Origin of the sequence: Paenibacillus sp. FSL R7-0331, from assembly GCF_000758645.1 — a bacterium.
Lineage (GTDB): Bacteria > Bacillota > Bacilli > Paenibacillales > Paenibacillaceae > Paenibacillus_AQ > Paenibacillus_AQ camerounensis.
Map to the genome: position 1 here is coordinate 695,172 of NZ_CP009284.1, position 57,671 is coordinate 752,842.

At 44.9% G+C, this 57,671-nt stretch carries 44 protein-coding genes and 2 pseudogenes (2 of these 46 cut by a window edge); 34 read left to right on the top strand and 12 right to left on the bottom strand.

Features of this window, described 5'->3' with window-relative positions; genetic code table 11:
* Nucleotides 1–2,359: the 3' portion of a type I restriction endonuclease subunit R gene (locus R70331_RS03055; RefSeq protein WP_042172759.1), read on the top strand. The gene continues 740 nt to the left of window position 1, outside the view; only the last 2,359 of its 3,099 coding nucleotides appear in the window; its start codon lies beyond the left edge, outside the window; its stop codon occupies nucleotides 2,357–2,359.
* Nucleotides 2,360–3,512: 1,153 nt separating this feature from the next.
* Here R70331_RS03055 and R70331_RS03060 read toward each other — a convergent pair.
* The 4 genes from R70331_RS03060 to R70331_RS03075 all read right to left on the bottom strand — a co-directional run bounded on the left by R70331_RS03060 (nucleotide 3,513) and on the right by R70331_RS03075 (nucleotide 7,552).
* A complete protein-coding gene (locus tag R70331_RS03060; protein ID WP_042172761.1) occupies nucleotides 3,513–4,571 on the bottom strand; it encodes a hypothetical protein in 1,059 nt (352 codons plus the stop codon).
* Nucleotides 4,572–6,410, bottom strand: a complete 1,839-nt coding sequence (locus R70331_RS03065; protein ID WP_042172763.1) for an HSP90 family protein — start codon at nucleotides 6,408–6,410, stop codon at nucleotides 4,572–4,574.
* A gap of 151 nt (nucleotides 6,411–6,561) precedes the next feature.
* Nucleotides 6,562–7,161: a hypothetical protein gene (locus tag R70331_RS31980; protein ID WP_231576393.1), complete on the bottom strand. Its 600-nt coding sequence runs from the start codon at nucleotides 7,159–7,161 to the stop codon at nucleotides 6,562–6,564.
* Between the two features lie 19 nt (nucleotides 7,162–7,180).
* Nucleotides 7,181–7,552 carry a hypothetical protein gene (locus R70331_RS03075; RefSeq protein ID WP_042172765.1) on the bottom strand — a complete coding sequence of 124 codons (372 nt, stop codon included), beginning with the start codon at nucleotides 7,550–7,552 and terminating at the stop codon, nucleotides 7,181–7,183.
* 159 nt (nucleotides 7,553–7,711) lie between these two features.
* Between R70331_RS03075 and R70331_RS03080 the strand changes: the two genes are divergently transcribed.
* The 7 genes from R70331_RS03080 (at nucleotide 7,712) to R70331_RS03105 (ending at nucleotide 18,412) form a co-directional block, all read left to right on the top strand.
* The gene (locus R70331_RS03080) at nucleotides 7,712–9,001 is read left to right on the top strand and encodes a hypothetical protein (protein ID WP_042172767.1); all 1,290 of its coding nucleotides are present in this window, start codon (nucleotides 7,712–7,714) and stop codon (nucleotides 8,999–9,001) included.
* A 689-nt stretch (nucleotides 9,002–9,690) separates the two neighbouring features.
* Nucleotides 9,691–9,942 (top strand): helix-turn-helix domain-containing protein, encoded by a 252-nt coding sequence (locus R70331_RS30945; protein WP_231576395.1) that lies wholly within the window; start codon nucleotides 9,691–9,693, stop codon nucleotides 9,940–9,942.
* 123 nt (nucleotides 9,943–10,065) lie between these two features.
* Complete coding sequence (locus R70331_RS03085) at nucleotides 10,066–10,878, top strand: DUF6273 domain-containing protein (RefSeq protein ID WP_042172769.1); 813 nt, start codon at nucleotides 10,066–10,068, stop codon at nucleotides 10,876–10,878.
* 77 nt (nucleotides 10,879–10,955) lie between these two features.
* Nucleotides 10,956–15,245, top strand: a complete 4,290-nt coding sequence (locus tag R70331_RS03090; RefSeq protein WP_156131068.1) for an S-layer homology domain-containing protein — start codon at nucleotides 10,956–10,958, stop codon at nucleotides 15,243–15,245.
* A 154-nt stretch (nucleotides 15,246–15,399) separates the two neighbouring features.
* On the top strand, nucleotides 15,400–15,969 hold the full coding sequence (locus R70331_RS03095) for a GNAT family N-acetyltransferase (RefSeq protein WP_042172774.1): 570 nt from the start codon (nucleotides 15,400–15,402) through the stop codon (nucleotides 15,967–15,969).
* A 36-nt stretch (nucleotides 15,970–16,005) separates the two neighbouring features.
* Nucleotides 16,006–17,829, top strand: coding sequence for a sensor histidine kinase (locus R70331_RS03100; protein WP_042172776.1), 1,824 nt, complete (start codon nucleotides 16,006–16,008; stop codon nucleotides 17,827–17,829).
* Nucleotides 17,810–18,412 (top strand): response regulator transcription factor, encoded by a 603-nt coding sequence (locus R70331_RS03105; RefSeq protein ID WP_042172778.1) that lies wholly within the window; start codon nucleotides 17,810–17,812, stop codon nucleotides 18,410–18,412. The genes R70331_RS03100 and R70331_RS03105 overlap by 20 nt, the downstream gene beginning before the upstream one ends.
* Before the next feature lie 105 nt (nucleotides 18,413–18,517).
* On the opposite strand, the gene R70331_RS03110 is transcribed toward R70331_RS03105, so the two are convergent.
* Entirely contained in the window at nucleotides 18,518–19,294 is a 777-nt protein-coding gene (locus R70331_RS03110) for an ABC transporter permease (protein ID WP_042172780.1), read from the bottom strand.
* Nucleotides 19,291–20,184, bottom strand: a complete 894-nt coding sequence (locus tag R70331_RS03115; RefSeq protein WP_052418895.1) for an ATP-binding cassette domain-containing protein — start codon at nucleotides 20,182–20,184, stop codon at nucleotides 19,291–19,293. Before R70331_RS03115 ends, R70331_RS03110 begins: the two co-directional genes overlap by 4 nt.
* A 245-nt stretch (nucleotides 20,185–20,429) precedes the next feature.
* Between R70331_RS03115 and R70331_RS03120 the strand changes: the two genes are divergently transcribed.
* Nucleotides 20,430–20,897: a bactofilin family protein gene (locus R70331_RS03120; RefSeq protein WP_042172782.1), complete on the top strand. Its 468-nt coding sequence runs from the start codon at nucleotides 20,430–20,432 to the stop codon at nucleotides 20,895–20,897.
* On the opposite strand, the gene R70331_RS03125 is transcribed toward R70331_RS03120, so the two are convergent.
* Complete coding sequence (locus R70331_RS03125; protein ID WP_042172784.1) at nucleotides 20,887–21,768, bottom strand: LysR family transcriptional regulator; 882 nt, start codon at nucleotides 21,766–21,768, stop codon at nucleotides 20,887–20,889. The genes R70331_RS03120 and R70331_RS03125 overlap by 11 nt on opposite strands.
* A 192-nt stretch (nucleotides 21,769–21,960) precedes the next feature.
* Between R70331_RS03125 and R70331_RS03130 the strand changes: the two genes are divergently transcribed.
* Complete coding sequence (locus R70331_RS03130; RefSeq protein ID WP_042172786.1) at nucleotides 21,961–22,527, top strand: sugar O-acetyltransferase; 567 nt, start codon at nucleotides 21,961–21,963, stop codon at nucleotides 22,525–22,527.
* 3 nt (nucleotides 22,528–22,530) lie between these two features.
* Nucleotides 22,531–23,061 carry a cyclophilin-like fold protein gene (locus R70331_RS03135; protein WP_052418896.1) on the top strand — a complete coding sequence of 177 codons (531 nt, stop codon included), beginning with the start codon at nucleotides 22,531–22,533 and terminating at the stop codon, nucleotides 23,059–23,061.
* Nucleotides 23,062–23,090: 29 nt separating this feature from the next.
* On the opposite strand, the gene R70331_RS03140 is transcribed toward R70331_RS03135, so the two are convergent.
* On the bottom strand, nucleotides 23,091–24,068 hold the full coding sequence (locus R70331_RS03140; RefSeq protein WP_042172788.1) for a phosphotransferase enzyme family protein: 978 nt from the start codon (nucleotides 24,066–24,068) through the stop codon (nucleotides 23,091–23,093).
* A 172-nt stretch (nucleotides 24,069–24,240) separates the two neighbouring features.
* On the opposite strand from R70331_RS03140, the gene R70331_RS03145 reads away from it, so the two are divergent.
* The 4 genes from R70331_RS03145 to R70331_RS03160 all read left to right on the top strand — a co-directional run bounded on the left by R70331_RS03145 (nucleotide 24,241) and on the right by R70331_RS03160 (nucleotide 26,569).
* The gene (locus R70331_RS03145; RefSeq protein ID WP_042172789.1) at nucleotides 24,241–24,471 is read left to right on the top strand and encodes an AbrB/MazE/SpoVT family DNA-binding domain-containing protein; all 231 of its coding nucleotides are present in this window, start codon (nucleotides 24,241–24,243) and stop codon (nucleotides 24,469–24,471) included.
* Complete coding sequence (mazF, locus tag R70331_RS03150; RefSeq protein ID WP_042172792.1) at nucleotides 24,465–24,806, top strand: endoribonuclease MazF; 342 nt, start codon at nucleotides 24,465–24,467, stop codon at nucleotides 24,804–24,806. Before R70331_RS03145 ends, mazF begins: the two co-directional genes overlap by 7 nt.
* A gap of 114 nt (nucleotides 24,807–24,920) precedes the next feature.
* Nucleotides 24,921–25,904 (top strand): tRNA dihydrouridine synthase, encoded by a 984-nt coding sequence (locus R70331_RS03155; RefSeq protein ID WP_042172794.1) that lies wholly within the window; start codon nucleotides 24,921–24,923, stop codon nucleotides 25,902–25,904.
* A gap of 95 nt (nucleotides 25,905–25,999) precedes the next feature.
* On the top strand, nucleotides 26,000–26,569 hold the full coding sequence (locus R70331_RS03160; RefSeq protein WP_042172796.1) for an SF0329 family protein: 570 nt from the start codon (nucleotides 26,000–26,002) through the stop codon (nucleotides 26,567–26,569).
* Nucleotides 26,570–26,595: 26 nt separating this feature from the next.
* Here the strand turns inward: R70331_RS03160 and R70331_RS03165 are convergent, their stop codons facing one another.
* The gene (locus tag R70331_RS03165; RefSeq protein WP_231576396.1) at nucleotides 26,596–27,321 is read right to left on the bottom strand and encodes a response regulator transcription factor; all 726 of its coding nucleotides are present in this window, start codon (nucleotides 27,319–27,321) and stop codon (nucleotides 26,596–26,598) included.
* Nucleotides 27,322–27,325: 4 nt separating this feature from the next.
* Nucleotides 27,326–29,500, bottom strand: coding sequence for an ATP-binding protein (locus R70331_RS03170; RefSeq protein WP_042172798.1), 2,175 nt, complete (start codon nucleotides 29,498–29,500; stop codon nucleotides 27,326–27,328).
* A 265-nt stretch (nucleotides 29,501–29,765) separates the two neighbouring features.
* Here R70331_RS03170 and R70331_RS03175 point away from each other — a divergent pair, with 265 nt between their 5' ends.
* The 10 genes and pseudogenes from R70331_RS03175 (at nucleotide 29,766) to R70331_RS03215 (ending at nucleotide 44,299) form a co-directional block, all read left to right on the top strand.
* The gene (locus R70331_RS03175; RefSeq protein WP_231576397.1) at nucleotides 29,766–30,779 is read left to right on the top strand and encodes a carbohydrate-binding protein; all 1,014 of its coding nucleotides are present in this window, start codon (nucleotides 29,766–29,768) and stop codon (nucleotides 30,777–30,779) included.
* 121 nt (nucleotides 30,780–30,900) lie between these two features.
* Nucleotides 30,901–31,863: a helix-turn-helix transcriptional regulator gene (locus tag R70331_RS03180; protein ID WP_042182084.1), complete on the top strand. Its 963-nt coding sequence runs from the start codon at nucleotides 30,901–30,903 to the stop codon at nucleotides 31,861–31,863.
* Between the two features lie 71 nt (nucleotides 31,864–31,934).
* Nucleotides 31,935–32,558 (top strand): type 1 glutamine amidotransferase family protein, encoded by a 624-nt coding sequence (locus R70331_RS03185; protein ID WP_042172801.1) that lies wholly within the window; start codon nucleotides 31,935–31,937, stop codon nucleotides 32,556–32,558.
* Nucleotides 32,559–32,692: 134 nt separating this feature from the next.
* Nucleotides 32,693–33,544, top strand: a complete 852-nt coding sequence (locus tag R70331_RS03190; protein ID WP_042172804.1) for a hypothetical protein — start codon at nucleotides 32,693–32,695, stop codon at nucleotides 33,542–33,544.
* Nucleotides 33,545–33,843: 299 nt separating this feature from the next.
* Complete coding sequence (locus R70331_RS03195; RefSeq protein WP_042172806.1) at nucleotides 33,844–35,484, top strand: DNA cytosine methyltransferase; 1,641 nt, start codon at nucleotides 33,844–33,846, stop codon at nucleotides 35,482–35,484.
* Nucleotides 35,485–36,053: 569 nt separating this feature from the next.
* Nucleotides 36,054–36,941: pseudogene (locus tag R70331_RS30950) on the top strand (IS110 family transposase).
* A gap of 173 nt (nucleotides 36,942–37,114) precedes the next feature.
* Nucleotides 37,115–37,323, top strand: a pseudogene (locus R70331_RS32405) (SF0329 family protein); the annotation flags it as partial.
* Nucleotides 37,324–37,442: 119 nt separating this feature from the next.
* A complete protein-coding gene (locus R70331_RS03205; RefSeq protein ID WP_042172807.1) occupies nucleotides 37,443–40,007 on the top strand; it encodes a type I restriction-modification system subunit M in 2,565 nt (854 codons plus the stop codon).
* Complete coding sequence (locus tag R70331_RS03210) at nucleotides 40,004–41,200, top strand: restriction endonuclease subunit S (protein WP_081947449.1); 1,197 nt, start codon at nucleotides 40,004–40,006, stop codon at nucleotides 41,198–41,200. Before R70331_RS03205 ends, R70331_RS03210 begins: the two co-directional genes overlap by 4 nt.
* 15 nt (nucleotides 41,201–41,215) lie before the next feature.
* Nucleotides 41,216–44,299, top strand: a complete 3,084-nt coding sequence (locus tag R70331_RS03215) for a type I restriction endonuclease subunit R (protein ID WP_042172812.1) — start codon at nucleotides 41,216–41,218, stop codon at nucleotides 44,297–44,299.
* 272 nt (nucleotides 44,300–44,571) lie between these two features.
* On the opposite strand, the gene R70331_RS03220 is transcribed toward R70331_RS03215, so the two are convergent.
* On the bottom strand, nucleotides 44,572–44,820 hold the full coding sequence (locus R70331_RS03220; protein ID WP_042172813.1) for a helix-turn-helix domain-containing protein: 249 nt from the start codon (nucleotides 44,818–44,820) through the stop codon (nucleotides 44,572–44,574).
* Nucleotides 44,821–44,971: 151 nt separating this feature from the next.
* On the opposite strand from R70331_RS03220, the gene R70331_RS03225 reads away from it, so the two are divergent.
* From R70331_RS03225 to R70331_RS03245, 5 genes are all read left to right on the top strand, one after another.
* Nucleotides 44,972–45,469 carry a hypothetical protein gene (locus R70331_RS03225; RefSeq protein ID WP_042172815.1) on the top strand — a complete coding sequence of 166 codons (498 nt, stop codon included), beginning with the start codon at nucleotides 44,972–44,974 and terminating at the stop codon, nucleotides 45,467–45,469.
* Between the two features lie 144 nt (nucleotides 45,470–45,613).
* The gene (locus tag R70331_RS03230) at nucleotides 45,614–46,309 is read left to right on the top strand and encodes a nuclease-related domain-containing protein (protein WP_042172817.1); all 696 of its coding nucleotides are present in this window, start codon (nucleotides 45,614–45,616) and stop codon (nucleotides 46,307–46,309) included.
* Nucleotides 46,310–46,326: 17 nt separating this feature from the next.
* Nucleotides 46,327–48,564 (top strand): MrcB family domain-containing protein, encoded by a 2,238-nt coding sequence (locus R70331_RS03235; RefSeq protein ID WP_042172820.1) that lies wholly within the window; start codon nucleotides 46,327–46,329, stop codon nucleotides 48,562–48,564.
* On the top strand, nucleotides 48,536–50,950 hold the full coding sequence (locus R70331_RS03240) for a restriction endonuclease-like protein (RefSeq protein ID WP_042172822.1): 2,415 nt from the start codon (nucleotides 48,536–48,538) through the stop codon (nucleotides 50,948–50,950). Before R70331_RS03235 ends, R70331_RS03240 begins: the two co-directional genes overlap by 29 nt.
* A gap of 137 nt (nucleotides 50,951–51,087) precedes the next feature.
* Nucleotides 51,088–51,873 (top strand): TatD family hydrolase, encoded by a 786-nt coding sequence (locus tag R70331_RS03245; protein WP_042172824.1) that lies wholly within the window; start codon nucleotides 51,088–51,090, stop codon nucleotides 51,871–51,873.
* 113 nt (nucleotides 51,874–51,986) lie between these two features.
* Here the strand turns inward: R70331_RS03245 and R70331_RS03250 are convergent, their stop codons facing one another.
* Complete coding sequence (locus R70331_RS03250; RefSeq protein WP_042172826.1) at nucleotides 51,987–52,214, bottom strand: helix-turn-helix domain-containing protein; 228 nt, start codon at nucleotides 52,212–52,214, stop codon at nucleotides 51,987–51,989.
* Nucleotides 52,215–52,391: 177 nt separating this feature from the next.
* On the opposite strand from R70331_RS03250, the gene R70331_RS03255 reads away from it, so the two are divergent.
* The 4 genes from R70331_RS03255 to R70331_RS03270 form a co-directional block, all read left to right on the top strand.
* Nucleotides 52,392–52,889, top strand: coding sequence for a hypothetical protein (locus R70331_RS03255; protein ID WP_042172828.1), 498 nt, complete (start codon nucleotides 52,392–52,394; stop codon nucleotides 52,887–52,889).
* A 717-nt stretch (nucleotides 52,890–53,606) separates the two neighbouring features.
* Nucleotides 53,607–54,710 (top strand): slipin family protein, encoded by a 1,104-nt coding sequence (locus tag R70331_RS03260; RefSeq protein WP_042172830.1) that lies wholly within the window; start codon nucleotides 53,607–53,609, stop codon nucleotides 54,708–54,710.
* Between the two features lie 138 nt (nucleotides 54,711–54,848).
* Nucleotides 54,849–55,643 carry a hypothetical protein gene (locus R70331_RS03265; RefSeq protein ID WP_042172832.1) on the top strand — a complete coding sequence of 265 codons (795 nt, stop codon included), beginning with the start codon at nucleotides 54,849–54,851 and terminating at the stop codon, nucleotides 55,641–55,643.
* A 182-nt stretch (nucleotides 55,644–55,825) separates the two neighbouring features.
* Nucleotides 55,826–57,671: the 5' portion of an EAL domain-containing protein gene (locus R70331_RS03270; protein ID WP_052418898.1), read on the top strand. It continues 1,238 nt past the right edge of the window; 1,846 of the gene's 3,084 nt are visible here — the first part of the coding sequence; it begins with the start codon at nucleotides 55,826–55,828; its stop codon lies beyond the right edge, outside the window.

Genomic DNA, 57,671 nt, shown 5'->3' on the forward strand with positions numbered 1-57,671 from the left:
TTTGCAGAAAAATACGTTATTGAGTATCTTGCTAAAATATTCGGTGTTCGATAGTAGTGATCATTTGCTCATTATGCGTCCGTATCAGATTGCGGCTACCGAGAGAATCTTGTGGAAAATTGAAAGTTCTCATAATGCTAAGAACTGGGGAAAGACTGAGAGCGGTGGGTATATTTGGCATACAACGGGATCGGGCAAGACGCTCACCAGTTTTAAGGTGGCTCGGTTGGCTACAGAGCTAGCGTTTATCCAAAAAGTATTTTTTGTGGTAGACCGCAAAGACCTAGATTTTCAGACGATGAAGGAATACCAACGTTTCTCCCCCGATAGCGTCAACGGTTCAGACAGTACAGCCGGATTGAAGCGCAATATCGAGAAGGAAGATAATAAGATCATCGTCACTACGATCCAGAAGCTGAATAACTTGATGAAGAGTGAACCTGCTCTGCCGCTTTATAATAAGCAAGTGGTCTTCATTTTCGACGAAGCCCATCGTTCACAATTTGGTGAAGCCCAGAAGAATATTAATAAGAAATTCAAGCAGTTCTATCAATTCGGATTCACAGGCACGCCGATCTTCCCCGAAAATGCGATGGGGGCAGAAACGACAGGCTCAGTCTTCGGGCGTCAGCTTCATTCTTATGTCATCACCGATGCTATTCGAGATGAGAAAGTGTTGAAGTTCAAGGTCGATTTTAACGATGTACGCCCCAAGTTCAAGATGATTGAACAAGAGCAAGACGAAAAGAAGTTGTTGGGTGCAGAAAACAAAGAAGCATTACTGCACCCGGAACGGATTAGAGAAATTTCACAATATATACTGAGTAACTTTAAGATTAAAACGCATCGTCTGAACGCGAGTGGCAAAGGATTTAATGCAATGTTTGCTGTGAACAGCGTGGACGCGGCCAAGATCTACTATGAAACCTTAAATCATCTGCAAAAAGACAGCGGCAACCCACTCAAGATTGCAACAATCTTCTCTTTTTCCGCAAATGAAGAGCAGAGTGCAATTGGTGAGATTCTGGATGAAACGTTTGAACCTTCTGCGATGAATCAGAGTGCGAAGGAGTTCTTGTCTTCAGCCATTCAAGATTATAATGAAATGTTCAAAACCAGTTATGGTGTGGACAGCAAGGAGTTTCAAAATTATTATCGGGATTTAGCCAAGCGTGTTAAGGGACAAGAGATTGATCTGCTGATCGTAGTTGGCATGTTCTTGACCGGATTCGATGCGCCTACCTTAAACACGTTATTCGTAGACAAAAACCTGCGATATCATGGTCTGATGCAAGCATTCTCTCGAACGAATCGCATCTATGATGCTACGAAGACATTCGGGAATATCGTCACTTTCCGAGATCTGGAGAAAGCAACGATTGATGCGATCAAGTGTTTTGGGGACGATCATACGCGCAATGTCGTGTTAGAGAAGAGCTACCAAGAGTACATGCAAGGATTCACGGATATCGCAACGGGAGAAGCACGTCGTGGCTACGTGGATGTAGTTAAAGAGCTGCAAGAACGTTTCCCTGATGCTAAAGAGATCACGACGGAGAAGGAGAAGAAAGAGTTTGCCAAGTTATTTGGTGAATATTTGCGTGTTGAGAACATCTTACAGAATTACGATGAGTTCTCAAGCCTGAAGGATCTACAAAGCGTCGATCTTAATGATCCTGAAGCTTTGGAAGATTATAAATCCACTCACTACGTGAGTGACGCAGATATAGCTGTTATGCAAGGAATTGAATTGCCAGAAGAAAGAACGATTCAAGATTATCTTTCCTCCTACAATGATATTCGTGATTGGCTTCATCAAGGGAAGAGCGGAAAAGAAAAAGAGCAGTCTTCTATTGATTGGTCAGATGTTGTCTTTGAAGTGGATCTGCTCAAGTCCCAAGAGATCAATCTGGATTATATTCTTGAACTTATCTTTGAAAAGAATAAAAAAATTAAAGATAAGGATCTGTTGGTTGAAGAAGTGCGTCGTTTGATTCGTTCTAGTGTAGGGAACCGCGCGAAAGAAAGCTTAGTCGTCGATTTCATCAATCAAACCGACTTGGATTATATTCAAGATAAAGCAAGTATTATTGAGGCCTTCTTTTCATTTGCACAAGCAGTACAAAAACGTGAGGCAGAAGAGTTGATTCAGGCTGAAAATCTTAATGAAGAAGCAGCAAAAAGGTATATTTTAAACTCGTTAAAAAAGGAATTTGCCAGTGAGAATGGAACAGAACTCAATGGAATTCTTCCTAAAATGAGCCCACTTAACCCTCAATACTTAACTAAAAAACAGAGTGTTTTTCAAAAGATCTCCGCTTTTGTAGATAAGTTTAAAGGAGTGGGCGGGAGAATTTAATTGGAGTGAAGAATCGTCATTTTGAGTGCAACAGATCATTCTGAAACGATTCTTACGTCGACTGACAACCTATACACTTTCGCGATGGTGGAGCGCTCGTTTCAGCTCGTCACGATTCACCTCATTAAAGTCATAGCTCAGGATAAGAACTTTCGAAGCAGGCCATTTGCGTTCTAATTGAAATCGCGTTGCTGAGACGAGCACAGATCGGCAATATAGACGAACATACCATATCTTTCATATGCTTTAGCGCTTCTGAACACGCAAATCCTTTACTCCAAGTCTACAGTTACCGTCTCTTGGCTGTTCAATTTGTGCTATGTGTAGGCTACTGTTTTTTTAAAAGTCCAGCTCAAATTGGCTTTTTAACTGGGGGACTCCACTTACTCGTAGGGCTTCGAATCCTGCCTTTGGAATTGTATTCGATTATACTAAAATGAGTGGAGCTCATGGTAGATCATTTTAGAAGAACATAGCCATGAGCTTTTTTTATTCAATTCGAGGTGCTTCATGTCATTTCACAATCTATCAATCTAATTTAGTTGTGACTGTTTGAATTGCTAACACTGACTCAAACTTATCGGCAGCCATTTGATCCGCTGCCCTTAGAACATGACCATCCATGTGCATAGTAGTAGTCCCTACGTTACCGTAGCCTAACCTTGGATATACTTAAAGAAGATGAAGTATATTTATGGGATACTTTTATTCCCGCAAGCTCATTTTTTGGTTATCACATTAATTCTGTTTTAGTAAATTAGAAAACTCTATTTATCCATCCATCATTTTATGGAAGTAATATTTCACACATGAATACTGTTTTAAGAGCCCGCTGTATACTTCCTCATTCTCCTTCATTAGACTCTTCATCAAATTGTCCTTGATTTTGATTGATTGGGTACGAAATTAAACAATTTATATTCAAGATTAACCTAAATGACACAAAAACCTAATTGCGAATCCCTATAAAAACGGTATTATACTACAGCTTCAATCCTATCTTTCCGCATACGGTGCATGTGGAGGCTGTTTGTTCCTTGGTTTATAAGGTTTTTTAAATATGACCAATAGACCGCATGCCTCTGCCGGCAGGGCGGTCTATTGGTTTTATTGGACAGCAGCGATGCGGCGGAACAGGATCACGGCCTATAGACTACAAGCTTTGCAATAGCGCGGTATAGTAATCGTTACCGTTTCGCTTATCCAGTTTTTCCGCTGTGGCGAGAGCGGCTTGCTTGAAGTGCTTCGCAAGCAACGTTACCTCCCCGGACTGGTGCTCACACGGGTGACCTGCCGGAAGCTTGACCTGGAACTTAATGGATTCTCCCGCCAGCTGGCGGAACAGCTTGGCCGAATAGGCGTTGAATATCATCCGGTCGACCGGGTTCTCATGATCGAGAGAGGAGGCGATATATTCTTCAAAGACTCCCAGCGCCTTGATTGGATCGGTCAAGGTCAGGTAACCAATGTACTCTCCCTGGTGATACAGAAAGTCGCGGTTACCCTTTACCAATTTGAAGCCTTTCTTCTGAAGCTTATCGGCTTCCTGCTGACGGCCTAGCCGCAGAAGGGGGAACAGCACCTTCGTGATGGTCACATGAGGCACCTCGCCGCAGCTCATTTTACCTTTGAGAATGGGCTCAGCTGCCTTCAGGGTTCCTTCGTCGTCTCCCCGCTTCGCCAGAAACTCTACAAGGCGGTTTTGCTCACAGGCCGGACAATCGCTCATCTCATCCCGGTCCATGGTCTGTACAATGTCCCATTCTGCCTGGGAATAGTCCAGCTCCCCAAACTCCGCGAAGATGTGCGCCCGGTAGTAGTGATAGGAACGGCTGCTATAGCCTTCGGCCGCAAAACGTATCTTCATGTCCTCCAGCAAATTCTCAATCTGGACACGGCTTATATCTGCAAAGGAGGTAATGCGGTCCAGAACCCACTTGTAGGACCACAGCAGGGTGAAGCTGTCAAAACGGTCCGGATTTTTGTCATACTGTCCCAACTGCCAGGAAAAGGCGACCAGTGCCTTCATTGGATAGCCGTGGAAGCTGCCCGTCTCTACGATTTCGCTGCGGGCCTCAAAGCCCTGATCGATATCTCCTGCAGCATCTGCCACCCGTACCGCCTGCTCCAGCAGCTCCAGCTTAGCCTTTCCCCCTGGCATGTCATAGGCTTCGTCCATCAACTCTTCGAAACTCATCCCGGTAAGGTTCATTTATTTGTCTCCTCCTGTTGAATGACTGGCCGTCATACCCCAATCAATAAATTGAATGATGCCTTTGTTCAGAAGCATTGTCTCCTGGCGGCTCATCGGATAATGTCCCATCATCAGCGCATTGCAGTACAGCATCTCGATAATGGAAGGCAGCATTGCCTTGTGTGCCGGATGAAAGGCCCGCTCAATGACGGGATTGTTCAGGTTAAAGTAGAGCGTTGCGTATGCCGCATCTTTTAGTGTAGCGCCCAGGCTGCCCAGAACGGAGGACAGAGCGTCGGTGCTCACTTCTTTAGCCGCCTCCATAACACGCCACTGAGCGGACTCCTGAGACAGCGTATAGAGCACAGGAATCTCCTCTGGCTTGAAGCGGCGAAGCTGCACCTGGCAGCGGAATTTCTGCAGCACACTATCCGCCAATCTTACGGATTCATAGTAGTCAAGCCGCTCTTGAGGCGTAATATCGGTAAAGGATAATGAGACCTCCTCCGGCAGCAAGCGTTCCGTCTGCACGTCCGGGTCAATTAGGGGCAGCAGGGACAGCAGCTCGGCATCATAAATATACCCGCCATTCACCACCAGCATGGATTGGGCCGAAGCCACATGGGTAATCTGACGGTACTCGTCCAGAGTAGCAGTAAAGTAAAGGGGGGACTGCTGCTTCAGCTCGCCAAGCAGCTTCGTGCCAAACGTGCTCTCAAACGGGAGCCACTCGTGAATAATCGAGAAGAAGGACGAATCTTCCACCGCGAGGGCCTTCATGGATAAGGCATGGAGGGAAATGATAGATTGCAGGCGATCCGGATCATACTCTGCCATCCGCATCAATTCCTGCCGAATGGTGTTTCCCAGCTCTTGCCGCACCTGCTCCAGCTGGACGTTCTCATAGAAATGCTCCCGGGAAGCGGTCGGCTGCAGCTCATCGGTCCAGATCATGCATTTAACGAAGAACGCCCAGTCCGGCAGGATATTGCCGGCGGCTTCGGAGACCAGCATGTGCTTCAAGTACACCCGGTGATTGCGTTTGGCGCCCAGGTTCACTGCCTGCGGCAGGATGAAGGCGATGCCTCCCGTCCGGCCCGAGGAGGTGTGCAGGGGAATGAAATCGCGGAACGTCTCCCCAAGCACCTGCGTGCCAAAGGCCAGCACCTCGCTGCGATGCTTCCGGGCCAGCTGCGGATCTTTGACCCAAGGCGGGGAAGGCGGATTAATTAAGCGAGTGGCTTGATTGGACGCCAACTCGATGGGATAGGGCAGCAGGGCTCCATAATGGAACAGCCATTCTTGCAGATTGTCTGTCTTGAAGTACGGCTCGGAGCCTTCTTTGCAACGCAAAAAAACTTTGGTTCCCGGAGCGTGTATCCCTTCGAGCTTGCGGATCGTATAGGTTCCGTCCGGCTTTCCGCGCCATTCCAGTGCAGGCCCGCCCTTGGCGGATTGGGTAACCATGACGATATCGTCACTCACCATAAAGCAAGACAAGAGCCCGATACCAAAACGTCCGATAAAAGAGGTATTGGTCTGAAGAAAATCCTCGCCCCGCTTGGAGGATTGTCCGATCATTGCCAGGAACTCATGAATGTCCGACTCGTCTAACCCGATCCCGTTATCTTCTACTAATAAGGTCGCCCCGTTTGAGTCCCGGTTTACCTCAACATGAATCCTGCCCTCGTATCCACCCTGGGAATAAGCCTGCCGTGCAGTAATCGCGTCTACGCCATTTTGCAGCAGCTCCCTCAAGAATACCTTCGGGCTGCTATACAAATGGTTAGACAAAATGTTGATCATGCCACTTAAGTTGACCTGAAAGCGATATGTATCCTGGGTTTGATTCTCCATCCTTGTTCTCCTGTTCTGTAATCATTTGCTTCTCATCCGCCTATATATTACCCCCAAGCCGCTTTTTAAGAAACAGATATTGCCATTATACTTCCATATTTATACACAAGCGGCTTTAGCCTCGCTAACTGTTTGCGTTATATATGTAGAGTCAAGGCATTATGCTTTCAGGTTCAGTCAAGATTCGTTTAAGCGTCTGCTGATGCCGTTCACTTAATTGGCCGGGAGGCGTCTTATTGCAGGTTATCTCCCACCATAAAGTGTTTTGTATTATGCACTCCCCGCAGGTCCTCGGCGATACGATTTTGAACGAACCCATTTTTGGAGGGTAATCCCACCCTTGAGCATAGGCTTCTTCGGAACTGATAGTTTGCTCTTTACCGCAGCATTCACAGATGTGACGGAGAATTAAACCGCTTTGTTGTTCGTTCTTGTCACACCCTTCGGCAGAAGAAATTTCTCTGTACGGGTTGTCTTCGCACCACTTTTTGAATTCTTTGTTCATCTCTTCTTCTTTAAGGGTATACACAGTGTTTTCTGTATGATACTTTCCGTCTCTGAATGCGATAATAGGACTTGTAATTAAGCGGTGTCCATTCTTAAGCTCACCCGTTTCTGCATTGAATCTCGGGTCGTCCTTAGCCCTTCCGAAAAGAGCAACCGTATGCCCGCAATTTGACGCAGCAAACACTGTGTTAAGGTTTTCTGTTGCCTTGTAAACATCGGGGTATAGAACGATTGCCCAGTCCATTAGTGTTGTTCTACTTTTTTCATAGGATTTCCCCCATTATTCTTTTATACTTCTCAGGATTTGTCCCGTCATTTCCGAGGTGCTGAGCGTGGGGTATTTTTCCATCATGAACAGCTTCATACAACCAGCGTCCAAGCAAAGCAGGTGGCGTCGGAATGATATCACGAAGATAGAATTCCCCCGGGTTTAGCTGTTCGTTAATTTGTTCATCAGGCTTCAGCTCTTCGATTTTCTTTTTCATTATCTTGAAAAGGTCTGCATATGTACTTTTACCGTTTAATGCTCTTGATTTACAAAATTCATGGATATTCGGATAACCCGCTGCAAATGCCTGCTCTTTTAAATCCGCGTGCTCATCGTCCGTAATAGTGAACTGTATACGATAACTCAATTTTAGTGTCCTCCCAATTGTCAAGACGAGTGAACAGTCGTCTGTTCACTCGTCTAATATATACCGGACTTCTCAAAAATGCATTATTAAATGTAGAATAGCAGCAATAAGGTTTTATAACTTACAATATAAGTATGGCAGGTCTGTAGGGGGGATAGAGTGAAGCTTTTGAATTTTTCTGAGCCGGTTGAATTCGAGGATTTGATTCCTGGTAGTCATAATAGATGGGGGAATGATGCCGTTCTATTTAGAATAAATAAAGGGACGGCGAAATTGTCCACTAAGTATGGAAAGGATAAAAGTGGTGAGACATACGGATTTTTGTTGCTAGATAATAAACCACTGATTAACAACTACGGGGAAGAGTTGTACTGTCCTACATGCGCTAAGTTTTTAAGTATCGGGTTAGGCAGAGAGAATGTTGATCCGGGCTTAATTGATACAATTAAATATTCACAAGAACTAAGTAATGATATCACCTATACTTTTGAAAATGTTAAACCTATGCTTTCCATTTTAGAAGACGGATATTACTTGCTTACACGTATAGAAATGATTCCAACTGATGGTGACGGTAATTTTTTTGGGAATTTACCCGAATTTAAGAAGCTTTATAAAGCAACCGCGGATGTATATTATAAGTTTCATGTTAGCTCGGGCACTCCAAAATTCATACTTCCTTCTCAGAGTGTTAATTGTTTAAATGAAGACAGGGTTAATTATTATTTGAATCAGATGAAGAATGGTACAACTATGACAGGACTTGCTTATTATTATGAGGGGTTTATGAGTACCTTATTAGATGGACACCATAGGGCAACTGCAGCTTATATAGAAAATAAAAATATCGATTGTTTAACAATAATAAAAGTTACAGGATTCGGATTCAACCAAGACAAAAAGCCGGATAAAATTTATGCTGGCGGTGAAATATATGATTTTAGCTTATTTAGCAAACCTGAGAGAATTCATAAATATCTTAAAAAGGTATCTGAATCGCGTAATTCAAAGCTTGAGGTTGATGAGGTTGAGGAGCTGCTAAAGGATTGTCAGAACGTTTGGGTACATAGTGCGTTTCCCAAAAGTATTGATTTTGGCAAAAAGATTTATCCTGACTATTTGTCAATTGCATTTTCTGATATGGCGGGAGATATTTCAGATGAACGAATCATTGAAATCATGGCTAGGCGGGATGATGATGCTGAATTTGAGTTGGAGATGATTTTCAAGAAACAGCAATTGCAAGAGCCTGAAAAAGCGTTCGAGTTATCTAAAAAAATCATCAACGATTTAAATTGGAAGGTGCTGATTGAGGATGCTTTTCGTTATTTGGCATCCATAGACAGTACGGAAGTTGAAGATATATTTATTAAATATTTGATAGATACTGATTACGATTCGAAGGATATATGCAGAAAGATAGCGGATGAGTACCTAAATAATAGATAATCATCATGACGATTTCCATGTAATAGGTATTAATAAAGATAAGCAATTCAGTAAATTTTGTTCTAACTGAAAAGAGGACCCCAGGGAGACCTATGCGTCTTCTTTTTTGTGCCTATGCAGCATCAGCTGAGAAGTTATCTATTTTCTTATTATATTAAAATGATTCGTGCATTACCCATATTTAGACTTTCTCTGCTTGTTGTTATTATGAAAGCTGTTACAGCAAGTAATTGGCGTTTAAGTGCTATTGGGGGAGAGCGCATACAACTTCTGTACAGAGGGAATAGGCATCGTTTTGTTACGGCGTAAGACATTTGGCGGATCAGTGTGGTCAGCGGAAGCAGGGCTCCAATTAAATGTCAGGGCTGTGGATAATCGGGGCTTTCTGTCCGTCCGCTTTTGTGAATGCGATTTCAATAAATGTCTGCCGACTATGTTTAGAGGGAGGTGTCTGTACTGATCGTCAAGCCGGACATGGCGAAACCAAAGGATGAATAATACAAATTACGATATCTTCACCCGAAACAACATAATAACTGGGGTGACTCTAACAAATGTCCGCCAGACACTTCAATGTCCTGGGCTGTAACCCAGCCGAAATCATCGGACAATAAGCTCACAATAACCTTCGCCATTTCTTCGGTCTGCCCGATTCTGCCAAATGCAGCGAGATGGCATCTAAAGCCGGGATGGCTATTAATACCTTTCACCGTCAGTTTAAAAGGGCAGCGGGTTTATGCCCCATTCAATTTCAAAAGCAACTAAGGCTTTTGGAGGCTAGAAATCTCATTGCATTTGAGGGCTATCCAGTAGCCAGTGCCGCGTATCATGTCGGCTATCAAAGTCCCTCACAGTTCAATCGGGAGTATTCCCGCTTCTTCGGTTCATCTCCGGCCCGGGATACTGAGAACATAAGACGGATCGAAAGTACGAGGAATTAAGCAAATGAAAAGGAAGACGCCAGGAGACTTAAAGTGACTCCTGTAAGTCTTCTTTTTTTATGAGACGATATGGAATAAATTTGATATGATGGTATGAACAATTCTTAACTAGGAGAATAAACCATGATAACTAATAAAAAAGTTTGGTTTTTTCTGATATTGTGCATCCTTGGCATTGTTTTTTTTAGAGGCCGAGATGCTTTTTCTGTCTTGGAAGCCAGTGCATTTCTGTTCTCAGCCGATAAGAAAGAGGAACTCCTAGAGTTAGCATACGATCGTAATCCGAAGAAAGGTTACACTGTGTATCTCAAAGAGGGCGATGCGTATGTACCCTACCTCGTTGTTTCATCCGGCTATGGCGGCAAAGCACTGTTATTAAGGAGAGAATTATTAGAAACCACGATGCCGTTTAATGAGAATGAAAGCCATATGTGGGCTAGGTCTCAATACGGGGGTTATTACGAGGACAGTTCGATCGATCAATATTTAAATGGAGCATTTATCGGCAGATTCAGTCAGACGGTACAAGCTGCTATTGTCCATAGCGACATTACTATAACTGATAAAAGTAGTTTAGGTATTACAGGTAATAGCACGATTGAAATTTCACGTAAAGTATTCTTGTTGTCCTTGAAAGAGTTGAACGGTGCTGATTCCAATGCAAGTGCTTCCGAAGGCGAGACACTACCGTTCTTTGCTGATGATTTTAATAGAAGAACAGCCTATTTACCCAATCAGGAAGTGAATCCATACTGGACACGCACTCCCGAAACTTGGGAGACCTACACAGTATTCACTATAGGCCCAAAGGGTACAGGTGCAGGGAGCGCAGATATAAACAGCGGGGTTCGCCCTGCTTTTTGCTTGGAGGGATCTACTGTGTATAAGCAGCGGTCAGATCTAATAAGCGGTCAGACGGTTTTCGTAATCGAATGATGCGCCTATTGTAATTAGTATAGTGGAGGTATCGCTTATATGCGTTATCAATATAAAGAAGAATAGGATGATTAAGGTTGTTAAAACGTTTGTCGATTATTTTACTTGCAGTCTGCCTCATAACGGGAGGGGCTTCCTTACCTGTCTTGAACGCAGCGGTTTATGCAGAAGAGCTGCCGGATAACACATCTGGTATGATGCAGGAAATTTCACCCGGTGATAGTCTTTCAGAAGGCGAAACAGTAACTAGTGATACTTATCTTTATTTGCCGGATAACCCGCCACAAGTCAATATGACGGCTGTTCAACAGCTGAAATCCAATAAGAGGCTTCAAGCGGCCAGCGCATTGCCGGCAGAGGAAGTTCGCCGTTATTCAGTCCTCGTTCTGGATACGTCAGCTTCTTCTAATTTCTTAGATTCGAGCGGCAGGGTTTTTTATACTGCTGATACGGCTATAGATTATGTTAAGACATCTGCGAAGAAATTTATTGAAGCCATTCAAGTTGCAGATGGAACAAACTATGTGGCTATAGTATCTTATAAAGGTTCCAAGGCATCTATTGTTTCTCCGTTTTCGACCGATGTGAAGGCATTAGGGGCTGCGGTAGACAGTATTTATGCATCGAACAATAACCGGAATGTTGCAGCCGGACTTCAGGCTGCTGATGCGCTAATCAGTGAAATATCTGATCCTTCAGCGGTAAAAAATGTTGTTCTCGTTACCACCGGGATGACCAATGACGGAGAGCATAATTATAATGGTCACTATAATGAAAGTACTGTTGGCAGTAAGTGGAGGCGCGTTGACACGGGGATCAGGTTATATGCCTATGCTAATGAAGCTTATGAAGCAGCAGAAGCGCTTAAGCAACAGGCAACCGTGAATACGATCGGCCTGTTCCAGACATTTGAGAATATGCCGGAAGAAGGACGTGAAGTAGCGCAGTTCTTCAAGCTCAGTGCCTTAGACTGGGCTACATCAACACAGCACTTTTACGATGTGAAGGACCCGAATGACCTAGCGTTTGTGTTCGGTGAGGTTGCGAGCAGCATCGTCAAGAAAACAGGTACATTTAAGTATCTCGGGGATGGCCGGGATTATAGTGCAACTTATTATTACGATGACTCATACTTTTATAACAGTTCCTACATATACAATGAACATCTTGCTACAATGTCTCTCAATCTCGAGCTGTCGGCTTGGGCAAGTGCAGATGCCGGAGACTCGTACGAAAATAAAAGTAATAACGCGTATAACCTGCTAACCGACATAGGCTTTACCGACTTCGAATCTAATGACTGGTTCAAAGTAAAGCCGACCAAGGACTCCATCGGTGCAGTTGCAGCCCGTAAGACAATTAAGGATGACGGTGAGGATTACACCCTGGTCGCTTTAGCGGTTCGCGGAGGCGGTTACGAAAGCGAATGGGCAAGTAACTTTACTATAGGTGAAAGTGGTCTGCATCAAGGATTTAGCGGGGCGCGCGATCAAGTGCTCACCTTTTTGAAGGAATACATAAGTGACAAAGAGATCCAAGGTAACATTAAATTGTGGGTTACGGGATTTAGCCGTGGTGCTGCAACAGCAAATATGGTAGCTGGTAAAATTGATGAAGGCGGAGTATCGTTCCCTGGAGCTACACTTGCACTTCATGATTTGTATGCCTATACATTCGAAACGCCAGCAGGTGCACTGTTGCCGGATGCTAAAAGTGATAGATACGGTAATATATTCAATATTATTAATCCTAGTGATTTAGTGCCAAAGGTAGCCCCTGCAGCTTGGTCTTTTACCCGCTATGGCATTGACAAACGGCTTCCGAGTGCAGAGACAGATTCGGAAAAAACCTACAGCGAAAGTATTTCGAAAATGCTGGAACGTTATAACGCCTTGGAAGAAACTGCACCGTATGTTGTAGATGACTTTTTGATGAAGAAGATTAATATTGACGGCTGGAAAATACTCCCCGGCGGAGACCCATTTGTCAGCATTATTGATGATACGAAGAACGCCCAGTCCCAGAATGCTTTCCTGAATTCCTATATAACCATGCTGACCAAGGATTTCCTGAAAAGCCGGGCGCATTATGTGAGCCATTACCAAAACGGAATTAGGGATATATGCGGCTTGTTTTTCGGAGCCAGTTCAACGCAAAGTGAAAAATTAATTGAAACGGCAACGGAGAAATTCTCAAGTAAATGGGGCTGGATTGTGTATGAGCTGCTTAAGCCCAATCTAAATCCTTGGGGAAACAATGAAAAGGATGCCTATGAGAAGATTGCCCAGTATCTTAAAGAAAGTCTTGATGAGGCTGAAATTACAGCGTACTCTAAGACTGAATTTGATAATGCAGTAGTTACACTGCTGGACCTGGTTGCAGCAGTGTTGACTAACCATCCGAACCTGGCAACGACAATGGTTCTGAACATTAGCGGAATTGGGCAAGCCCATCATCCGGAGCTGGCTCTTGCGTGGATGCAATCCATGGACTCTTATTATACGCCAGGCGGTGCTGCAGGATTCTCAAGCGGCAAATACAGAATCGTTAGAATCAATTGCCCGGTTGATGTGCAAGTATTCAACAATGACAAACAATTGGTAGCTTCGATTATTGACGATGTGCCTCAACAAGTAAGTACCATTATATCTGCGCTTAATGAGGATGGAGAAAAATTAGTCTTTCTGCCCGCATCGGAAGAGTATACTCTTCTAATTACGGCTACTGGTAATGATGTGATGACGTATTCAATAAATGAATATAGTCCTGAAGCTGGAGAAGTTAACCGGCTCGTTAACTACTATGATGTGCCGATTGTAACCGGCCAGGAGCTTTCTGGCGTAGTGCCTGCGTACAATCCATCTAATCTGACCAACACAACGGAGGAAGCATCTGATACGGTATATCGTCTTGCCACAAAAGGCAAAGAGATTCCCGCAGGTGATGACTTGTCCGGTGAGGAGGCTACTTCTGCCTACTTTACAATAAATGCTGTTGCGAACGATGAATCGCTTGGAGCAGTACAAGGTTCTGGTACGAGACAGCTTGGAACATTCGCACAAGTTGAAGCCACGGCGTATACCGGTAGTAGGTTTTTGGGATGGTATCAGGATAATACGGTGCTGGTTTCTAAGGAGCCGGCGTATAGATTCCGTGTTGATAAGGACTCTAACATAACCGCCAGATTCGTAAGTACTATTACAAATGATGCTAATCTAACTGCGCTTTCGCTCGGCGCGGACATCGTGCTTACTCCTGTGTTTAGTCCGGAGACAACGGGTTACACTTCAAGTGTTAGTAACGGCACCTCAAGCGTAACAGTAACTGCAGTCTCCAGTGACCCGGGTGCTTCCATTAGCGGAACAGGCTTGAAACCGCTGAGTGTTGGCGCGAATACGCTAAGCATCGTAGTAACGGCTAAGGATGGCACGACCCACAAGACATACACGATTACAGTAACAAGAGCAGGTGAGTCCGGAGGAGGGTTTTATCCCCCTGCGCAGCCATCCGTTCAGGAATCCACTACGCTGTCACTGCCTGATGCTAAGGACACCATTACAGCAGGTGAATCCTACTCATTCACACCATCGCTGATTTCTGGTTCGATGAAGTTGTCCAAGACATTGACAGTAACGGTTGACGGTGTGGCTGTCACTAATGCTAAATCTGGTGAAGTGTACACATTAACTAATTTAGCTGCAGGAACACACACGATCGGTTTATCTTTTTCGGGTGAAGGTAACTACAGTAATTCAAGTGTTACGAAGAGTGTAACAGTAATGAAAGAAGATTCCCCTATCCAATCAGACGAACCTGCATTCGTAAATGTATTCACTGACGTTGCTGAAGGTGCCTGGTACTATGAACACATTATGTGGGCAGCTAAGAAGGGGATCGTAAGCGGTGTTGGTAACGGGATTTATGCTACAGCTAAGCCAATTACAAGAGCTGAATTTGTAGCGATGCTGGCACGATACTATCATGCAGATGTAGATAGCTATAGCAACGTTTCGTTTTCAGATGTGTCTGAAGGCGCCTGGTACAGTAAATATATCGGCTGGGCAGCGGCTAACGGAATCGTAAGCGGGTATGGCAACGGAAGGTTTGGAGTGAATGAGTTACTGACCCGCGAACAAGCGGCAGTCATTCTGTATAACATTCACAAAAACCCATCGGTTTCAGGCAAATCCCTTACATACACCGACAGGTTGAAAATTTCGGCTTGGGCGATTGATGCGGTGGTATACTGGTCAAATGCAGGTGTGCTCAAAGGTAAAGAAAATCAATTGTTTGACCCGAAAGGCAGCTTTACACGTGCAGAGAGCGCAACGGTTCTACACGAACTGGAGCGCTACGAGGGTATGTAATTCATTGCGGGGGCGCTAATGCTCCCGCTTTTTTTTTCGATATAATAAAGCAAAAAGCAATTTCTCATTACAATTCAGCAATAAACAAGCAGTGTCAGCTCCCTATGCAGGGTTACAATAGAAACAGGACAGAAAAATAAGAGGCGGTGGCGAAATGAACATTGAAGCCGTTTTTGGGCAGTTTCCTGGCCTGAAATCAGATAATTACCAATTGAAGAAGATTGAAAATCAGCATCTTGAAGAGGTTTTTGAAATATATAGCAATGACAAAGTATTTGATTACTGTGGCATTATACCCAAACACAATAAAGCTACTGTTAACAATATGATCGGCCATTTTGAGAGAGACTATTATAAAAGGTCAAAGGTTAAGTGGGGAATCTTTGCGCATGCTGAACCCGAACGGTTACTGGGTATTATCGAAGCTTTCGACTTTAATCAAAAGGTGAACGGAGTGACACTGGGATACTTTTTATCCGAAGCGCATTGGGGAAAAGGGATTGCGACTGAAGCAGTGGGTATGCTGCTCAATTATTTGTTTAAGGCTGGGAGCATCAATAGAATTCAGGCAGAAGTAATGCCTTTAAATGAGGCTTCAAAGAAGGTATTGTTAAAGAACGGATTCATCAAGGAAGGAACATTAAGACAAGCCGCACTATGGGCCGGTAAAGGAATTATTGATTTAGAGATATACAGTATTTTAAAAGCAGACTATGTAAAATAATGAAGAAAGCACAGCCAGAAGAGCAGGAGCCATCTAATGCAGCCTAAAATATCCGGAACTTCCATGCAGACCAGCACCAAAATGCTATTTTTTATTTACTCCGTTGTTTTAGCCTTGATTTGTTTATTTCAGAATAAGATGATCATTCTTCCGGCGCATTATCTGTTTGTATTTGTGATCGGTAATGTGCTGCTGTGCCTTTATTTATTTTTTGCCAATGGCGCGAAGCCGGAATATTATATTCCTGTGCATCTTTTTTTATGGATGTTTTTGTTTTATGACAGCTACTCTTATTTATTTTATGGCTCAGCGCTGATATTTATTGCAGCTTCTATTACCTTTATGAGGCGAAGCGTTATTCAGCCGTGGACTAAAATGCTATATTATATCGTTCTTTCAGCCAGTCTATTAGCGGCATTTACCCTAAATCCGGTAGTGCTGTTTATGGTCTGCACCTTGTATGCCATCGTGATGGTGCTGCATGCTGAGCTGAATACGATGCAAAAGTGGAATGTGGTTATATTAGGTTTATTACATAGCTTAGCGGTTGCAGCCTGTGCGTCACCGGTTCTTTTTCCTTATCAGGACAACACCATTTTCACACTGCCGGTGAGCTTTCTGATCTTTGTTATGTATGCGATGTCCGCGTCAATATACCAGGTGTTCTTCCGCGTACTATACTCAGAAGCTATTATGTTCTTATGCATGATAAGTATGTTATTTGGCTACTCCATAGCCAGCTATAAGCAGGTTTATTCCGATAACGGCAGCTCATTTGCTTTTTATTTAACGGGCAGCCTGGTGTTATTGGTCATTGCATGTGCAGTATGCTTCCATATACAGAGGGTAATCCAAGCCAAGTATGCAATACTCCAGAGCGGGCTGGGTGACTGGTTCGTGAAGCAATGGGAGGCTGCACTGAGCCAGCAGGATAAAGGGTTGTCCTGGTCTGGTTTTGATTCAAAGCTAGCCCCTATTTTTCCGAATGACGGTATTGTAATCCTTTATAAAGACAAGGCCGTGTATACCAGTGGAGTCTTTCTTGATCCTGACTTTAAGTCAGGTAGGTCCCTGTATGCCGGAGAAGTTACACTGATGATTCATGAAACCCATACACACCAATCCTTTACGCCCGGGCACTACTATACGGCATATGCCTTAACCCGTTATATGCGGGACAAGCTTAACCAATGGGAAGAGATGAGCAGGATGAAGCTGCCGGATGCTGAACAAGGCGGGAATTTCAGTGAAACGTTGCGCTTCCGCAAAGAGGTAACGTATTATCTGCACGATAACATTCTGCAAAACATCATTGCGACCAAAAATATCGTGGCTACTTTACCAACGGAGCAGTCTGCGCTGAAGGAGCTGGCCGTAGACACCTTGGCTGACCTGAATACGTCGATACGCTCGCAGATGCATGAGATTTATCCGTCTACCCTTGCTGACCTGTCTTTTGAGCGGAATATTCATATTTTACTTGATGAGATGCGCAAGCGGTATGGCAGCATTCCGAATCCCCATATTCAGTATGAAATCTTCGAGCGGATGGATGAGCAGTCTGCGTATTTATTGTACCGTACATTACAGGAGCTACTGGCGAACACCTGTAAATATGCGGAGGCAGATCATATCTGGATTCATTTGTATAGCGCGGACTGCTGGATTATGGAAGTGAAAGAGGACGGCAAGCCCGTTGTGCCGGAGGACATGGAGGGGAAGATTAAGCATTTGGGGATTTCCAGCTTGAAGCAGCAGGCGGGCTCGCTTGGCGGAGCTTTTGAATGGGCCCAGCACGAGAATTATAAGCTGTTTACACTAAGACTTCCAAGGAGAACACATGAAGGTACTCTTATTTGATGATCATAAGCTGTTTGCAAAAAGCCTGGAAATTGTCATGGCGAACCATATCGATGAATTTCTGTGCTTCCAGACACCGGACAACATAACGGAAATTGTGCAGCAGGAAAAGCCTGATTTGATTCTGCTGGATATTCATATGGGCACGTATAGCGGACTCGATGTGTGCCGGGAGGTGCTGTATCATTTTCCTGAGCAAAAGGTCGCTTTTTTATCCGGGTACAACCTGCATGAATACAATCTGGAAGCGAAGCGCATGGGGGCCAAGGGCTTTTTAGATAAGAATATGTCCGTTGAACATCTGATCGACAGCATCAGGCAGCTTCAGCAGGGCGGTACCATCTTTATGGAGAACAAGGATGACGATGTGATTGAGGAGTTAACCCCGCGCGAGAAGGAAATTTTGCAGTATGCAAGCAACGGGGATACGCAGCAGGTGATTGCCGATAAGCTGTTTATCAGCAGGCGCACAGTGAACAATCATCTAATGTCGATCAACGATAAGCTGATGGTGAACTCCACCGTTGCTGCCATTGTGAAGGGGATCGAGCTGGGCGTTATTAAGCTGTCTAACAATCGTTGAAAAGGATAGAGGCATCCGTTATGGATGCCCTAATTATAGCTTTTCGGGGTCCCCGCAAAGTACCTGAGCCAGCATCCATGTAAGGCTCCACTTTGTGGGGTTATTTTATTGTGCCAAGGCTGCAGATGTCTTTTGCGAGAAAATAAAGCGCTGAACACAGACCGCTACGATGACAAGTGCAGCAGAGATAGACAGCAGGATCACATTATCTTTAACCACATTGCCGAATGCAGAGTTGTTGGTCCACGCCGCCAGTAAAGCATTTCGTCCGTAGATGACCGGATTAATATAATACACCAGCTTTTGCAGGAACTGCGGGAACATTTCAATCGGGAACGTTAAGCCGCCAAGGAACATCTGGAACATATAAAAAGCCAAGGAGATCGGATTATAGATAGAAGCCTTTCTCAGAATAGAAGTTAACAGGAACGTAACGGCGAAATGAAACACCTCAATGACGGCAAGGGTAACAAGGACCGGGATGATATTTTGCACCGGGAATACAGTTCCCTTATAGAAATAAGTAAACACAATAAAAGCAATGATGACGATAAGCTGAAAGACAAAGGTAGCCACGAATAAAGTGAAGGAGAAGCAGAGCTCACTGACACCCATGAACTTGAATTTTTGCAGGTTGCCGCTTTCCCTCGCCTGTACATAAAAGGTACCGAACACACTGATGACCGCGTTGCCAATAATAATGATGATGTACAGCGGGATGAGCAGGTCGGATAATGCCGAGCCGCTGAACTCCACATTTTGCAGCATATATCCGAATAAAATATAAAAGCCGATCGGCATTAAAAAGGCCATAAGCACGGACGATTTATCTCTGAATAACAGCTTAAAATTATATTTGGTTAAGCTTATTACGGGTTTCATTTGGTGTCTCCTTTCTCGTCCAGCTCATAGCCAATCATTGTTAGAAAAGCATCCTCAAACGTCCGTTTCTGCAGCTGGATATCGTATCCCCCGCAAATTTTCAGGTTATCAAAGACATCCTTTTCGTCCTCTTCCTTGTATTCGATCATTAGTTTATTGCTTTGCTGCTTATACGCATATTTGAGGGAGGAGAAGCTAAAGCTGGAATCCACAAGACAGGTCGCTAGTTTATGCATCGCAAAAGCATTATTGATAATATCAGGCACAGTCCCCTGCAGCTTGACCCTACCCTGTTCAAGGACAATCACATAGTCGGACAAGTACTCGACCTCATCTAAGAAGTGGCTGGTCAGCAGCATACTAACGCCTTTCTCCTTGCGGATTTTGCCCAGCAGATCCCATATCATTCTCCGGGACATAACGTCCAGCCCTGTCGTAAGCTCGTCCAGAATAATCAGCTTAGGATGGCCGATGGTCGCCAGCAGCACCGCGATTTTTTGCTTTTCCCCGCCGGACAGCTTCTCAAGATAGGAATTCTTAAAGGGCAGCATTTGCACACTTTGCAGCAGCTCATCCACCGTCTCCCGGCTATCCAGCAGTTCAATGTAGAGCTGTACAATATCCTTCACCTTGGCGTTTTTTTCGAACGTGGACGTCTGAGTCTGCACCCGGATATGTTTATAGAGCTCCTTTTTGTTAAAGCCGTATGTAATGGAGCCTGCATAGTTTAAGTTTTGCATAATGGCTTGAATCAGGGTGCTTTTTCCTGCCCCGTTATGCCCCACAATCGATACAATACTGTTATCTTCGATAGAAAAGGATGCTTTGGTCACCGCGTTTTTGTCGGCTTTATGGTAACGTATGGATACGTCCTGTACATTTAATATCATAGCTGATGTGCTCCCTTCGTTGCTTACAAGAGCTATTCTATATGAATCATGAGCAGGGAGCATGAGTAATTTGTGCAAAGTTGGAGCAGGGTGCCCTAGTGTTTAAAAGAAGGCGGAGGAGCCGGGGATTGGATGATGTATTTCGTGGGGCAGTTCGCATGTCCGTTTAAAAGCGCTTAATCATTAATCAATTTAATGAGACTTGCCACTAACACAAATTTTAATTAAGAGGAGGAGAAGCAAGCTTGAGCAAAAATATTGTTGTACAGGGTTACTCTGAGTTCCAGAGTGGAGATTATGATGTAATTGACGTTATGGGCGCTGGACTGGTTTGTGGCAATTTACAAGCAGATGTAATTGATGTTAATGGATCACTTGAAGTAAATGGGAATATATCTGCTAGCTCAATCGATGTGTTAGGAGGGATAACATGTAAAGGAGTGATCAGCACCCAAACTTTAGAGATTTCTGGAGGGCTGGAAGCTGAAGGACTTTTGGCAAAATCGATTACTATGAATATCTCTAGTTATACCTCGATTAATCATATTTCTGCAGAATTCTTGAAAATCACTATTAATCATGGTTGCGGGGTACTCAAATTTGATTTATTACAAGATGGCATTCTGCAGAAGAAAGAGAATGAACATATGAAAGAGGGAGAGATTGTATTTCACCATGTGGTATTAAAAGATTTTGTTCTGGTTAGGTATTAATGGTTCCCTGCAGCTCCTTCAGAAACTTGTCCGCTGCCTTCGAAAACACCTGATACTTCTTCCAGACAATATATAAAGGCGCCTCTAACCGCGGCTCCAGAGGCTTGAAGCAAAGACCGGAAACGTTACTGGTATTCACCAGTTTATCTAAACATAGCGCGTACCCGATCCCTTCCTCTACCATGAGAGCAGCGTTATAAATCAGATTATAGGTGGCAACGATATTCTGATGCTCAGAGCCCTCCCGGAGCCATCCGGATAATTCATTTCCGGCAAGAGCCTGTCTGGAGCAGAGCAGGGGGAGACCAAGTAAATGCTCTGGCCGTATACTTTCTAGGTCTGCTAACGGACTGTCCTTTTTCATAAGTAAGCCCCAGGTATCTGTTGCCGGTAAGCGTAAATAGTCATAATTCTGGATTTGGGCTGCCCCGATAATCACTCCAAAGTCCAGCAGCCCCTTATCCAAACGCTCCATTACATCCTCGGCGTTCCCGCTATAAAGGTGATATTGGATGTGCGGGTGTTCCAACTGCAGCTTCTTTACAGACCTGGCTATATAGCGCATAGCATCTGTCTCACCACCCCCGATGTAGAGATCCCCGCTGATTACCTCATCCACGCCGCCGATTTCCGCTTCTGTTTTATCCACCAGCTCCATAATTTCCTGCGCCCGCTTGCGAAGCAGCATTCCTTCTTCTGTGAGTGCGATTCTCCGGTTTCCGCGGATAAACAGCTGTTTTCCCAGGGACTCTTCTAAATCCATCAGCTGCTTTGAAAGAGTGGGCTGTGAGACATTGAGTGCTTTTGCTGCTCCTGTAATGCTTTCTTCTCTTGCCACCGCCAAAAAGTAACGCAGAACCCGAAATTCCATCATGCATGCTCCTGTTCTGTAATCTTCTTTATTCTATTATAGCTGTTAGGCATTCCTTTTAACTATGGGAGGGCATACTTAATAAGTATTATTTATTGGATGGACATTCCGAATATAATCAAGAAGTGATGGTGTGCACCTGTTACAGCAAATTCAATCGCTAACCGGCAGCGGTGAAAGAGGATAAAACCTATGAACTTAAACGAACTGTTAGATCATCTGAATCAGGGACGGACAATCACCGGAGGCTCGGCAGCTCACCTGTATATGGTTGAGATAAGTAATGAGGCTATGCGCCTTACTATGGAACTAAACAACACGTACCATACACCAGAGGAAGTCCGTGCTTTGATGGAGCAGATTACGGGCAAGACCCTAGATCCATCCTTCGCTATGTTTCCGCCCTTTAATACGGATTTCGGAAAAAACATTACTATAGGCAATAATGTATTCATCAACTCAGGCTGCAAGTTTCAGGATCAGGGAGGAATTACGATCGGGAACGGTGCATTAATTGGTCATAATACGTTGCTTGCTACCCTTAATCACGCCATGGCACCAGAGCAGCGCAGCGACTTGCATCCGGCCCCTATTGTGATAGGTAAAAATGTGTGGATAGGCTCAAATGCAACTATCTTGCCCGGAGTAACTATCGGGGATGGGGCTATCATTGCCGCCGGAGCGGTGGTGACTAAGGATGTTACGGCAAACACCATTGTGGGCGGCGTTCCTGCTAAATTCATTAAAAGGACTGGATGAACAATGAAAGGAATACTGTCGGTTACACTTTTTGTCCTGTTTGTGATAGTTTTGACTGGTTGTTCAGGAAATTCTGCACCAGGTATCTCATCAGTTGAGCGCCAAGAGAGTACCGCTGAACCTTTGGCTGCTCCGGCAGAACCGCTAACACCGGAGCAGCCCGCAGCACAGGCTACCATGCCAACAATAAATATTAAGATGGCTAACATTAATTTTACGGCAATCCTCTATGACAATGAATCGGCACGGACTATTGTCCAAGAAATGCCCTTTACCTTAAATATGGAAGACTTCGCTTTGCAGGAAAAGATAGCTGAATTGACATTTCCTTTGCCCTCCGCACAGACAGAAACCCCTGCAACAATCAAAGCAGGAGATCTATCTCTTTGGTCGGGCAACAATCTGGTGTTGTTTTATACCACATTTTCAAACGCATACAGATATGTTCCGGTTGGATACATCGAAGATGTGACCGGGCTCCAGAGTGCTCTTGGAAACGGCACGGTTACACTAACCTTTAGTGCCAATGAGTAAGCTGATGATCACATTAAAGATATACAAGCCTATTCCCAGTAAGGTTTCCCGCTAAAGAGGAACGACTCATTGTTCAGATACGCATTAATTTCCCTGCTTGCTAATCTTCCAATATGGCCAGGCAGCCATTCCTGCCAGTCCGGCAGACCCAGCCAGAAATTCATGGTTTCCAGCTGTGCTGCAATAAAAAAGCCTTCCAATAGCTCAACATAGTTATCCGGTAAAGGATAAAATTGAGCATAGGATTGAAGCAGGCGTTCTCTAAATGCCGGGTGTATATAGGAAAACGTCCAGCCTAGATCACCTAAATAGTAGCCAAACCCGCAAGCGCCAAAGTCGATCGGCCGTACTTCTTTTCCTAGAAACACCAGATTACTTGGAATCAAATCCGCATGAATCATTCCCGAATTGCCGGGGGTTCTTTCTAGAGTATCCATCATTGTAATGATTCGTTGACCCGCTTGCTGAAGAAGCGCTGTATCATCTGCATCAAGCAATCCTGCCTTAGACTGTTCGCTAAGCTTCTCAAGTGACTGTAAAATCCGGGAGCTATCAAAGGAAGGGCGTTCAAATAAACCTGGGATGCTCCAATTCGAGGCTTGTCTATGTAATTTACCAGTCATTTCCCCTATAGCCGCCGCGTCTTCTATTGTAAGAATAATAGGCTTCTGCTCACCTTCCACCCATCTTAATAAAGTACAGTTTAGATTATTCACATTCGTAATGAATTCCCCGTGGATATTCTTAAGAGGGGCCGGCACGGCTAAGTCTGTGTCCAAGGCCAAGGCTTGAAGCCAGACCATTTCAGAATGGATCACTTCAGGCTTACTCCAAAAGCTTTCAAGAGCATCCCCTTTGGATTGGTGCAGGCGCAGGCTGTAGCTGTTATTGTCCAGGTCAGTAACTTTATAGATCGTATTTCCGCTTTGTGCGATAAAATCAACCGATGTGCAAGTTATAGCGTAGTTACTCAATGCCTCCTGCGCAGTATTCAAAAGATTAATCAAATCAACATCGCTCCTCGTTAGAATGGTATAAAATTACAATAGCATCAACTGATTAGTAGGAGTGTGTAATGGTTGGTTATAGTTGTTTTTGACTGATTTTTGGGCCTGTAACGAATTGACTTCTAAAGATAGTATGTTTATACTTTGTTTAAACATTTTGGGAGGCGGTTCAATGTTCCAGGTTCAAAAATGGGGTAACAGCTTAGGCATTCGTATTCCGAAGTCCCTTGCCTTGAAGGTCGGTATTGAGGAGGGCTCCGAAGTTGATCTCGATGTGGAGGATGGACATCTTGTAATCAAACCGAAGTCAGCTACTCTGGACGATATCCTATCCCAAGTCACAACGGAAAATCTCCATAAAGAGATTTCCACAGGTGAGCAGCAAGGACGGGAAATATGGTGATGGACGGGTACGTACCTGATCGCGGGGACTTGATATGGCTGCAGTTTAACCCGCAGGCGGGACATGAACAGGCTGGTAAACGTCCTGCTTTAGTCATATCTCCAGCCTCTTATAATGGCAAGGTTGGCTTTTCCCTGCTCTGCCCGGTAACCTCGAAGCAAAAGGGCTACCCGTTTGAAGTCGTTATTCCGAATGATCTGCCCATTGAAGGGGTTATCCTTGCCGATCAAGTAAAGAGTTTAGACTGGCAGTCCCGGCAGGCAGCGTTCATCTGTAAAATACCGCAGGCAATACTATCAGATGTCGTTGCTAAACTGGACTTGCTGATTCGTTGACTGGAGGGGCGCCCCCCTCTTTTTTGTCGGGTTATGCTATACTTATGAAATGTCTACAATTAAATCATACTCAGGATAAGGCCTTATCCTGATACCCATAGAGAGGTTTCCAACATGACAACTAACTTTTGGCGTGACTTACCACGCCCGTTCTTTATACTGGCGCCGATGGAGGATGTGACGGATGTGGTGTTTCGTCATGTAGTGAGTGAGGCGGGCCGGCCGGATGTGTTCTTCACGGAGTTTGCGAATTCGGAGAGCTACTGCCACCCGGAGGGGCATCATGCGGTGCGCGGGCGGTTGACGTTCACAGAGGATGAGCAGCCGATCGTCGCGCACATCTGGGGAGATAAGCCGGAATTCTTCCGTCAGATGAGCATCGGGATGGCTGAGGAAGGCTTCAAAGGCATCGATATCAATATGGGCTGCCCTGTGGCGAATGTAGCCGAGAACGGAAAGGGAAGCGGCCTGATCTGCCGTCCTGAGCTTGCAGCGGAGATCATCCAGGCGGCGAAGGCCGGGGGACTGCCGGTTAGCGTCAAAACAAGGCTCGGCTTCACCGAGATCGGCGAATGGCGCGGCTGGTTAACCCATATTTTGCAGCAGGATATTGTGAATCTGTCGATTCATCTGCGCACACGTGAGGAAATGAGCAAGGTGGATGCCCACTGGGAGCTGATTCCGGAGATCAAGAAGCTTCGCGATGAGATAGCACCGCATACTCTGCTGACCATTAACGGAGATATTCCTGACCGCCAGACCGGACTGAAGCTCGCTGAACAGTACGGGGTGGACGGGATTATGATCGGGCGGGGGATTTTTCAGAATCCATTTGCGTTCGAGCAGGAGCCGAAGGAGCACAGTAGCGCGGAACTCTTGGATTTGCTGCGGCTGCACCTGGACCTCTATGATCAATATTCAGGACAGGCACCACGCTCGTTCAGCCCGCTTCAGCGGTTCTTCAAAATCTATGTCCGCGGCTTCCGCGGAGCCGGTGAATTAAGAAATACCCTGATGAATACCAAATCAACGGGTGAGGTACGTGCGCTGCTTGATGCTTTTGCGAGTAAAGAGCCTGAAGAGGCGGAGAACGTATAGATACTAAGCTGCTAAGTGGAGGATAGGCGGTGGAGAGGGGGACAACCCCCGGAGCCAGCAAGCCTGTCCTCTGTTTGGTATATGGAGGGAAATACATGTCTTGGAGTAAATTGAAGCAGCAGCTGGAGGGCTTTCTGAGCCCTGCGTTAAACGGAAGGGTAGAGTACCGAGCGCCGGGCTACCGTTACCTGCCTGATAAATCAGGGATCTGTTACATCTCAGTCGATAAAAAGAATGTGCTGGTCATGAGCGATAAAAGTAACCCGATCAGATGGTATCAGACAGAGCTGGACATCAAAAACGATCCGGCTATCCGGATTCCTGTCACAAGTGAGGACATTGAAGCGGTGAGACAAGCAACCAAGGGGCCCGTACCGGAGGATCGCCTGATCGTAATGGCCGGCAGCCGGAAAAGCACAGAGCATGCCAAGGAGCTTATGTCCGCCCAGACGGCATTAACGAAGTCGAATTTTATTGTGGTGGCTAATAAGTTTCTGGTTACTCCGATAGAGGAAAGTATGGAGAGCAGCGACATGATGCTGAATATTCTGGCTCTGCTGGACAGACGGGTCGGGAAAAAGCGGATCTTAAGCATGGCCGGGAAGATGGAGCTGAAGCATCCGGCGGTGCAGTATTTCTATGAGCTGCGGCGGTGGACGCTATGAGGCGATACTAACGTATCGGCTTCTGCTTAACTGCTCTTATCGCTATGCTCGCGCTTGCTGGCGCCCAGCATATAGCCTTGCCCGCGAATTGTAATGATTCGCTCCGGATTGACAGGATCAGCCTCGATTTTTTTGCGTAAATTACTGATGTGTACAGCGACCGTTCTTGTATCCTCCAGACTGTCCATTCCCCAGATGAGATGGAACAAGGTATCAACGGTGACGACACGATTAACGTTCTGGGCCAGATAGGAGAGCAGACTAAACTCTTTTTTTGATAAAAAGATGGTCTTACTGCCGATATTGACGGACTGTGCGTAGAAATCCAGCGTTAAGCCCGGCAGCTCCAGCAGCTGCTCCCTTCTGCCTGTTGACACTCTGCGCAGGTGGGCCTTGATCTTGGCCATGAGTACGCCCGGACTGAACGGCTTGGTTACATAATCATCGCCGCCATAGGATAATGCGCTGATTTTTACCTCGTCTTCCTCTTGACTGCTCAGAAATACGATCGGCGCATCCGTGTAGCTGCGTGCGTTCCTGCACCAGTCAATGCCGTTTTCATTAGCCAGCAGTACATCCAGTACTATTAAATCCGGACTAAACGAAGCAAGCAGCTTCATGGCTTCTGAACCGCTGTGGCTATATGAGGATTCAAAGCCTTCCCGTTCGCAGTAGGCCTGAACAATCTCACAGATATGGGGATCATCATCGACGATCATAATTTTGTACGTGTTTTTGTATGTGTCTATCAAGCTGTCACCTTCCTGCTTCTTGAATACAAGGCAGCGATACATAGAATACCGACCCCGTCTTGCCGTCACTCTCCGCCCAGACGGTCCCTCCATGTGCCTGTACGATTTCCCTGCAAATCGCCAGCCCAAGCCCGCTGCCCTCTACACCCGTTTCCATGCCTGGCCGGTCAACCCTGTAATTGCGGTCGAAGATTTGCTCAAGCTGCTCCGGGGGAATGCCTATACCAGAGTCTTGAACGCTAATTACCGCATAGGGGGTACCTTTCACCTCTTCTGCAGCCAGTGCAAGACGCACCACCCCGCCGCTGGAAGTGAACTTCATCGCGTTCGACACCAGATTGAACAATGCCTGCTCTAATCTTTGCGCATCCATCCGGACAACAGGCGAGTCAGGCCTTTGATCTTCTTCCGTATATCCGATATCTTCCGTATATCCGATATCCAGTATGAAGTCCAGCCCTGCATCACGTACAACCAGCTCATATTGCTCGAAGAAACCGCGCAAGAAGTCAATCACCTGCACCGGCTCCATCTGATATGTTACCTGCCCCGTCTCCAGATGCGACAGGAAGGACAACTCCCCGATCATCCGGTTAATCCTTATCGTGTTATCCCGGATATACCTTAGGTACTGTTCATTGCGCTCCGGCTTAACCATGTCCAGCACAGCCTCGACATAACCAAGCATACTGGACAGCGGCATACGCAGATCATGCGTAATGTAGGCCAGCAGCTTCTTCCTGCCTTGCTCGGAGTGAAGTAACCGCTCATATGACATACGAAGATCCTCGTGAGCTGCGGATAAGGCATGTGTGCGGTACGCTACAATCTGCTCCAGGCTGGAATTCATTTCAGTGAGCTTATTGTTAGCTTCCTGGAGCTCACGTGCAATCCGCTCTTCATTCGTTGCTGCCCTCGTAAATCTTGAGGACAGCAGAACCATCTGTGCGATCGTAAAGATCAGCAGCCCGAACGGAGAGGTATTACCAATGATAGACCATTCGTTAAAATATAAAAAATCGTTGATCACCGTAACCAGGGCAACCACCGACACGAGTAGGAAGATCAGTGCTCCCTCCATACGCCGCATGGCCGCCACAGTCAGCCCAACCATCAGATACGCCATCTGCAGAACAACGACTATTCCAATCAGCACCAGCAGCTTCGAATAGAGGAGCGCAGGGGTCAACACAACAATCAGGCTAAGCACGCCGGTTGCGGTACGGGTGCTAAGCCGAAACCACCGCGACACATAATTCGGGAAAATGCACTCAAAGTACTTGGTGATGATATAACCGCCGAGGCAAAGCGTCAGATACTCCAGCTTGAACTGCAATTCCCACGGAAAAAGCGGAAACCATTGAGTAAGCATCAGCTCGCCGTTCAGCAGGGACCGTATACCGAACAGCACGGTGAACAGACCGAAGTACAGCGGCGCCCTGTCCTTGCGCCGCAGCACGAATAAAAGCAGATTATATAGGCCTATTACGAGCAGGCTTGCGGTTATGAACATCTCTGAGGCAACCTTAAGATTTGTTTTGGCTGCAAGCACATTGCTGCCGCCCAGCTCGATATCCTTGGTGATGCCGCCCCGCTTATGATGGAAGTTCGACACCTGCATAACCAGCTCTACCATGTCGTTCTCAGGCTGGAAGAATACCAGCTTCGTTGCCAGACGAGGTATCATGCCGCTCTTGTCCTCACCCACCACACCGACTTCTTCCATCAGCTCTCCGTTAACCCATAATTTATATGCATTAAAAATAGTAGGCAGCCGCAGGGCGAGCTGTTCATTCCGATCCTGTCCGCTAAGCCGGGTGACCAGCCGAAAGGTTGCAAAGCCTTCTCCATTTAGCTCCTGGCCATCCAGTTTGTAGCCTAACCAGGACTGGGGGATGCTGATATACCGGTCAGCCGTTTCCCCTCCTGCCAGCCGGCTATGTATATCCTCTGGTGAGAGCAGCTCCTGCCAGTAGAATGCCCATTCCCCCTGTAACTTTAGCGGCTGCTTACTGATAGAATGCTGCGTTAGATCCAGAACGCCTTGTTCGCTACGAAGCTTGGGGGCGCCGGACGGTGCCGACAGAATGGCATAGCTTACAGCCAGACCAATAACAACGGCAATAGCTATACGAAGCAAGATAGTACGAGAGCTGAACCGGAGAATACCCCGCATCATGATGTCGACCCCAATCTATAAAATGAACTGAAATGTAAGGATTATCCTAAAGGATAGCCTGCTTAATGGAAACTATGTTAATGGGAGTAATCTTTATTATTATCGGTTTAAAAATGCCGGAATGTTGTATCCGGGATCAATTTAAAACGAAGCTGCCGGTTAAAGTTTATGGAGCATGGAATGATTTTCACAAACGACAATAGAATAAATCTGTGGATCGGCTTAACGCCGAAACCGGTAAATGAAATAAAGGAGGCTTCAGATTTTGAAAAAAGTTCCCGCTAGAGCCTTATCTCTTCTGGTAGTGTTTGCAGTCTTTCTATCCCTGTACTTCACAGGCTTACCGCCGGCAGACGCGGCTGCCAGAGGTGCGTGGGCACCGAATACTGCGTATGCAGTAAATGATACAGTAACGTATAGCGGAAGTACGTATACCTGTCTTCAGGCACACACTTCCCTCACTGGCTGGGAGCCGGCTGCTACTCCTGCATTATGGAAGAGCGGAGGAGGAACAACGCCGACACCTACACCAACGCCGCCTCCGGCAACAAACGGTGCTATCTTTTATGCAGATATCAATTATAGCGGCAAGGCAGTAACGCTTGGAACAGGTAACTATACCCTGTCTCAGCTGAATGCTGCAGGTATTCCGAATGACTGGATGTCCTCGCTCAAGGTTCCCGGCGGCTGGACGGTTGAAGTGTATGAGAATGATAGCTTTGGAGGCACCAAATGGACCTATACTGCGAATTCCTCCTGGGTTGGCGACAATGTCAATGACAAGATGAGCTCGGTTAAGATCTATATCGGTTCCCCGCAGACTTCTGTAACTAAGCCTTCCGAGGTTCCAAGCCAAATTTGGACCTATGTAATGAATGTCGACAATAAATTCGGTAAAGGGGGAGACTTTGCCCTATTGCTGAGTGCGGTTATCAAGAAGGAGAGCAGCTTTGGAGCAGGTCTGCCGGGCAGCCCGTCAGCCGGTGACGGCTTGATGCAGGTAGAACCTAACACACGTAATGCCTATCTATCGCAATTCAGCGCCAAATTCGGCCGCAGCTATAATCACAGCGATGAACAGGATCAGGTATGCATGGGCGCACTGATTCTGGATGAGAAGATCGTCAGGTTCGGAAGCATCTATAACGGATTGCTGCACTATAACGGAGGGGATAACTGGTATCCGGGTGCTACCGATTCCTACGGCCGTCCTATTCTGGCCGATCAATATGCGAATTCCGTTTATGCTACCTATCAGGGGTACGGCGGTAAGAATTAATAGAATGGCACGAAGACGCTGGGGAAGTTCCCTTGGCGTCTTTATTTTTTATAAGCTGCGGCGGAGGGCTTTGTGAGGTACACTGATTCTAGCAGATTTTATGAAAATGAGGGCTTATGTGATGCCAAAACAAGATAATATGCTGGCCATTCTATGGATGCTGAACTCTGGCGTGAAAATAACGGCGAAGCAGCTCGCCGAGAAGCTGGAAATTAATATCCGGACCGTGTACCGGTATATTGATGCATTATGTGCCAGCGGAGTGCCAATCATCTCCGATGCTGGTCATAACGGCGGGTATAGCCTGCTCAGTAATGTGATTAGAGCACCGCTGCTGTTCGATATGGAGGAGAAGAAGGCGCTGCTTCATGCTGCTCTTTTTGCAAAAGAAGCCGGACACCCTATGAGTGACGTATTGGACAATGCCGCAGTAAAGCTCAAAATGTATTCGAATCAGGAGCAGGAACAGGTGCTTAACCGCCATTTAGCCGGCTTTGAAGTCATAAACCGTACAGCGCCTGCTTCTGTTCAGCCGGTGCTCGCGGAATTGGAATGGGCGGTAGCCAATGAATGTTCTGTAGAAATGGCTTACCGGACAGGCCGTGAGGAGCATACTAAGAACAGGATAATCGATCCTTATGGAATGGTCTACTGGAATAACAGATGGTACACGGTTGCTTTTTGCCACTTGAAACAGGAGCTCCGCAGCTTCCGGGCCGACCGGATTATGTCGATCGAGCGTACGGCGGAGAGCTTTAAGCGCTCGGAGGGGTTCTCGGCCCGCGACAGCTTCCTGCATAATCTGCTGCCTGATGCAGCAGGCAAGGAAGAATGGATCGTTGTAAAGATAGAAGGAACGGCGGATGCGCTGGACGATCTGTGTCTGCACTGGTTTCTGGGGCATCATCTGAAGGAGCGGACAGCGGGTCAGGCGATCTTTACCCTTGAGGAGGAGAACGTTCACAGGTATGTCCCTTCATTCCTTCTTCCCTACGGGAAGTCCATTCAAGTAATGGAGCCGCAGAGCTTAAAGGAGAGACTTGTTGCTACTGCAGCGGAGTTAATGGAATATTATCAGCAATAACAGCTTCACTGACAGCGGATGTCAGTGGAGCTGTTTTATTATGGAGGTAATCAATGAAGGGGGAATTACAAATGAAGAATACCGTATATCTATATGTATTGGACACCATGGCGGACTGGGAAATCGGGTACCTGACTGCCGAGCTGAACTCGGGAAGATACTATAAGAAGGGGCAAGCCTCATCTAGAGTAGTTACTGTAGGGCTAGACAAGACGCCTGTAACTACCATGGGCGGATTAACCATAATGCCTGACATCACACTGGAGGAATGCAGCCTTAGCAGCGGAGATTTGCTGATTCTGCCGGGTGGAGAGACATGGACAGATTCCATCCACGAGCCCGTTCTGCAGGCTGCCGGGAGATGTCTGGAGGGCAATATAGGGGTTGCGGCGATTTGCGGAGCTACAATGGGGCTGGCCCGGACAGGCCTATTGGATACACGTGCTCATACAAGCAACGATCTGGAATATCTCAAAATGGTCTGCCCGGCATACACAGGCGAACAGCACTATAAGCTGCAGCCTGCTGTAACGGATGGGAACCTGATTACGGCCTCTGGAATTGCTCCGCTGGAGTTCACTGTTCACGTCCTGAGAGCGCTGGATGTGTTCACGGAGCAAAGGTTAGAGGCTTGGTATAAGCTGTATAAGACTCAGGAGCCCAGGTATTTCTATGAGCTGATGAGTCATTCATAGAGCAATGTATAAGGCGCTTCCTCTAAAACTCTGCAATAATATTGACAATCTAGCAAACTGCATAAATGGAATATTGACCTATGGAAAATAAAGGAATAATATAGGTGTAAATGGTTTGAGAGGAAGTGTATACGTTGCTTGAACTCGATGGTATAGCTGCCGATTCACTTGTAGACATGATAAAACTATCATTTTCATGGGAGAACTGGGCAGCCGTAATTGAGGTGTCAGATAAGCTGTTCGAAGTGATTGCCATCACCTACGATACCTCACAGAATATCATCGGGATGTCTCCCAAGCCGCAACTAAAGAGAAGCATTGTATACTATTTCGGATATAGCCTATTGATGAAGGGGGTGGGATACCAGAAGACAGGACAATACGCAGAATCAAGAAAGTGCATTAATCAATATAAAGATTTGAGCTGGATTAAGAACTTAGATGACGCTGGCATTGCGGAAGTGAACTTTTACAAGAGTATGGCTATGGCGAACGGCTATGTTATTGAATTACTTGAGGGGAACAGCAGAGTACTGCAGGAATATGTCCGTTTTCTGCAAACGTTAACGAAGAAGGAACTATTGAACGGAATGTTAACCGTCCTTGAGTCTGCCATTAAATATAACTACTCTATTGATTGGGTGCTTGATCTATTCGAAGACCAGATTGAAGAGATCAGCAGCAAAGAGAAGAGAGAAGACGTCCGAAGCTATGTGGACTACAAGTATTTACTCGCAACCTATTTATATAGAAGAAATAATATCACCGATGCGTTAAATGGAATACTCGAAATTTTACAGATATGTAGTAAACTAGAAGATGAGGCGGGATTTAGAAAATCCGTCGCCTTCTACGAGCTTATCCGAAACAGGGCATCAGATTCACAGCAAGAGATGTATCAAGGGATTATAAAAAATATCTTAGAGAGGGAGTTTTTATATGACGAAGAAGATATCCTTGTTGCTGACAACGCTGTTGTTCATTAGTGCAGTTGCCATCGGAGCCTCAGCTAGTGCTGATGCGGGTGTGAAAGTGAAGGCAGGCGCTGGCGGGTTTACTGTTAATAATCATGGGACTGGGCACTGAAGATAGATTAGATGAAGACTCCGCGGATGCGGGGTCTTTTTTTGGGTTGGGGATATCTTTATCTTATTAATTGGATGATTATAGTTCGAGAGTATCGTAATTTAATATTTAAGACTCTGATTTCTATAACGGTGGCCTTATAAGATATAATGAATTATATGCAAGGTTAACCATTATTTAAATTAAGGGAGTAAGGTTTATGCAACCTACAGCCGTCTCGTTATTGTGTGGAGCAGGAGGATTTGATTTAGGGCTTGAAAGAGCTGGTTTTAAAATAATTTATGGGATTGATATTGATGAAACAAGTTGTCAAACCTATCGCCATAATTTTTCAAACAAAGTTGTAAATGAAGATTTTTTTAGTGTTAATAGTGAGGATATTCCGCAGTCAGATTTAATTATTTCATCATTACCAGCAAGTTCCTTTTCAACAACAGTTAGATATAGTTATAAAAGTACATATACATATAATGAAAAAGTACGCTATGAAGACAAAGTTTATGAAATAATTCAGAGTAAGAAACCTAAAGTATTCATAATTGAAGGACACAAAAATTTTGCTAAAGAACATAAATTCAATAGTTATTTAGATTTACTTAAATCCATTGGTTATCGAATTTCATGTGAGATTTTAAATACAAAAAATTATGGTATTGCACAAAACAAAGATAGACTTATTATAGTGGGCGTCATGGATCAACTTAATATTACATTTAAGTTCCCTTTAAAACACTCTGAAATAGTACCTCTTAAAGATGTTATTAAAGTTTTAGATCACATAGATAATAAAGAGCGTAAAAAAATAAGTTTTACAAATGAAAAACGATGGAACGGATATAGAGAAATCAATTTAGAAGGTGTATCTCCCTCCATTAATCCTATGACAATGCTCATTTTTAAGGATCCAAGTAATCCATCAGAATATTTTACTCTTACATGGAAAGAAGTAGCTGCAATACAAAGTTTTCCTGATGATTTTGGATTTGAAGGGACTATTAAATCGAAGCTTAAGCAAATAGGTAATTCATTTCCTCCACAATTAGCATATTTACTAGCAAATGAATTGATACAAATTTTAAAACAAGATATACAAAATTATAGTGATAATTTAAAAGAGCTGAATGAGAAAAAGGTTGAAAACGATTCCTTGAGGAAAGATATTAACTTGCCTATAGAATCCTTAAAAAGTTTCGAAAAAGAATCGGGTTCACCAAATTTATTTAGTGAATCGGTCGGATTTTTGCAGCAAGAGCAGCAAGAGCAGCAAGAACAGGATGACTATCAAGACTTAAAAGACTTGATTGGTAAACCCAATGATTTACTATATCAATTGAAGGAATTGCAAGCTGGACTTGAAAGCTCCGAAGCGTATAAAAAACTAATTTTCCGCTGTTTTAATTATATCTTCTCTGAAAGTTTGAAAAGGGGCAGAATGGAATTTGGTATGAATAGTAGGAGAAAAAGAATTGATATTATCTTTGATAATCATGCTAATAGTGGATTCTTTTATTTTATAAGAGAAAGTTATAAGGTATTTTGCCCTAGAATAATTATAGAATGTAAAAATGGCGGCTCAGATCCAGCTAATCCTGATGTTGATCAATTAATGGGTAGATTCGGAAAGGATATTAGCAAATTTGGGTTTCTTACTTTCAGAAGAATTGGGAATAGGAAAAAGTTTATGGATAGATGTAAAGATGTGCTTGCTCAATCAGGTAATTATATTTTATTTCTAGTAGATGACGACATTGAAAAATTAATAAACCTTAAAATGAATTCAGATGAGGAAGGTATTTTGGATTATATGTTAGTACTATGGGATGAATTGACGATAAACTAGTCATTTGTATTATTTATATTAATATATTTATTTTGGGAATTAAATACATAAAATAAAAACAATGTCTAAAGGCTGCATAACGATTTTGAAAAGGTGTCATATGGCATAATCTCCATCAAAATTAATACTTGTTGAGCCAGTCGACCAATCGGATAATTCCAGATATAGCTGTCTTAGTTTTGGGGAATTCCTTTGGTTCACGAACTCTATTTTCATGATTGTAAGTGGTTTCGAATTTATAAATATTTTAGCTTTAATGAACAGATTATTTGGAAGAACTTGAATTGTGAGCATGGATGTAAAGATAGAGCTGGAGCATTTGGTGGTGTCTTCGAATTATTAGGTCAGCCAGAAACTTCTGGTTGGCCTATTTTTGCAGGTGCTATAAGATGGCGGTAGCCGGGAGAACGAGAGGGCTTTTGGGGAAGTTACCCCGTAAAAAACTGTTCTCCTACTACCCCCAAAGACCATGTTTGAGCGGGTAGGGGCAATAGACCCCGCATCACAAGCGAAGCTATGGGTTTGGAACCATCGTAGGAGTGCCGCCAAATACGATTTTAAAGATTATTATGGAGCCTGTAGTGGGAGTGGATGTAGCGAAGGGATTCAGTGTGGTACAAGCATTTTTGAAGCGGAATGAGTCTTGGGGGAAGGGATAAGCATCTCCCACGAGAAAAGTGGATTAGAGCAATAAGGTAGGCTTCTATCCGAGCTGCAAACACAGACGGAGCAGTCGCCAGTGGTTATTCTGGAAGCGACCGGTCACTACCATCGCGGACTGGTCGCCTATTTGAAACGTAGTGGATGAACCTATTTCATCGTCAATCCCTCACAGGCTAAGCGGGCGAAGGGGACTCAGTTAAGAAAGGTGAAGACGGATGCGGCAGATGCGTGGCATTTAGCCGAGATGTATTACCGGGGAGATGTAGCTCCGCATAGGACGTGGGAAGAGGGATACACGGAACTTCAGCATGTGACGAGGCAGCATGAGTTTGTAACGGGGATGTTTGTACAAGCGAAATTAAATATGAGGGCTTTGCTAGATCAGATTTTCCCAGAATATGAGAAGGTTTTTAGTAACCTATTCTCGGCGACGTCTCTGTATGTGCTTGCCTGCTGTTTGGAAGACCCAGCAGAGGATCTTTATGGAGTCATCCAAAAAAACGCAGGAAAATCCCATTCTAAGAAGTGGGCAGAGGCAAAGACAGAACACCTCAGGGAAATTCACGGCGACCAGCTCCCGAATAACCAAACGAGGCTCCAAGAGGCTTCGCAGAGCGTTATATTTAGCTGTACAGTGTGGGATTCGAGGAAGTAATAACCTAAGAATTCGGGAGTACTATGAGAAAAAAAGAAAAGAGGGCAAGCCGTACAAGGTGGACGTGATCGCCTGCGCCAACAAGCTACTCCATCACGTATACGCCATCCTCAGTAAACAGCAGCCCTTCCAACTGTAACCCATAATTATCCAGAGCCTTCACGCCAATGAGGGTTCTTTGTTGTGCTCAAAAATAGTATACCAAGAAGAACGTGAATCACCAATACAAAATCCTTGACAAGTATTAGCTGGTTTTTGGTTATAGGGGTAATATGGTATTTCACAAGTACAGAATCAGGTGGATAATATGATCAGACAGAGCTGGAGATCAAAAATGATTTGGACATCTGAATTCCTGTCGCAATTAGCGACATTGAAGCAGTCAGACAAGCGACCGAGGGGCCGGTTCCGGAGTATCGCCTATTAGTGATAGACAGAAGCAGCAGAGCAGAGAGTATGCCAAAGAGCTTATGTCAGCGCAGGCTGCATTAACAGAATCTAATTTTATCGTGGTGACTAATTAGTTTTCCCTCATACCAATTGTTCACAGTAGAAAATTTCGACGATTTTGTTTGGTGTTTGATGTTAAAATAGAGATATTATTGTGCTGAATTAATAAAAAATTATTGGAGGATATGAAGTGATTACATCTGAAGAAATCAAACGTAGATTATGGGATGGAGCCAATGAACTGCGTGGTTCAATGGATGCCAGCCGTTATAAAGATTATATGCTTGGATTAATGTTTTACAAATTTTTAAGTGATAAGACCATAGAAGCGTTTAAAGTAACCAGTGGTTTAGGGAATATGGCTGAATCCGAATTGGTTGAGGAATACACAAAGGCACGGGCGGAATACGGTGAACAGCTTGATAAAATGATTCAAAATGTACTCGGTTATTATGTTAAACCTGAGTATCTCTATCAGACTTGGTTAAAGGACATCAATTCAGGAGAATTTGAAGTTCAAAAAGTAACAGATAGCTTGAATAATTTTGAGCGTACGATTGCCGTGTCTGGTGATTCAAGTGATTTTAAGGGATTATTCTCAAGTTCTACGCTTGATTTAACGGATACGGCTTTAGGTAGCAACTTAAATGAACGCAGCAAAAGTGTTAAGGCACTGATTTTGCTGTTTGCAGATTTGAACATGGTGGCATTGCAAAAAGGTGATGTACTGGGTGATGCTTATGAGTACCTCATCGGTCAGTTTGCCATGGAATCAGGGAAGAAGGCCGGCGAGTTTTACACACCACGACAAGTCAGTGAAGTCATGGCTCAAATTGCAGCGAAAACGCCAGACATCAAGACAATCTACGACCCAACGGTGGGTTCGGGTTCGCTTCTTCTAACGGTTAAGAAGCATTTAGATAAAGATGTTCAGGACGATTTGAGATATTACGGACAAGAAAAGAATACAGCCACCTATAACTTGACTCGCATGAACTTGTTGCTACATGGTGTTCGTCCAGAAAAGATGACTATTAAAAACGGCGATACTCTTGCTCAAGACTGGCCAGAAGATCCAAACCATTCAAATGAAGGAGTCCAGTTTGATGCAGTAGTAATGAACCCACCTTACTCTGTGAAGAATTGGAACAAAGCAGGGTTAAAGGTCAGCGATCCCCGTTTTGAAGTTGCTGGAGTATTGCCACCAGACTCTAAAGGCGATTTTGCGTTTCTTTTACACGGATTATTTCATTTAGGTCAGAATGGTACGATGGCGATTGTGTTGCCTCACGGAGTACTATTCCGTGGTTCGTCTGAGGGAGAAATTCGTGAACGCTTGCTTAAGAAAAATTACATTGATTCCATCATCGGCTTGCCAAGCAGTTTATTTTCCAATACAGGCATCCCGGTCGTTGTCACTATTCTGAAAAAGAACCGGAAAATCAATGAACCTGTCTTAATCATTGATGCTTCTAAAAGCTATATTAAAGTTGGCAAACAAAACGTCCTGCAAGAAAAAGATATTGCAAAGATCGTAGATACATATGTTGAGCGTCGAGAAGAGAAAGGATATAGTCATTTAGCGACTCAGGAAGAAATACAGAAGAATCAATATAACATGAACATTCCTCGTTATATTGAGGCGGTTGACGGTGAAATCCCTCACGATGTGGATGCTCACCTTCTTGGTGGAATTCCTCGAAAGAACATTAACGAGTTGAAAATTTTACAATCTACCGTGCCGGATTTAATGGAACAATCTTTAAAAGGAATCCGTAGCGGCTATGTTGAGCTGGTAAAACCTATTGAAGAAATTTCTTCCGATATATTGAGTGAACCTCGCATTATTGAACAATTAAAGAAACTCGAAAGCAAAGCCAAATCTTATGTTGATAAGTACTATGGGATTTTAAGAAATGGAAAGGTAGACATTGATTCAATTCCTTTGATGGAAGAAGAAATGCTTGATGAAATCAAGGGAATCTTGTCAGAGTTCCAAAATATTGATGTTTATGATGGATATCAGATTGTGGCTGAGATTTGGAAAAATGCCCTGACACATGATACGGAAATCATCGCGTTAAGTGATTTTTATACGGCAGGACGTACTCGCGAACTCAATATGGTTACTAAAGGAACCGGTGATAAGAAACGTGAAGAGCAGGATGGTTGGGTCGGCAGTATCGTACCAAATAAGCTGATTGCGAAACAATTATATAGTGATGAATTAGCAAAAATTGAATCCAAGAATATTCGCATTCAAGAAATTGAAACGGAACTATTAGACTTGGTTGAGGCTGCAAAAGCAGAAGACAGCGATGAAGCCAATGCTTTAAACGGGATTTTAAATGAAGTTGTTGAAGCTTTTGAAAGTAAATTAGTCAAGGTGGAGATGAAGAAAGCGATTAAAGGAACTGTTGAATATAAACTTTTGAGTAAAGTGGAGAAGTTATTTACAGATAAATCAGCGCTTAGCAAGGCGGTAAAAGAGGATGAAAAGGCACTCAAAGAAGCCGTGCAAGAACGCATCTTAACGTTAACCAACGAAGAAATCGACAACTTGATGTATGAAAAATGGTTCGGTAACACCGTGGATGCTATGGTTGCTTTAGTAGAGCGGTCGTTAAAAACGGAGTTGAACACTCTGCAAATGTTGCACAATCGTTATGCGGATACTTTGTCAGCAATGGATGATGAGAGCCGAGACTTGGAATCAGCGTTTGAAGCCTTGATGAACGAATTGGTGGTTAAATGATGATGAAACAAACAAGTTTAGTGCCAAAAAGACGATTTAGGGAGTTTCAAGATAATAGCGCTTGGGAACAGCGTAAGTTGGGGAGTGTTACAAACTCATACTCAGGTGGAACCCCATCAGTTGGCAATTATGAGTATTATGACGGCGAAATTCCATTCATTCGTTCTGCTGAAATTAATAATGATAGTACTGAATTATTTATCTCCGAATCTGGGTTGAAGAACTCTTCAGCTAAGTTAGTTGAGGTTGGCGATATTCTCTATGCCCTATATGGAGCAACAAGTGGAGAGGTTGGTATATCAAGAATAAATGGTGCAATTAACCAAGCAATCCTGGCAATTCAGCCCTATAAAGGGTACGATTCACAATTTATTATGCAATGGTTACGCAAGCAGAAACAGAAAATCATTAATAAATACCTTCAAGGAGGGCAAGGGAATTTATCTGGCTTAATCGTAAAGGATATTGAGATTGAATTTCCAAGGTTTGATGAACAAGTTGAAATCGGGAGCTTTTTTAAAGAGTTAGACCACCTCATCACCCTTCATCAGCGTAAGTTGGATAAGACGAAAGCGTTAAAATCTGCCTATCTCTCTGAAATGTTTCCCGCTGAAGGTGAAAGCGAGCCAAAACGCAGATTCGCAGGATTTACTGGCGCTTGGGAACAGCGTAAGCTTGGCGAGATTGCGACTTTCATAAATGGCAGAGCCTATTCACAAAATGAATTATTAAGTGATGGGAAATATAAAGTCCTGCGGGTTGGAAACTTCTACACAAACAGTAGTTGGTACTACTCGGACATGGAACTTGGAGAGAAATATTACGCAGAGGCGGGCGATTTACTCTACACATGGTCAGCTACATTCGGTCCTCACATTTGGCATGGTGACAAGGTTATTTACCATTATCACATCTGGAAAATTGAACTTTCGGGATTGTTTAATAAGCAGTTTGCCGTCCAAGTTCTTGAATACGATAAGGTAAAGATAATGTCTGATAGCAATGGTTCTACGATGATTCATATCACCAAAAAAGGAATGGAAGAAAAAGAGGTATTCTTACCTTCGGTAGCGGAGCAAGAAAGGATTGGTCTTTTTTTTGACAACCTCGACCACCTCATCACCCTTCATCAGCGTAAGCTGGAAAAATTACAAAATATAAAAAAAGCATATCTAAATGAAATGTTTGTATAGAGGGGAGAGAAAGCAATGGGCATTGCACCAAAAAATGCGGCAGAAAAAACTTTTCAAGAGAATTTTGTTAAAGAGTTAGAAAAGTATAAATGGAAAGCGCCCGACTTCTTAAATGGAAATATACAAAAAGTAACTGTTGATGACTTGATTACCCACTGGCGTAGCGAACTCAACCGTATCAATGCCGACCAATTGGAGGGTGCGGAGTTGACGGATAATGAGTTCAAACAAGTAATGGCCAAAGTCAATCGGATCAGCAACAGTTACGAGGCAGCCAAGATTCTAGCTATTGAAGAATCTAAAGGAAAAATAGATGGTATTTACCGTGATGACAATCCTAAGGTTACAAGAAAGCAAATCACCTTAACCATCTTCAAAAAAGCTGAAGTGCGCGGCGGCGACTCAAGTTATAGAATTGCTAGGGAAGTGCAGACACCGAACAACAACCGTTTTGATATTGTCTTGCTGATCAATGGCCTGCCACTAATCAATATCGAGCAAAAACGTACGGACAAAACTCTGGACGAGGCATTTGGGCAGTTCATGCGCTACTATCGTGAGGGTGAATATACTAATAACTTTATGGCTTTTTCGCAGATGATGGTTATCACCTCTGAAATTGCTACTCGATATTTTGCTACTCCCAAAACAGCGGCAGATTTCAATCCTAGCTTCGTTTTTCATTGGTCGAATAAAGAAAACAAACCGATTAACAACTGGCAAAACGTAGTCGAGCATTTTCTGATGATTCCAATGGCTCATCAAATGGTGGGTGACTACCTGGTGATTGACGAAGCGAAGGACGAAGAAAACAGACGTCATATGCTACTACGTCCTTATCAAGTGTATGCCCTGCAATCGGTTGAAGGTGCTGCTTTTGGTTGGGACAATGCTGAAAAAGTACCGCATGGCGGATTTGTTTGGCATACGACTGGGTCAGGGAAAACTATCACGAGTTTTAAGACCGCTTTGTTTTTATCGACGAGGGCAGGGTTTGATAAAGTTGTCTTCCTTGTTGACCGACGTGAACTAGATAATCGTACCAGTGAGAACTTCAAAGCGTATGCTGCTTATGAGGCCGTTTCTGTAGATGATACGAAACACACCTACCAGTTAAAAAAGATACTGAAGTCAGCAAAAAATGGAATTGTAGTAACGACTACATTCAAACTAAATTCTTTGGTTAAAGAGCTGGAAGAAGCTCACGATCTTAGTTTAGCAGACAAAAAAATCGTTTTTATCATCGATGAAGCTCACCGTACGACAATGGGGCAGATGATGGGAACCATAAAAAGTTATTTCAAGAAAAATGGACTCTTCTATGGGTTTACCGGAACACCTTTATTTGATGAGAATAAGATCAAAGGAAAGGTTAATGAGAAAAGCGAAGTCATCAATACCACAGAAAAGTTATTTGGGCCTAAGTTACATCAATATACGATTGATGAGGCAATTGCGGATAAAAACGTATTAGGTTTTCACGTTGACTATATCAACACTGGTGAGTTCAAAAGTTATGATGATTTAAGAGAGCAACTGGCTGAGAGGATTAAGGAAGAGCATCCTGAGTTGACGGACAGAGAAATTGAACGCCAAGTTCAAGAAATGTCTGAAGCTGACCTTGAAAAGCAAGCTCAAAAACGTGAATTGCTAAAGTACCAGGATGAGACACATATTCCACGTGTAGTTGAGGAAATATTGAATAACTGGGAATCACAATCACAGGGTAGAGAATTTAATGCTATTTTAACAGTGGCCTATAAAAACCGTGTGATTGCCTATTTTGATGAGTTTAAGAAGCAACTGACAGATCGTGGAGAAAAGTTAAACGTAGCTATGACGTTTAGTTTCGGTAACGAAAATGATCCAACGCCACTAGATCCTAAAATTGTAAAAGGTATGTTCAAGGACTACGCCTCATTTACTGGTATTGAGTTTATTGCTGGTGATAAAAAGCACGGTGAGGATGCATATTTTGCAGATGTCGTTGAACGTGCCACTCGAGGCGGCAGCGGACGTAATCCTAAGAATATAGATCTCGTAATTGTGGCAGACCAACTACTGACAGGTTATGACTCTAAACGTCTTAACACGCTTTATGTTGACCGTTCACTTGAACTTCAAGGTTTGATTCAAGCTTATTCTCGAACCAATCGTGTGTTTGGCTCGAACAAAGAGTTTGGGACGATTATTAACTTCCAATACCCACGGCTTACCGAGCAAATCGTAAATCAAGCTTTAACACTCTATGGAAGTGGCGGTAAGAGTAGTAAGGCAATTGTTGATACATATGAAACTGCTGTGAAGAAACTAAACATTAAAGTAGCTGAGATGATTCCGACTTTACCTGATCCTACGGAATGGCAGACGATTAAAGATGATGGGAAGAAAAAGGAAGCATTTTTGCTTGCGTTTAAAGATACTGCTGAACAGTTGAATTTAGTAGAACAATACTATGAATTCAAGTGGAATGAGGTGGATTTTGGTATTGATGAACATACTTGGCTGCAATATGTAGGTGCATATAAGAACTTAACTTGGAAGCCAGGAGAAGCTCCTCCACCAACACCAATTAATCCACTTGTCGGAAAAACGAAGTTAGCGGGAACGCAAGTAATTGATGCGAATCATATTCTTAATTTGATTGGTTCAAAAGTTACCTCCGCGAACGGAGTCCAAACGGTGGATAGCGAAACACTCCGTATTATATATGAACAAATTCAAGAGTTGAGTAATATGGGGGAATATGATCGGGCACAGTTATTGAAGGAATTTGTGGATACTGAGCTTGTACCTGGCAACTTATCGAGCGGTCTGGATTTTGATGAAGCATTTGAAATTTGGAAAGCAAATAAGCTGCATAGATTAGTTATTGATTTTTCCTTGGAATGGGGATTAGATAGCGGAATACTTAATAAATCAGTGAACTCATATTCTGTTTCACAGCCTGATGTTGTTCCCTACATTAATGAACTAATTAGTAGTATTGATTTTAGTAAGGCAACTAATCAAACAGCAGGTAGTTTGTTACGGCATAATATGAATTTAACTTCCAATCTTCCATCGTGGATTGCTGAAACCAAGCAAAAGTATAGTTAGTTTTTTTGATTTGTGAATTAACTGTGAAAAGCAAAGAAGCTCTGTAGAAACAGAATATGTTTAATTTAAAGAGTCGAGGAGATAAGTTCCTTGGCTTTTTAATTTCATTTGGGACAGCACTCACTTAAATGATTTATGCTGCTTTGTACTGAATACTATAGATCAAACAAAAGACAATTTTAGTTATCATGTTCTCATTCAATGAAGGGTTAAGGTGGAAATGAAATTGGTTTGAATATAAACAAGCCGGGTCCTCCTTTCAATTTTACCCTTCACTTATCCTCCCCCAACAACTCCCCAACAGAAACTTCTAGCGCTTTAGCAATTGCAACCACCTCATAATCCTGTACAAGCCTATATTGACCTTCCAATCGCGATAAGCTTGTTGGGCTGATGTCTAACCCGAAGGTTTGCAGCCTAGCCAGGAAATCCTTCTGCTTCATTCGCTTAGCCTTTCGAATAGCTACAACACGGGTCCCGATGATGTTTTTGTCACCTGGGGGCTCTTTGCGATGCTTCATTTCCGGGTCACCTCACAATTTAACCAAATTGTATGCGAGGTAACTGTTGTTTTAATGCGAATATCGAATTAAAATAAAATAAACCGATAAACGCATTAAAATTTCTGTACATCGTCTACAGATATAGCTTTTCCAGGAGGGAGGGGTTGTAATGCAGCATTTGATTCAGAAATATGAGGAGGAAAAGCGCAAGCTGAATGAACTTGGACAAAGATCGCTGGAGTTGGGAGTTCCGCTCAGCGGCAATGAAGCGGTTCAAGCGCAGAGCCGTAGGGTGGACGAACTTATTAATCAAATGTATCAAGAAAAGAACCGATATCTAGAGGATCTACGCTTAAACTTCTGTCATGGAGGAGATATGGTGAGCTTTCCGGCATGGTTTGTACAAACGATGCAAGGCAGATTAAATGAGATAACCGCACAGATCGAATACGAGTCTGAACCCAGGCTTGTTTTTGAAGAGGAGAGTAAGGCGTTTCAGGCGTTGTTTGACTCCATGGACATTGCACGAATGCCTGAGTTTGAGGACTGGGAAGATAAGCTTCAACTGAAGCTCTCTGTTCTATATGAACGTCTCTATTTGCAAGGATTAAAGGATGGTATGCAGCTTGCTAATGCGTTTACTGCTCCTTCTGTTCTCTCTGATTAAGACGAAGTCTAAGGCATTCACATGCTTATTATTTTGACTGTCCATGCGACAGTCTTTTTCTTATGTATATGTTTGGAAGGGATACATTCCCATTTTGTCGAATAACCATACATATTGTAAATCCAAATGATACGAGGTTGTGCTATGTTTAAAGCGCTATTTTCTCTTTTCAAGAAATCAGATATTGAGCCACCCCAGCCTGTGCGTAAAGCACCAACTACCAAGGCGAAGCCGAAGGTAGCCGCCACAAGAATTGGTGACTTGGGCGAGCATAAAATTAATATTCAACTGGACCAGCTACCTAAGGAATGTAAATCGTTAAGCGATTTGTTGCTCCCTAATCCGAAGTCTCGTACAGGCTACGCTCAAATTGATCATGTTGTTATTTCCCCGTATTGCTTATTCGTCATTGAAACCAAAAACTACAATGGAGAAATAAAAGGTGGGCGTACGGATCAACAATGGTCAGTGAGCAACCGTTACAAGATGTATAATCCGCTAAAGCAAAACTATGGACATATTAAGGCCGTTGAGAGCCTTTTAAAGGGTATTCCTAAAGTGAAATTTGTATCGATTATTTCATTTACGATGAGATGCCGCTTTAGTATCGATCCAGAGCTGCGTCAAATTAAATCCGACGAGCTTGTCATTTATGATGTGGAGTTGAGTGAATTTATCTCTAGAAAACTACTTCGATTAAAGTCGGAGAGCCCAGAGCAATTATTTTCTCAAGTGCAGGTTCAGTCTATTTATGATCAACTGATTCAGGCTAACGTTACAGACTCAGAGATCCGCAAGCTCCATATAGAGAAAATTACATCGACTACTAAAAATCGTTAACCACCTTGGAGGACTCCATGCCATTACCAGAAGCAATTACACAGATTTTCAAGCGTAAGCAAAAATCCTATAAAATGGTCCTGATCTTATCCTTAATAGAAGAGTTAAGAGCCGCTAGTCAAGACCGTGTCTCATACGACCGAGTGAAGGAGCGATTCCTTAACTACTTCATAGCTGAACAAGGAAGAGGAAACCGGGTAGATCAGCCACCAGGGCGAGAGCTATGGAAGGATGCCCCGAAAAGCCAGCTGAAGGATATCATTAACAGTCCTGTTAATGCCCTCTCACATATTCTGTTTGTTAATTCAGAAGATAACACCATAGGCTTTCATAGCCAGATCCAAAGACAGCTAGGGGAAGAGGAGCTCTCGCAGCTAGAACAACTTGCTAACGAAGAACTCCACTCATACAACGCAGCCTTGCGGCGATTCTCCTTACAAAGATATCTGGAGAGAATTATGGCTGAGTATGGTGCTGCTAAAAAAGAAACCTTTGCAGAGCACGCTTTAGGTACGTTCTTTCGTAGGATACTTCCTTCTGAACTCAAAGAATTACCCTTCATAGATGAGCAATACAAGGTACAAGGCTCGGTTGGTCAAGGCAATTGGGCAACGGTTCCTTGGCTGGCTATCCTGGATAAACGAATAACAGAAACGACTCAGCATGGGGAATATGTTGTCTATCTGTTTGCTGAGGATATGAGCGCTGTGTATCTTACATTTAACCAAGGGGTAACGGTGCCTATCCAAGAGAAGGGACGTAGAGAGGGCTATGCTTATCTACGAAGCCGCACACAAGAGATTCGGGAGCTTCTTACGCTTTCTAATATGAATAAGGATGAGAATATTCGTCTGGTGAATAGTGGTCTAGGACAAGACTATCAGGTGTCAACTGTTGCTTACATTAAGTATGAGCGAGGAAGCGTACCGAATGATGATCAGCTCATTCAAGACCTTGCGAATGTAATAGAAGATTACCGCTTATATGTGGAAACAGTGACTTCTACGGATGAAGAAGCCAACGACGAGGAAGTGGAAGTATTGCCACAGACAGCCGAACCTCTGAAGGACGAGCAAGTAACAGGTATTCTCCACCAAATCCAAGCCCACATCCGCCGCCAAGGCTTCTTTTTCCCTGAACACCTTATCGAAAACTTCTACCTCTCGCTAAAAGCCAAGCCCTTTGTCATCCTAGCGGGCATCTCGGGCACGGGGAAGACGCGGCTGGTGAAGCTGTTTGCGGAGGCGCTGGGGGCGACGCGGGATAATGGGCAGTTTAGCTTGATTCCAGTACGGCCGGATTGGAGTGATCCTGCGGATCTGCTGGGGTATAAGGATCTGTCGGGCAGCTTCCAGCCGGGTCCGATTACGAAGGTGTTGGTGGATGCACGGCAGCCGGAGAATCGGCATAAGCCTTATTTTATCTGCCTGGATGAGATGAACTTGGCCCGGGTGGAGCATTATTTCAGTGATATGTTAAGTGTGCTGGAGACGCAGGAGTGGCGGGAGGGGGCCATTCAGACGCAGGATCTTATCTCTCCTACCTTGCTGGATACGCCTGAGGATCAAGAAACCTATGGTGGTCTTGGCATCCCAGAGAATGTGTTCCTGATCGGGACGGTGAATATGGACGAGACGACGCATCCTTTTAGCAAAAAAGTGCTCGACCGCGCCAACACCCTGGAGTTCAATTACATCAATCTGCAGCAGTATCCGCAGGAGAATGGGCAGGAGCCGGGTGATCCCGCTGAGCTTACGGAGCTGAATCATCTGTTTGTCCGCTCGGATTATCTGCAACTGATAGACGTCTATGATACTCACAAGGAACTCGTGGTCCGGACGACAGAGAGACTGGTGAAGATTAATACGCTGCTTGAGGATATTCATGCTAATGTGGGCTTCCGGGTACGGGATGCGATTTGCTTTTATATGATATATAACGATCGTTATGGCCTGATGGACGAAGAAGAAGCGTTCGACTGGCAGCTGCTGCAAAAGATTCTGCCGCGCATTCAAGGTAGTCATTCCTCTGTGCGCCGGGTTCTGCTCAACCTGATGAAGGTCGCAATAGGTAGCGGCGCTGGCATATCGGTAAATGTGCAGGAGCTCATGGATGATGTAGCTTCTCCCCTCTATATGAGATGGGCTGGCGGGCAGAATCCGCCTGGGATCAAGCATCCGCAAAGTGCGCGTAAATTGGCTTATATGCTGAGGAGGCTGGAGGAAGATGGATTCACCTCATTCTGGCTCTCTTAATCAGGCGGTGGAATTGCTCCGTATTGAGACGGAGCTTTTTACGCTATATGTGTCAGGAAGGCCCTTTCATCCTACGGTGGAGGCATTGCAGCTTCATCGTTCTTCCGATCAGAACTGGGTGAATGCGCAGCTTGGGCTTGTGTGCTCTGAGCGGCTTGGGGATGTGCAGATCAAGGTCTTTTCACCGGAGACTTACGGGATGGTGGATTGGCAGCCGAGGGAGGCGGTCTTTCCATGCTTTTATGAGACACAGTCGTATGAGCTGGTGATTGAGAGCAAGACGGGGGTTAAGCTTTCTTTTTACCATGATAATGTGCTGCTGCGGCAGGCGGTTAAGCCTCTGGGCGGATCGCTTCTCGCGGGTGTGCTGAACTTTGGCAATGAGGTTGGTCTGACGGAATGGGAGATTCGGAGTGAGGGTCAGCAACTGCTGCGGGTGGAGATGGAGATTTTTCCGTCGAAGATGGATTACAAGCTGGATTACCAGAACATTCTGAATGAGGTGAATGCGCAGATTTATAATCTGGCATTCGACTTTCTGCGCCGAACCTACCAGCTAACAGGCCTGCGGGAGACGCAGCATCAGAGCCTGACGGAGTTTTTTACGATACTACAATCTATCTTTAGGCAGCTTCTCGATGCCGTTGAGCGGATCAACAAAAATCCTAATTATGCGCTGCTCCAGGACCGCAAGCTAGTGGATGCTAATCGGGTCAAAAAGGCCGGAAGAGAGAACATCCGTGAGCTCGCGAAGCATCCGGAACGGTTAAGAGAAGACATAAATCATGGATTCATTACCATCGGTAATCGGAGCTACGCAGCCACACATCTAATGGAGACGCGCAGGCGCCTCGCCTATGATACGAATGAGAACCGGTTCATCCGCTGGATGCTGGAACGTATTCATGGCAAGCTGAAGGAGCTTACAACAAGCTGGAAGACAAAAAGCCGGACCGCAGATCCTCTGCTGATCAAAAGGCTGGATTCGATGCTTACGCAAATTGAGCGGGTGCTAAAGATGGATTTCCTGCGTGAGGCTGGGGTGTTGAAGCAGATGTCCGTTACGCTGGTGCTGCAGATGGCGCCTGGGTACCGTGAGGTCTATCGCTGTTATCTCATGCTGCTCAAAGGTCTGTCTATCCAAAGTGACCTGTTCCGCCTATCCATGAAGGATGTGGCTCAGCTCTATGAATATTGGTGTTTCCTCAAGCTCAATCAGCTGCTGGGGCAGAAGTATAAGCTGGTGAAGCAGGATATTATTAAGCTGAACCGGAACGGGATTTTTGTGACGCTGGACCGCTCGCAGAGCGCAAAGATGGTCTATGAGAACCCGGTGAACGGGGAGCAATTCATCCTGTACTATAATGCGATTCCTGGAACGGACAAGACTCCGACGCTGAGTCAGCGCCCGGATAATGTGCTAACCCTGAAGAAGAAGGATGCTGGACAGATCAAGGAGTATAAGTATGTTTTTGATGCTAAATATCGCTTGAATCCTGCGTACGAAGGTACTCCTTACCAAGGAAAGTATGGGCAGCCAGGGCCAGAAGAGGACGACATCAACACGATGCACCGTTATCGGGACGCGATTGTGTATCAGGAGAAAGGCTCAGGGGAATACGAGCGCAGCATGTTCGGAGCGTATGTGTTGTTTCCCTATCCTGACGAGGAGCGGTTCAAGGACCACCGTTTCTATAAGAGCATTGAGCTGCTGAACATTGGCGCCCTGCCGTTTCTGCCGAATACCACAAGCCTGGTGGAGCAATTCCTGGATGAGATTATCCGGGACAGTCCGGAAAAAGCGTACGAGCGGTCCACACGTCCACGCGGCACGAGAGAATATTATGCGGATCAGCTTGCGGGCAAAAATGTACTGGTCGGTTCAGTCCGGGGGCCGGAGCAGGTGGGGGTGGCGGTTCGGAAAGCTTTTTACCATATGCCGTTAAAGAACCTTGCCAGTCAGAAAATACTAACTCAAATCGAATACGTGGCAATGTGCCAATCCCGCAAAAAGTTCATTGATCCTGCAAAAACAGGCATCCACTGGGTAGGAAAGGTAGCGGATTGGAAGGTGCTCCGGCGTAAGGAGATTACGGAAGTCCCTTGTCGGCCGGGGACGGAGGAGGATCTGTATGTGCGCTTTACAGTTGAGGAATGGAAGCAATTGGCCGCTCCTATTACGCTTGGCGGACAAGGGATTTATACGGTGCTCTACACCAGTAAGTATATCCTGGACCGGGCCCTGGAGCTTGCCGAGCTCCGTCTGGAAACAGAGGAGGCACTGCGGGAATGGCGGGAGAAGCGCCGTAAGGGCAGAGTGCAGGTGAAGCTGGATCATGAGGAGTATGTGGATTTGGGGCGGGTTGTAGAGGTGAGGAATATATAATTACTCAGCGGTTGGAGGACGGGAATGTTTGAGTTTAAACAAACATTCCCGTCCTCTTGATATTTGACAAAGCTATAATGAAATTACTGGAAAACAGTTTGAATTAAGCAGTAGATTTGAAAAGGAGAACTACAAGCATGAATCACAATATCATTGATATCGGCGTTAATCTAATGCATCGCAGCTTTCAAGCTGATCGTGAGCAGGTAGTTGAACATGCGATAGCAAATCATGTTACGCCACTCATCATTACAGGAACGAGCCTCAGGAACAGCCTGGAGGCTTCCCGCTTTGCCGGACGGTATCCGGGTAAGCTGTACGCTACTGCTGGAGTTCATCCCCATGATGCAAAGAGCTGCAGTGAAGAAACGATGGCAAAGCTAAAAGAATTAGCAGCATTACCTCAGGTGGTGGCCATCGGGGAATGCGGTCTAGACTATAATCGGGACTTCTCGCCGCGCGATATACAGCGTAAATGGTTCGCTGAGCAAATTCGGTTGGCGCTTGAGCTTAACATGCCATTATTTCTGCATGAGCGGGAGGCATTTTCAGATTTCATGGCCATTCTTAAGGAGCATTCAGTTCAAAAAGCAGTGGTCCATTGTTTTACCGGGACTCAGTCTGAGCTTAAGGCTTATATTGAAATGGGGCTGTATATCGGGATTACCGGATGGATTTGTGATGAGCGAAGAGGCAAGCATCTGAGGGAGCTTGTTCGAATGATACCGCTCAATCGGCTTATGATCGAGACGGATGCACCATTTTTGACCCCCAGGGACTTAAAGGAGAAGCCTAAGGATGGGCGGAATGAGCCAGCCTTTCTGCCTCATATCCTGCAATCCATAGCACGATGTACAGGCAGAACCGCTGAAGAGGTCGCTAAGGCAACTACAGAAACGGCGGCAGAGTTTTTCGGGATCTAGTAATGTTAGTAGATACTTGTATTGCATACTGAAGGCTCTAAAATGGATGCGTCACTGCGTCCACCTTGGAGCTTTTTTGTGCTTCATAAGAGAGGTGGATGCTGAGAAAATGGTCAATTTGTATCTTCTGTATCAACCAAATCAATAATCTCTCGAATATCATCAATATCTAAAGACTCTGCAATTCTAATAATATGATTAAAGTTGATGCCTTCTCTTTTATTGTTGGCTAATTCGCTCAAAGCAGCGTGTCTAACATCGGATATTCTTGATAACTCTCTTAGAGAGATTCCATGTTTTTTTGTTAATTGAGGTATTTTTACGATGACTCTCTTTCCCATAAGAATCTCCTTACTTGTTGGATTCTAAATCTTGACTATACGTATAAGCGTACCGTATAATATTTCCAAGTATGGTACGCATATGCGTAACGATGAAAACATATTGGTCTTTTTTAAAGTATCCCGTTCATAATTCGATATTTTCAGATATAGCTTTTCCAGAAGGGAGGGTTTGTAATGCAGCATTTGAGTCAGAAATGTGAGGAGGAAAAACGTAAGCTGAATGAACTTGGACAGAGATCCCTGGAGCAGGGAGTTCCACTCAGCTGCAATGAGGCGGTTCAAGCTCAGAGTCATAAGGTAGATGAAATTATTAATCAGATGTATCAAGAAAAGAACCGGTACTCAGGGGCTTTTCGTTTAAACTTCTGTGATGGAGGAGATGTGGTGGGCTTTCCGACATGGTTTGTTCAAACGATGCAAGGCAGATTAAATGAAGTGACAGCACAGATCGAATACCAATCCGAGCCCAGGCTTGTTTTTGAAGAAGAGAGTAAAGCGTTTCAGGCGTTGTTTGATTCTATGGACCTTACACGTATGCCTGAGTTTGAGGATTGGGAGGGGAAACTTCAAATAAAGCTATCCGTTCTGTATGAACGTCTTTATCTTCAAGGTTTAAAGGATGGTATGCAGCTTGCCCATGCTTTTACTGCTCCTTCTGTTCTCTCGGATTAATAAATACACATACTTATTATGGGGCTGTCTGTGTGACAGTCTATTTTTAATGAGAATATTGGCTCAGAATCCGCACTCCCAAAGCTCAAGCGCAGCCCCCTGCCCTGAGCTTTTTTCTTTCCCTCCTCCCCCCTCTGGAAATTTTTTCTCCCGTCGTAATACTTTCGCCATGTTCGTTCCGCCGGATTTCAGCGAAGATAGAACCTGTAAGAAGCAGCTTAACACTTAGCAAGTTGATAACGCCGAATGCGTTCATCATACATTTGGTTCTTATCCGGGCGGGCGTAACGAGGCGGGGATCTCATAAGATCCCGCAGTGCCGGCATGTATGTTACGGTATCCTGTACAGTCCGTTTCGGTAGGAATCCACTTGGGGTTCGATTCCCCAATCGCCTAGGGAGCGATTATTGGTATAGTACTCGATTTCCATCGAGCCACAATTGAGCACAATCTGAGTAAGGAAACCAAGGGGCAGAATCCCAGGCGGCTAATTCAGCGCACTGCGGAAGGGCTTTGTAATCCGTGGATACCGGTAGTGCGGCAGCAGAGGAGGCTAGGGCAAGGACAGAAGGGAACGAAGGCTGGCTGAAGGCTAGTCAGGCTGCGAACCCGGATGTCCCCCGAACCTCCCAGCAGGGCGCCTGTCTCAAACGTGATTCCGCCAGGACCGCAGCGGGATTCTGTCATCCATTGGTCAAACATGAAGGGGGAATAAAGATGTTGAAGCAAATCACGATTCAAGCGGACCAGCGCGGTCTGCTCTTTCATAAGGGAAGTTATGTGAAACGGCTGCTGCCGGGAACCTACCGGTACTTGTCCTGGTCACAGCATACGGTAGCGGTCTTAAATATTGCTAAGCCGTTTAGCGTGGAGGGCAAGGACCTGCAGCTGTTCATCCAGGATGAAGAGCTCCTGCGGGAGCTTGATGTTGTACGCGTACTGGATCATGAGATTGTTGTACACTATGAGGACGGTCAATTCGCACAGGTGCTGAAGCCAGGGGTGTATGCTTACTGGAACCTCCTGAAAAAGCACTCCTTCGTGCATACGGACATCCGGCAGCCGGAGCTTCCGGCCGGGATTGACCGCTCGATTATAACGAAGCTTACGCCGTATGTGCAGTGCTGTGAAATCGCCAGCCATGAGCTGGGCTTCCTGTTCTATGATCATACCCTCCAGCGGGAGCTTGCGCCCGGTAAGTATTATTTCTGGAAGGGGCCAGTCTCGGTGCTGACCAAAATAGTCGATCTAAGACAGCAGCAGATGGATCTGATCGGCCAGGAGATCATGACCGAGGATAAGGTTACGCTGCGCCTGAACTTCGTATGCCAGTACAAGATCGTGAATCCGCAGCGCGTGCTGGAGCTGAAGGCGTATGATGAGCAGATCCACATCCAGCTTCAGCTGCTGCTTCGGGAATATGTCGGGACCTTGAAGCTCGATGAGCTTCTGAAGCAGAAGGAGGATGTTGCTACCTTCATCCTGTCCCGCATTCAGGAGAAGGAAGATGCCTTCGGGGTACGCTTCCTTGGGGCGGGCGTGAAGGATGTCATTCTGCCGGGAGAAATGAAGGACATCCTGAACACTGTTCTGCTCGCGGAGAAGAAGGCGCAGGCGAACCTGCTTACCCGCAGGGAAGAGACCGCCTCAACGCGCAGCCTGCTCAATACGGCGAAGCTGATGGACGAGAATCAGACACTATTCCGGCTGAAGGAGCTGGAATTCCTTGAGAAGATCTGCGACAAAATCGGCTCCATCTCTGTAACAGGCGGCGGCGACCTCCTGGAACGGTTGAGCTCGCTTATCAGTGTTAATAAGTAGACCGCTTCCGGGCGGTCTATTTCTTTTGGCAGAAAGAGAGAACGAACAGGAACCGGATATTTGGCAAGCAGGTAATAACAGAGATAGTATAGAACTACACGTTCATAGCCGATTAAGCCAAACCCAAGGAGTGACAGCATGGATAAGAAAGCAAAAAAGATTCTAATGAACACCTTCTGGACATCAGCCGGCTGGAGGGGGACTCCGGGCGCTTTTGCCGGTGAGGCGTTCGATTATGCCAAGAGCCAAGGGCTGATGTTCGACCCCGTAACCATTACTCACGATGAGATCGTAATGCGGCTCCATGAGCTGCATCAGGCGATTACCAGGGAGCGGGTAGCTGCCGCGTTCCTGCACAGTCTATCTACTAAAAAAGTCCATTTGCGGAGTGCGCTCTCAAGCTGGGCGCTGACCTCACGTTTGCCTATGCATACTTATGAGGAGCGGAGTGCAGTACGGCCGAGTTACAGCAGCTGCGGGGATTGTAACGTTCACGGATTAATGTCGGACCGGGATTATAACCATGAGGATTTGAATGTGCTGAATTTCGAGCGGGTCAAATGGGGCGGCATTCGCCTGAACTGGCTTTTATACTGCTGGCTGGATCTTGAATTATTCAGTAAGGAAGAGCCTTGTGAGAGTACTGCCGGGGATGCTGCCATACTCTCCGGAATGCTCGAAGCGATTCGGGACTGCGCTGACCACGATAGTGCGCGGATGCTGGAGAAGCGGTGGAAGGACGTGGTTCCCTCCAGTAAGAATGAGCGGGATGTGCTGATGGAGATCTGGGGTTATGCCGGGCTGCTGGTGCCGGGTGATACTCCACGTAAGCGCAGAGGCGGAAGCCCGGATTACAACGCCATGGCGGAGTGGCAGGGAGAGGATAGGTACTCCCGGGAGGCAGTGGAGTTTTATTTTGGTGGATATTTATGAATGCACGGTGATCCATCCTAATAAGTATCAGGGTTAAGACCCTTCCAGGGGCTGGAGGGGTCTTTCGTATGGAAATATTGCTAATAGAACCTCTCATTTTTGCCGAAATATAGGTATATTGTATCAATGTATGGTTTCTCTCAGATATATAGAATCTAGTGGGAATCATGGAGGGACCCGTCATGACGTTATCCTATATATATTCATTCGTTTTATTTATTACTTTCGCCATTTACTTCATTCTGGGGATGTACATCCTGTCTCTTAATACCGGCAGCAAGCTTAACCGGCTCTATTGTATAGCCTGTCTGTCCCTGTCCATATGGTCCTTTTGCTTTTCAATCACCAATTCAGCACCCGATTATGAGACGGCTATTCTATGGCGCAGACTGGCTTCACTCGGCTACGGCACGGTGTATAGCATACTTCTGCACTTTTCTCTAATTCTGACAGAAAGAACGGCTGTTCTCAAAAACAAATGGATTTACGTGGTTCTGTATTTCCCGGCTGCGGTTAACGTTATTGCATTCGGGTATAATGCTTCTGCTAAGGAGCAGTACAACCTAATCTATACAGCGGCAGGCTGGGTGAACATTTCTGCCAACGGCTGGGGGGATGTTTATTTTAACCTGTACTATATTTGCTTTACCACAGCGGGACTGCTGCTGCTCTGGAACTGGGCAAGAAGGTCTAAAGACCCGATTAAGAAGAAGCAGGGCTATCTCCTTATGTTCTCCCATAGCATGGCTCTGATCGCGGGTACTGCAACAGATGTCATTATGAACACTTACGCATCTGTTAAGCTTCCTCAGCTGGCGCCAGTTATTGTGCTGCTGCCTACAACAGCTATGTTCTATGCAATCAGGCGGTATGGGCTTATGGGTCTGGGAAAAAGTGAAAAGGCTGAACCGGGTCAAATTTTAAGTAATGTTAACTTGGACCGGTTTATTAAAATTATGTCCTTTCTCTACGTGATCGGCGGAATGCTGAATTTTGCTTCGCAGTACTTTTTTAATCAGCAGGCTCCCCGGTTTGGTTTTATTCTGTTGTTCAGCCTGTTCTTTTTTGTCAACGGCTTGCTGCTGACGCTCATTAAATATATACCGGCTAAAAAGGATGTTAAGGAAGGCGTATTCATTATTATCATGCTGGCCTCCATTCTTCTGATTGCCCTGAGCTATGTGGAATCTGCAAGTGTTACCGCATGGTCGGCTCCGTTCATTATTGTAATGCTGTCTGTTCTTTTCAATAAACGGTTTATGATTCTTTGGATCGGAGTGCCTATACTAATTACGCAAATCTATATATGGGTGAGGATGCCGGAAGCGATGGTCCAGGTGGACGGATCGGATTATCTGGCCAGGATCGGCATCCTGGGCATCACCCTTTGGCTGGCCTATTTTGTTAACCGGGTCTACGTCCAGCGTCTTGAAGATAATGAAGCCCAGATCAGGTTTCAGAAGCTGGTTGCCCGCATATCGGGTGACTTCGTTAAGGTCTCTGAATCAGACCTGGATGAGAAAATCAATGAGCTGCTAGAGCTGTGCGGAGAGCACTTTCAAGTAGAACGGGCTTTTTATATTCCGTTGTCGAATCATCCTGAGGCCTATGAATGGTCCAGGGAAGGGAAGGAGCAGGCGGATACCTTCATTTCCCGGTTGAACGGCAAAGGCTTCGCGTGGTGGTTGAAGGAGCTCGTACACACTGGCCAGTTAAAGGTAACGGACGTAGACATGCTGCCGCCGGAAGCCGGTGCAGAGCAGGCATTATTCAGTTCACATAAGATAAAGTCGCTGATCTCTGTTCCTGTAAGGAACAAAGGCAGGATTCTGGGGCTGCTGTTGCTTACATCCGTCAAGGCTGCAAGGAGCTTTGGGCAGAATCATCAGCAGCTGCTGCGGATTCTTGCTAATCTGCTGTCAGATGCGCTGGTAAAGGTGGAGGCTCAACGGGAAATCAGCTATATGGCTTATTATGATGCGCTGACCGGTTTTCCGAACCATACGTTATTCAAGAATCAGCTGGAAG

Coding starts and splice junctions, on each gene's coding strand:
- R70331_RS03220 (WP_042172813.1), bottom strand. CDS start 44,820: ATGAAGCATCGCAAAGAGCCCCCAGGTGACAAAAACATCATCGGGACC.
- R70331_RS03065 (WP_042172763.1), bottom strand. CDS start 6,410: ATGGAGAATCAAACCCAGGATACATATCGCTTTCAGGTCAACTTAAGT.
- R70331_RS03185 (WP_042172801.1), top strand. CDS start 31,935: ATGAAGAATACCGTATATCTATATGTATTGGACACCATGGCGGACTGG.
- R70331_RS03215 (WP_042172812.1), top strand. CDS start 41,216: ATGGGCATTGCACCAAAAAATGCGGCAGAAAAAACTTTTCAAGAGAAT.
- R70331_RS03095 (WP_042172774.1), top strand. CDS start 15,400: ATGAACATTGAAGCCGTTTTTGGGCAGTTTCCTGGCCTGAAATCAGAT.
- R70331_RS03135 (WP_052418896.1), top strand. CDS start 22,531: ATGAAAGGAATACTGTCGGTTACACTTTTTGTCCTGTTTGTGATAGTT.
- R70331_RS03105 (WP_042172778.1), top strand. CDS start 17,810: ATGAAGGTACTCTTATTTGATGATCATAAGCTGTTTGCAAAAAGCCTG.
- R70331_RS03125 (WP_042172784.1), bottom strand. CDS start 21,768: ATGGAATTTCGGGTTCTGCGTTACTTTTTGGCGGTGGCAAGAGAAGAA.
- R70331_RS03245 (WP_042172824.1), top strand. CDS start 51,088: ATGAATCACAATATCATTGATATCGGCGTTAATCTAATGCATCGCAGC.
- R70331_RS03265 (WP_042172832.1), top strand. CDS start 54,849: ATGGATAAGAAAGCAAAAAAGATTCTAATGAACACCTTCTGGACATCA.
- R70331_RS03100 (WP_042172776.1), top strand. CDS start 16,006: ATGCAGCCTAAAATATCCGGAACTTCCATGCAGACCAGCACCAAAATG.
- R70331_RS03250 (WP_042172826.1), bottom strand. CDS start 52,214: ATGGGAAAGAGAGTCATCGTAAAAATACCTCAATTAACAAAAAAACAT.
- mazF (WP_042172792.1), top strand. CDS start 24,465: ATGGTGATGGACGGGTACGTACCTGATCGCGGGGACTTGATATGGCTG.
- R70331_RS03230 (WP_042172817.1), top strand. CDS start 45,614: ATGTTTAAAGCGCTATTTTCTCTTTTCAAGAAATCAGATATTGAGCCA.
- R70331_RS03170 (WP_042172798.1), bottom strand. CDS start 29,500: ATGATGCGGGGTATTCTCCGGTTCAGCTCTCGTACTATCTTGCTTCGT.
- R70331_RS03145 (WP_042172789.1), top strand. CDS start 24,241: ATGTTCCAGGTTCAAAAATGGGGTAACAGCTTAGGCATTCGTATTCCG.
- R70331_RS03160 (WP_042172796.1), top strand. CDS start 26,000: ATGTCTTGGAGTAAATTGAAGCAGCAGCTGGAGGGCTTTCTGAGCCCT.
- R70331_RS03240 (WP_042172822.1), top strand. CDS start 48,536: ATGGATTCACCTCATTCTGGCTCTCTTAATCAGGCGGTGGAATTGCTC.
- R70331_RS03115 (WP_052418895.1), bottom strand. CDS start 20,184: ATGATATTAAATGTACAGGACGTATCCATACGTTACCATAAAGCCGAC.
- R70331_RS03110 (WP_042172780.1), bottom strand. CDS start 19,294: ATGAAACCCGTAATAAGCTTAACCAAATATAATTTTAAGCTGTTATTC.
- R70331_RS03260 (WP_042172830.1), top strand. CDS start 53,607: ATGTTGAAGCAAATCACGATTCAAGCGGACCAGCGCGGTCTGCTCTTT.
- R70331_RS30945 (WP_231576395.1), top strand. CDS start 9,691: ATGGCTATTAATACCTTTCACCGTCAGTTTAAAAGGGCAGCGGGTTTA.
- R70331_RS03255 (WP_042172828.1), top strand. CDS start 52,392: ATGCAGCATTTGAGTCAGAAATGTGAGGAGGAAAAACGTAAGCTGAAT.
- R70331_RS03195 (WP_042172806.1), top strand. CDS start 33,844: ATGCAACCTACAGCCGTCTCGTTATTGTGTGGAGCAGGAGGATTTGAT.
- R70331_RS03235 (WP_042172820.1), top strand. CDS start 46,327: ATGCCATTACCAGAAGCAATTACACAGATTTTCAAGCGTAAGCAAAAA.
- R70331_RS03155 (WP_042172794.1), top strand. CDS start 24,921: ATGACAACTAACTTTTGGCGTGACTTACCACGCCCGTTCTTTATACTG.
- R70331_RS03180 (WP_042182084.1), top strand. CDS start 30,901: ATGCCAAAACAAGATAATATGCTGGCCATTCTATGGATGCTGAACTCT.
- R70331_RS03130 (WP_042172786.1), top strand. CDS start 21,961: ATGAACTTAAACGAACTGTTAGATCATCTGAATCAGGGACGGACAATC.
- R70331_RS03210 (WP_081947449.1), top strand. CDS start 40,004: ATGATGATGAAACAAACAAGTTTAGTGCCAAAAAGACGATTTAGGGAG.
- R70331_RS03085 (WP_042172769.1), top strand. CDS start 10,066: ATGATAACTAATAAAAAAGTTTGGTTTTTTCTGATATTGTGCATCCTT.
- R70331_RS31980 (WP_231576393.1), bottom strand. CDS start 7,161: ATGGACTGGGCAATCGTTCTATACCCCGATGTTTACAAGGCAACAGAA.
- R70331_RS03060 (WP_042172761.1), bottom strand. CDS start 4,571: ATGAACCTTACCGGGATGAGTTTCGAAGAGTTGATGGACGAAGCCTAT.
- R70331_RS03225 (WP_042172815.1), top strand. CDS start 44,972: ATGCAGCATTTGATTCAGAAATATGAGGAGGAAAAGCGCAAGCTGAAT.